This is a genomic window from Streptomyces sp. SolWspMP-5a-2, assembly GCF_900091845.1.
GTDB lineage: Bacteria > Actinomycetota > Actinomycetes > Streptomycetales > Streptomycetaceae > Streptomyces > Streptomyces doudnae.
This window is the reverse complement of the sequence record NZ_FMCI01000348.1, coordinates 1-54,642: the sequence shown is the minus strand read 5'-3', so window position 1 is coordinate 54,642 and position 54,642 is coordinate 1. Positions and strand designations below refer to the sequence as shown.

Sequence of the window (54,642 nt, the reverse complement as noted above, 5' to 3'; positions counted from 1 at the left end):
GGGGCGACCCTGGCCCGCCGCGCCCTGAAGTGGAGGCAGTCATGACGAGGCTGACCGGCACCGCGCTGCGCCTGACCGTGTTCATCGGCGAGAACGACACCTGGCACCGCAAGCCCCTCTACTCCGAGATCGTGCACCGCGCCCACGCGGCCGGGCTCGCCGGGGCCAGCGTCTTCCGGGGCGTCGAGGGCTTCGGCGCGACCTCGCGCATCCACACCTCCCGGCTGCTCTCGCTGAGCGAGGACCTGCCGGTCGCGATCGTCGTCGTCGACACCGAGGAGCGCGTCCGCGCCTTCCTGCCGCAGCTCGACGAACTGGTCCGGGACGGACTGGTCGTGCTGGACGCCTGCGAGGTCGTCCGCTACGTCGGCCGCGGCGATGAAACCGGCGAAACGGACACGAAGGGTAAGAACTCGTTGTGAACTGGTTGCTGGTGATCGCCGGTGCCGTGGTCGGGGCCCCGCTGCGCTATCTGACCGACCGCGCGGTGCAGTCGCGGCACGACTCGGTCTTCCCCTGGGGCACCTTCGTGGTCAACGCCTGCGGCTGCCTGATCCTCGGCGTGCTGACCGGCGCCGCGGGCTCGGGAGCCGCGGATCCGCACCTCCAGCTGCTCATCGGGACCGGTCTGTGCGGCGCGCTGACGACCTACTCGACCTTCTCCCACGAGACCCTGAGACTCACCGAGACGGGCGCCGGGCTCTACGCCGCGGCCAACGTCGCCGGGAGCGTGGCGGTGGGTCTCGGCGCGGCTTTTGCGGGGGTGTCGCTCGCCCGCGCGGTGTGGGGGTAAGCGGGCGTTCTCGCTCTGGCGTAGTAACACTGTCTACAGCACTGTCGACCACGTCAGAACTGGATCCCATGAGCGTCATCAACGTCGGTCAGGCCGTCGTCCTCGGAGTCGTCGAGGGGGTGACCGAGTTCCTGCCCGTCTCCTCGACCGGCCATCTGAAGATCACCGAGGGGCTGATGGGCATCCCCGTCGACGACCACGCCGTCGTCGGGTTCTCGGCCGTCATCCAGGTCGGGGCCATCGCCGCCGTCCTCGTGTACTTCTTCAAGGACATCGTGCGGATCGTCTCCGCCTGGGGACGCGGTCTCGTCGACAAGGAGGAGCGCTACCACCACGACTACAAGTTCGCCTGGTGGGTGATCGCCGCGACGGTCCCGATCGTGGTCGTCGGCCTCGCCGTCAAGCCCCTCATCGACGGACCGCTCGCCTCCCTGTGGGTGGTCGCGGGCTCGCTGATCGTCGGCAGCGGCGTGATGTGGGTGGCCGACCAGATGGGCCGCCACAAGCGCGGCGAGGACGACACCGGCTTCAAGGACGCGATGCTGGTGGGCAGTTCGCAGATCCTCGCGCTGCTCTTCCCCGGCTTCTCCCGCTCGGGCGCCACCATGTCCACCGCCCTCCTGCTCGACCTGGACCGGGTCGCCGCCACCCGGCTCTCGTTCTTCCTCGGCATCCCGGCCCTCACCGGCGCCGGCATCTACGAGCTGAAGGACGCGCTGGGCACCGGGGTGGGCGCCGCGCCGCTCGCCGTGGGCACGATCGTCTCCTTCGTGGTCGCGTACGCCTCCATCGCCTGGCTGCTGCGGTACGTCGCCAAGCACAACTTCAACGCCTTCGTGATCTACCGGCTGATCGTCGGCGTGCTGCTCCTCGGTCTGCTCTCGATCGGCGCGATCGGCGGCTGACCTGCCAGAACACCGGCCGACGGCGGGACAGCCGGGCGGGTCGGGGGCGGGCGGCCCGGCCGTCGGCCCCGCCGCCCGGCCGTCCGGTCCGCGCTCCCGGGTCTCTTGACAGCGCGCGCCCGCCACCCGCAGGATCACTCCCGTGAACCTGTCAGACAGCCAGACAGCCAGTCAGGGCCCCCGGCGCGTCAGCGCCATGGAAGCGGTCCTCGGGCACCTGCGCGCCGCCATCGAGCGCGGCGCCTACGCGGTGGGGGACAAGCTCCCCTCGGAGGCCGAGCTGTGCCGGAGCCTCGAAGTCAGCCGACCCGTGCTGCGCGAGGCGCTGCGGGCCCTGCAGACCATGGGCCTGACCGTCTCCCGGACCGGCAAGGGCACCTTCGTGGTCGCCAACACCGTAGAGGACCCCACCTTCGGCGACTACGCCGCCAGCGACCTCCTGGAGGTGCGCAGGCACGTCGAGATCCCGGTGGCGGGCTACGCGGCCCTGCGCCGCACCTCCGAGGACCTCGACCACCTGGCCCATCTGCTGGAGCGCATGGAGCGGGAGACCGACACCACCTCCTGGGTCGCCCTCGACACCCTCTTCCACCTCGCGGTCGCCCAGGCCGCGCAGAACCCGGTCTTCCGCCGGGTCATCGAGGAGATCCGGGACGCGCTCGCCCGGCAGTCCGCGTTCCTCAACGAACTCGGCGGCCGCCGCGAGCAGTCCAACCGCGAGCACCGGGCGATCGTCGAGGCCCTGCTGGACGGTTCCGAGCCCGACGCCGTCGAGGCCATGACCCACCACCTCGACCGGGTCGAGACGACCCTCACCGACATCGTGCGCCCCGTGCGCGCGGAGAACAGCCCGGAAGGCGGAACCGACGCGTGAGCGAGCAGTCCATCCAGGAGGAGACGCGCAAACCCGCCGCCCACGTGGACGCGGGGGACGCCGGATACAGCAAGTCCCTCAAGTCCCGGCACGTCAACATGATCGCCATCGGCGGGGCCATCGGCACCGGCCTCTTCCTCGGCGCGGGCGGCAGGCTCGCCGACGCCGGTCCCTCCCTCTTCATCGCCTACGCGGTCTGCGGCCTCTTCGCCTTCCTGGTGGTGCGCGCCCTGGGCGAACTGGTCCTCTACCGGCCCTCGTCCGGCGCGTTCGTCTCCTACGCCCGCGAGTTCCTCGGCGAGAAGGGCGCCTACACCGCCGGGTGGATGTACTTCCTGAACTGGGCCACCACCGGCATCGCCGACATCACCGCCGTCGCCACCTACACCCACTACTGGGGCATGTTCTCCGACATCCCGCAGTGGGTGATCGCGCTCGCCGCCCTCACCGTGGTGCTGACCGTCAACCTCATCTCGGTGCGGTTCTTCGGCGAACTGGAGTTCTGGTTCGCCATCATCAAGGTCAGCGCCCTGGTGATCTTCATGTGTATCGGGATCTTCCTGCTGGCCACCCGGCACCCGGTCGACGGCAACCTGCCGGGACCGTCCCTGATCACCGACCACGGCGGCGTCTTCCCCAACGGCCTGCTGCCCATGCTGCTGATCATCCAGGGCGTCGTCTTCGCCTACGCCTCCGTCGAACTCGTCGGCGTCGCCGCGGGCGAGACCGAGAACCCCGAGAAGATCATGCCGAAGGCGATCAACTCGATCATGTGGCGGGTGGCCCTCTTCTACGTCGGCTCCGTCGTCCTGCTCTCGATGCTGCTGCCCTGGAGCACGTACACCGCGGGCCAGAGCCCCTTCGTCACCGTGCTCTCCCGCATCGGCGTCCCCGCCGCGGGCGGCGTGATGAACCTGGTCGTGCTCACCGCCGCCATGTCCTCCCTCAACTCCGGCCTCTACTCCACCGGCCGCATCCTGCGCTCCATGGCCGTCAGCGGCTCCGCGCCCCGCTTCACCGCGAGGATGAGCCGCAGCCAGGTCCCCTACGGCGGCATCCTGCTCACCAGCGGCGTCTGCGTCCTCGGCGTCGGCCTCAACTTCGTGGTCCCCGCCGACGCGTTCGAGATCGTGCTCAACTTCGCCGCCATCGGCATCCTCGCCACCTGGGGCATGATCATGATCTGCCACCTCTTCTTCTGGCGGAAGACCCGCGACGGCGAACTGACCCGCCCCGGCTACCGGTTGCCCGGCTCCCCCTGGACCGAACTGGTCACGCTCGCCTTCCTGCTCTCCGTCCTGGTCCTCATGTACGCCGACGGCGGCGCGGGCCGCACCACCGTGCTCTGCCTGCCGCTGATCGTCGCCGCCCTGGTCGCCGGATGGTTCGGCATCCGCCGCCGCGTCGCCCGCACGTCAACCACCGGAACCGGCGCGTGACCCGCGCACCGTTCCCCGAGAGGCAGTGATGTACAGCAGTTCCGTCGCGGACGCACCCCAGATCCGCGAACCCCTCCACGCCCCCGTCGCCCACCTCGTACGCGACGGGGTCGTCGAGGGCATCCACTACGGCTCCGTCGTCGTCCTGGACGCCGAAGGACAGGTCCGGCTCCAACTGGGCGACATCGAGGCCGCGTTCTATCCGCGCTCCGCCCTCAAACCGGTCCAGGCCGTCGCCATGGTCCGCGCCGGGCTCCCGCTCGACGGCGAACTCCTCTCCCTCGCCGCCGCCAGCCACTCCGGCGAGGAACGCCACCTCGCCGGCGCCCGCCGCATCCTCGGGCTCGCCGGACTCACCGAGGACCACCTGCGCAACGTCCCCGACCTGCCGTTCGGCGCCGAGGTCAGGGACGCCTGGATCCGGGACGGCCGTCCGCCCTCCCGGCTCGCCCAGAACTGCTCGGGCAAGCACGCGGCCATGCTCTACACCTGCGCGCTCAACGGCTGGTCCCTCGACGACTACCTCGACCCCGGCCACCCGCTCCAGCAGGCCATCGCCGAGATCGTCGAGGACCTCACCGGCCAGCGCGTCGCCCGGGTCACCGTCGACGGCTGCGGCGCGCCCCTGTTCTCCGTCTCCCTCCACGGGCTCGCCCGCGCCGCGGCCCGCGTCACCACCGCCGCGCCCGGCACCCCGGAGGCCCGCGTCGCCGACGCGATGCGCGCCCACCCGGAGATGGCGTCCGGGGCCGGACGGGACGTCGCCGCGCTGATGGGCGCCGTGCCGGGCCTGCTCGCCAAGGACGGCTTCGAGGGCGTCGAGGTCGCCGCGCTGCCGGACGGCCGGGCCGTCGCCGTCAAGATCTCCGACGGGGCGAACCGGGCGCGGATCCCGGTCACCGCCGCGGCGCTCGCGCGGGCCGGGGCCGACCCCGGGGCGCTCGCCGCCTTCGCGGGCGAGGAACTGCTCGGCGGGGGACGTCCGGTGGGGGCGGTACGGGTCGTGCGCGCGCTCGACCCGCTGCCCCAGGCGTCCAGCGCCCCCGGCCACTGAGCCACCACCCGCGCCCCGCCCGCGAGTCGGCCGGGGCACCGATCCACCGCCCGCGCCCCGTCCGCGAGGTGCGGCCGGTGCACCGATCCACCGCCGCGCCCTGCCCGCGAGACAGGCGGGGCGCGGGCGGGCGGTCCCGTCGAGCGAACCCGCCCGGCCACCCCGCACGCACCCGAACTCCCCGGAAGAGGACACGCACCCCATGACCGCCGCCGTCACCCGCCGTGAGCACGACCTGCTCGGGGACCGGGACGTCCCCGCCGACGCCTACTGGGGTGTCCACACCCTGCGGGCCACCGAGAACTTCCCCATCACCGGCACCCCCATCTCCACCTACCCGCACCTCATCGACGCCCTCGCCGCCGTCAAGGAGGCCGCCGCCCTCGCCAACGAGGAGCTGGGGCTGCTCGATCCGCGCAAGGCCGCCGCCATCGTCGCCGCCTGCCGCGAGATACGGGCCGGGAAGCTGCACGACCAGTTCGTCGTCGACGTCGTCCAGGGCGGCGCCGGCACCTCCACCAACATGAACGCCAACGAGGTCGTCGCCAACCGCGCGCTGGAACTCCTCGGCCACCGGAAGGGGCAGTACGAGCTGCTGCACCCCAACGAGGACGTCAACCTCGGCCAGTCCACCAACGACGTCTACCCGACCGCCGTCAAGATCTCCGCGGTCTTCGCCGTGCACGCGCTGCTCCGCGCGATGTCCGTCCTCCAGGACTCCTTCGCCCGCAAGGCCGCCGAGTTCCACGACGTGCTCAAGATGGGCCGCACCCAGTTGCAGGACGCCGTCCCCATGACGCTCGGGCAGGAGTTCTCCGCCTACGCCGTCATGATCGACGAGGACCGCAGCAGGCTCGGCGAGGCCGTCGAGCTGATCCACGAGATCAACCTCGGCGCCACCGCGATCGGCACCGGCCTCAACGCCCCCGCCGGATACGCCGAGGCGGCCCGCCGCCACCTCTCCGAGATCACCGGACTGCCCCTGGTCACCGCCGCCAACCTGGTCGAAGCCACCCAGGACTGCGGGGCGTTCGTCCAGATGTCCGGCGTCCTCAAGCGGATCGCCGTCAAGCTCTCCAAGAGCTGCAACGACCTGCGGCTCCTGTCGTCCGGGCCGCGCGCCGGACTCGGCGAGATCAACCTGCCGCCGGTGCAGGCCGGTTCGAGCATCATGCCCGGCAAGGTCAACCCGGTCATCCCCGAGGTCGTCAACCAGGTCGCCTTCGAGGTGATCGGCAACGACGTCACCATCACCATGGCCGCCGAGGCGGGCCAGCTCCAGCTCAACGCCTTCGAACCGATCATCCTGCACTCCCTGTCGGAGAGCCTCACCCATCTCCGCAGCGCCTGCCTCACCCTCGCCGAGCGCTGCGTCGACGGCATCACCGCCAACACCGAGGCCCTGCGCGCCGGCGTGGAGAACTCCATCGGCCTGGTCACCGCCCTCAACCCGTACATCGGGTACACCGCGGCCACCGAGATCGCCAAGGAGGCCCTCGCCACCGGCCGCGGAGTCGCCGAACTCGTCCTGGAGAAGGGCCTGCTGCCCGCCGACCGGCTCGGCGAGCTGCTGCGCCCCGAAGTGGTCGCGGGCACCGGCACCCCCACCGGCTGACCCGCGGACGCGCACCCGGACCGGCACGGAGGCACAATGGTGATCATGACGTCCCCGCCGACCTTCGAGCCGGTCCTGGCGCGCATCGCGGAAGAGGTCGCCCGCACCCCCGGCCGCGGGAGGCCCGCCGACTACATCCCGGCCCTCGCCGCCTGCGACCCGCGCAGCTTCGGCATGGCGGTCGCCGAACCCGACGGCAGGGTCTACGGTGTCGGCGACTGGCGGGAGCCCTTCTCCACTCAGTCCGTCACCAAGGTCTTCACCCTCGCCCTCGACCTGGCCCGCGAGGGCGACGCCCTGTGGGAACACGTCGGCCGGGAACCCTCGGGCAACCCCTTCAACTCCCTGGTGCAGCTCGAGTACGAGAACGGCATCCCGCGCAACCCGTTCATCAACGCGGGCGCCCTCGTCGTCACCGACCGCCTCCAGACCCGCACCGGGGACGCCTCCGGCGAACTGCTCGCCTTCCTGCGCGCCGAGAGCGGCAACCCCGGCCTCGACTTCGACCCGGAGGTGGCCGCCTCCGAGGCCGCGCACGGCGACCGCAACGCCGCCCTCGGCCACTTCATGGCCTCCTACGGCAACATCGACAACCCGGTGCCCGTCCTCCTCGACCAGTACTTCCGGCAGTGCTCGATCCGCGCCTCCTGCGCCGACCTCGCCCTCGCCACCGGGTTCCTGGCCCGCCACGGAGTGCGCGCCGACGGCACCCGGCTGCTCACCCGCAGCCAGGCCAAGCAGGTCAACGCGGTGATGCTGACCTGCGGCACCTACGACGCGGCGGGCGACTTCGCCTACCGGGTCGGACTGCCCGGCAAGAGCGGGGTGGGCGGCGGGATCATCGCCGTCGTGCCCGGCCGGTGCACGCTCTGCGTCTGGAGCCCGGGACTGGACGAACGCGGCAACTCGGTGTCCGGCGTGGCCGCCCTCGACCGGTTCACCACCCTCACCGGCCTGTCGGTGTTCTGACCTCGGGTCCGGCGGGAGGAACACGCGCCGGTCACCCGCGGGCCCCCGCCCGGAGGGCGCCACGTCGCCTCGCGGTCATCCGGCGTTGACACGCTTCCCGGGTGTTGGCCCCGGGTCTCTCCGTCGATCTCCGCCGCTGCCAGGTGCTCGGCCTGGCCGGAACCGCCTTCCTCGCCCTGGGCGGGGAGACGGCGGGCGCGCTCCCCGTGCGCGAACTCGCGGCCCCCGCGAACGCCCGCGCCGCCCTCGGACTCGTCGGCGTCTACTTCGGCGTCGTCCTGCTGATCGCCGCCTGGCTGCTGCTCGGCCGCCTGGTGCGCGGCAGCCGTCCGCCCACCCCGCGCGCCCTGCTGCTGGTCCTCGCCGTGTGGGCGGCCCCGCTGCTGCTGGCCCCGCCGCTGTTCAGCCGGGACGTCTACAGCTACCTCGCGCAGGGCGCCATGGTCGACGCCCACATCGACGTCTACACCCACGGCCCGTCCCGGCTCGGCGGACCGCTCGCCGAGGAGGTCGCCCCGCTCTGGCAGCACACCGGCGCCCCCTACGGCCCGGTCTTCCTCGCCGTCGCCCGCGGCCTCTCCGGGCTGACCCGCGGCGAACTCCCGGCCGGACTGGTCGGGATGCGGGTCGTCGCGCTCCTCGGGGTGGCCCTGATGGCCGCCGCGCTGCCCCGGCTGGCCCGGCACAGCGGCGCCGACCCGGCCGCCGCGCTCTGGCTCGGCGCCCTCAACCCGCTGGTGCTGCTGCACCTGGTCGCGGGCGCCCACAACGACGCGATCATGCTGGGCCTGCTCGGCGTCGGACTCGTCGCCGCGCTCGGCCGCCTGCCGTTCCTCGGCGCCGTCCTCGTCACGCTCGCCGCGCTGGTCAAGGCGCCGGCCGCGCTCGGGCTCGCCGCCGTGGTGCTGCTCCAGGTCAGGGCCGGACGCGGGCCGGTGCGGGCCACCGCGGGCACCCTCGCCGCCGCCGCGGCCACCACGGTCGCCGCGACCGCCGTCGCGGGCACCGGCTACGGCTGGATCGGCGCGCTCGACACCCCCGTCTCCCCGCAGAACTGGGCCCTCACCAGCCTCCTCGGCCGCGCCACCGGCGCCCTCCTCACCCACCTCGGCAGCGGCCTCGCCCCGCTCGCCGTCCCCGTCTGGCACCTGCTCGGCCTCGCCCTCACCGCCGTCCTCGTCGCGGCGATCTGGTGGCGGCTGCGCCCCCGGCCGGTCTACGCGCTCGGCCTCAGCCTCGCCGCCGTCGCCGCCTTCGGCCCGGCCGTGCGCCCCTGGTACGCGCTGTGGGGCCTGTTCCTGATCGCGGCGGCGGCCCCGACCGCGCCGGTGCGGCACCGGGTGGCCGCCGTCACCGGGGTGCTCGCCCTGGCGACCCTGCCGAGCGGCGGCCCCGCCGACACCGGGCAACTGGTCCTCGCGGTCTCCGGCGGTGCGCTGGCCGTGGTCGTCCTGTGGCAGGCCCACCAGGCGGCCCAGGCGCCGACGCTGGGACACACCGCGTGAACGGCCCGGGGACCGACCGGGGACGCCTGCTGCTCGCGCTCGTCCTCGCCGCGGCCGTCGCCGTCTTCACCGCGACCGTCCCGCTGCTGCGCGACTGGTTCGACCTGCGGGTCTACCACGGGGCCGTCGAGAGCTGGGCGCACCACGGCGGCCGCCTCTACGACTACCGGGTGCCCGGCACCGGGTACGGCTTCACCTACCCGCCGTTCGCCGCCGTCTGCATGCTGCCGATGGCGCTGGTCGGCCTGCGCACCGCGATCGTCCTCGCGCTGCTGCTCAACCTGGCGGCCCTGGCGCTCGTCGTGCACCTGCTCACCGACGGCGCGTGGCGGCGCTACGGCTGGTACGGCGTCGTCCTGGGCGCCTGCCCGCTGGCCCTGTTCGAGCCGCTGCGGGACACCTTCAGCTTCGGGCAGGTCAACATCCTGCTGCTGGCCCTGGTGCTGGTCGACGCCCGCCTGCTGCGGAGCGGACACAGCCGCTGGGCGGGCGCCGGGATCGGTCTGGCGGCGGCCGTGAAGCTGACCCCGGCCGTCTTCATCGCGCTGCTCCTGCTGACCGGCCGGCGGCGGGCGGCCGCCGTGGCGACGGGGGTGACGGCGGGCGCCACCGGGCTGGCCTTCCTGGTGGCGCCCGACGCCTCGCGCTTCTACTGGACCCGCGCGCTGTGGGACACCGACCGGGTGGGACGGCTCGACTACGTCTCCAACCAGTCCCTCCAGGGCATCCTGGCCCGCCTCGGGATCGAGGACCGCGCGGTCTGGGCCGCGGCGGTGCTGCTGGTGCTGGCCGTGTGGGCGGTGCGGGTGCGGCGGGCGGCGGCCGCGCACGACACCCCGGCGGCGTTCGCGCTGACCGGCCTGGTCGCCTGCCTGGTCAGCCCGATCACCTGGGTGCACCACCTGGTGTGGCTGCTGCCGTCGTTCGCCGTGCTGTACCGCGCGGGGCGCCCGCGCGCGGCGGGCGCCCTGTACGCGGTGCTGTGCACCAGCGTGGTGTGGCTCTGGTTCGACGACGCCTCCGGGATCGGCGGCTTCCTCGGCGCCAACACCTACACCTGGATCACGCTCGGGCTGCTGCTGTGGCTGCCCGTCGGTCACTCCTCGTCCCGGCGCCCGCCCCTGACCCGGGTCACCACCGCCACCAGCAGCGCGCCGAGCGCCGCCGCGCCGGAGACCGCAGCCGTCTCCGCCCACCGGGTGCCGCCCGCGGGGGCGGCGGACGCGGGGACCGGACGCGGCTCGGGGCGGGACGGCGGCGCGGGCCGCAGGGCGTCGAGCGAGCCGACGGGGTCGACCCGCCCGGCCGCGTCGAACCCCCAGTCGAGCAGCTCGCGCGCCTCGTCGTAGACCGCGAAGCCGCCGCCCGCCTGGGGGTTCATCACCGTGACGACGAGGGTCCTGCCGCCGTGCCGCGCGGCGGCGACCAGCGTGTTCCCCGCGTTGCTGGTGTAGCCGTTCTTGACGCCGATCAGACCGGGGTACGCGGCGACCCCGTCGGCGCCGGTCAGCAGCCGGTTGGTGTTCTGGATCTCGACCGACCAGCCGTCCTCGGGGAACAGGGCGTCGGCGGTCCCGCAGTACCGGGCGAAGTCGGGGTTGCGCAGCCCCGCCCGCCCGAACACGGCGAGGTCGTACGCCGAGGAGACCTGGCCCGGGGTGTCGTAGCCGTCGGGGGAGAGCACATGGGTGTCGCGGGCGCCCAGGGCGCGGGCCTTGGTCCGCATCTGCGTGGCGGTGGCCTCCCAGCCGCCGTTGAGCGCGGCCAGGACGTGCACGGCGTCGTTGCCCGAGTTGAGGAAGACGCCCCGCCACAGGTCGGCCACCTGGTAGCTGTGCCCCTCGGAGACACCGACCAGGCTGGAGCCGGGCCCGATGTCGGACAGCTCGTCCTCGGTGACCGTGTGACGCAGGTTGCCGGGCAGCACCGGGAGCACGGTGAGCGCGAACAGGGTCTTCAGGGTGCTCGCCGGGGGGAGCTTGCGGTGCGCCTCGTGCGCGCCCAGCACCTCCCCGCTGCGGGCGTCGGCCACCACCCAGGAGAGCGCGGAGACGTCCGGCACCGGGGGCGCGCCGCGGCGGGGTCTGACCTGGACGCCGTCCTCGTAGAGCAGGGCCGGTGCCGGGGTCGCCGCCCGCGGCCCGCCGGGCGTATCGGTGCCGGGGTCGGCGGACGCGGTGGCGGGTGCGAACGCCAGCAGGCCCGTCACACAGAGCGCGCAGGTCGACGCCATCGCCCGGGAAGAGAATCCGATAGTCATACCGCAAACGTAGGAATGGACCCGCCGTTCGGGGCGCTGCCCCGGCCGATACGCGGCACGCGAGCACCCGGATGCCGCAGCGGCACCGCGGTCACGCGCGGCGCGGGGACGCGGGGAGGGGGCACCGGGCGGAAGGGGCGCCACCCGTGTCACGGGGCGCCACGAGGAGACCGGGGGCGCGGTGGCCGGGTCAGCCGGTGGGCGTGGGCACGGGGGCGCGGTGCGCGGGTCGGCCGGGCGCTAGGGGGGTGCGGTGCGCGTGGGCACGGGGGTGTGGTGCGCGGGTCGGCCCGGCGGTAGGGGGTGTGCGGTGGGCGGTTAGGCGGTGGGCGCGGGAATGCGGTGCGCGGGTCAGCCGGTGGGCAGGGTCGGCTGGACCCGGCGCAGGAAGGCCGCGTTGTCCGGGGTCTCCCGCAGCCGCTCCAGCAGCGTCTCGACGCCCGACTGCCCGTCACGGGTCTGGAGGGCACGGCGCAGCCCGCGCACGGCCGTCGACTCGGCCGGGGAGAGCAGCAGTTCCTCGCGCCGGGTGCCGGACGCGACGACGTCGACGGCGGGGAAGACCCGGCGGGAGGCGAGGTCGCGGGTGAGCCGCAGCTCCATGTTGCCGGTGCTCTTGAGCTCCTCGAAGTAGAAGTCGTCGGCGCGGGAGCCGGTCTCCACCAGGGCGGTGGCGAGGATGGTGAGGGAGCCGCCCTCCTCGGCGAGCCGGGCGGCGCCGAAGAACCGCTTGGGGCCGATCAGCGCCGTCGCGTCGACACCGCCGCTGAGGGTGCGGCCGCCGGCCGCCGCCGTGTTGTTGTGCGCCCGGCACAGCCGGGTCAGGGAGTCCAGCAGGACGACGACGTCCTCACCGGCCTCGACGAGCCGCTTGGCCCGCTCGATGACCAGCTCGGCGAGGGCGATGTGCTGCTTGGGGGCCCGGTCGAAGGTCGAGGCGTACACCTCGCCGCGCACCGAGCGCCGCATCTCGGTGACCTCCTCGGGACGTTCGTCGAGGAGCACCACCATCAGCCGGCACTCGGGGTGGTTCCCGGCGACGGCCGCGGCGATCTGCTGGAGCAGCACGGTCTTGCCGGTCTTGGGCGGAGCGACGATCAGGCCGCGCTGGCCCTTGCCGACCGGGGCGATCAGGTCGGTGACCCGCCCGGTCAGCCCGGCCCCGGGGTGTTCGAGGCGCAGCCGCTCCCTGGGGTGCAGCGGGGTGAGGTCGCGGAAGTCGCGCCGGGCGCGGAGTTCGGCGGGGGCGCGCCCGTTGACGCGGGCGATGTCGGTCAGGGCGCGCCGGTCACCGCGCACCCCGTCCACGAGGTCGCCCCTGCGCAGTCCGTGACGACGGATCAGCGCGGGGGAGACGGCCGGGTCGGCGGGGGTGGGGTGGAGGTCGGCGGCGCGCAGGTGGCCCTTGCCCGACGCGTCGATGTCCAGGACACCGGTGACGATCCGGGGGGTCTGTTCCCGCTGCGCGGGAGGGTGTTCGAGGGTGGTGGTCATGAGGATCGGTCCTTTCACGGACGGACGGCACGAGACGTGCGGAAGGAAGGGAGTGAGCCGCGGGAGGAAGGCGGTGTGCGCCTTCGGCGGCGGAGAGGCAGCGCCCCGGGGTACGACGGTGCCGTACCGGTCGTGAGGCGATGCGGTGGGCCGGGGCCTGCCGGAAGTGGCGGCCGTGCGGCTCGGAGAGAGGAACTGGCACCGGCGCCCTCAAGCGGGGCGTACACAAGTGCTGCGGTGACTGTACCACGAACGGATCGCTGCGGGCGAGAGGCGCGCGACGACGGGCTGCGCCGTCACTCTGTCCCTCGCGGGCGGTCCCGGACGTTCCTGTCGGGGTCACGCCCGCACCGGGCCGGGTATTCCGCCCGCGCCGGTCCGCCGCGTCCCGGTTCCGCGGGTGTGCCGTGGGCAGGATGGGGGCGCAGGCGGACGCGGAACCGCCGTCGTCCCGGGACCGGCCGACCCTGCCGACGGCCGCGTCCCCGTCCCGTCCGGCCGCCGGGAGCGCCCATGACCACCCCCCTTCACCGACTCGACCCGGCGGGCGGCTGCCCGCACGCCGCCAACGCCCGGATGCTCGCCGAGGGGCCGGTCGCCGCCGTCGTCCTGCCCGGTGGGGTCGAGGGGGCGGCCGTCCTCGGGCACGACACGCTCAGGGAGTTCCTCGCGCACCCGGACGTCGCCAAGGACGCCCGGCACTTCACGGCGCTGGCCGAGGGGCGCGTCCCCGAGGGGTGGCCGCTGGCGGCCTTCGCGGCGGTGCGGGGCATGACGACCGCGGACGGCGCCGACCACCGGCGGCTGCGGTCCCTCGTCAGCCGGGCGTTCACCGCCCGCCGGGTCGAGGAACTGCGCCCGCGCGTGCGGGAGTTGACGGATTCGCTGCTCGACGGCCTGGAGCGGGCCGCCGAGGGGGAGGAGCACGTGGTCGATCTGCGGCGGCACTTCGCGCTGCCGCTGCCGATGGGCGTGATCGGTGAGCTGTTCGGGGTCGGCGCCGACCACCGCGACCTGCTCCACGACCTCTCCAGCCAGGTCGTGGCCACCGACATCACGCCCGAGCGGTCGATCGCCGCCAACCGGGAGCTGATCGAGACCCTCACCGCCTTCGCCGCCGCCAAGGCCGCGGACCCCGGCGACGACCTCACCAGCGCCCTGCTCGCCGCCCACGACGAGGACGGCGACCGGCTCAGCCACGCCGAACTGATCGGCACCCTCGTCCTGATGGTCATCGCCGGGCACGAGACCACCCTGAACCTGATCGTCAACGCGGTCCGCGCGCTGTGCGCCCACCGCGACCAGCTCGACCTGGTCAGGGCGGGCGGCGCCGACTGGGGCGACGTGATGGAGGAGACGCTGCGCTGGGACGCGCCGGTCAGCTACTTCCCGTTCCGCTACCCGGTGCGGGACCTGACGGTCGGCGGGACCCTGATCCCGGCGGGCACACCGGTGCTGGCCGGGTACTCCGCCGCCGGACGCGACCGTGCCGCGCACGGCCGGGACGCCGACCGCTTCGACGTCGGCAGGCCCCGGCGCCCGGACGCCGTCCGCACCCTCTCGCTCGGCCACGGCGCCCACTACTGCCTGGGCGCCCCGCTCGCCCGGATCGAGGTGACGACCGCCCTGAGCGGCCTGTTCGCCCGCTTCCCCGACCTGGACCTCGCGGTGCCCGAGGACCGGCTCACCCGGTCGGCCAGCTTCGTCGGCAACGGCGTCCGCGCCCTGCCGGTGCGGCTGCGCGGCTGACCGCGCCCTCCCGCCGGACACGGGAGGGCGCGGCCTGCCCGGCGGCGGTCCGTCAGGCAGGCGACGCCCGGACGGACCGCCCCGGCCTCAGCAGTAGAGGTTCGCGCCCGGTGCGACGCCGAGGATCTGGGCGAAGCGCTGGTAGGCGTCGACGCGGCTCTGCACCTGCGCGGGGTTGCGGCCGTCGCATTCGAGGGAGCCGTTGATGGAGCGGATCGTCTGGCCGAACCCGGCGCCGCCCACCATCGCGTTGTGGGGCGTCATGGTGCCGGGGCCGGACTGGGTGTTCCAGTACCACAGGCCGGTCCGCCAGGCGACGGAGGCGTTGTTCTCCACCTGCCAGGGGTTGTTGAGCAGGTCGATGCCGAGCGCGTCGCCCGCCGCCTTGTAGTTGAAGTTCCAGCTGAGCTGGATGGGCCCGCGCCCGTAGTACGCGGACTGGCCCGCCGGGCAGCCGTAGGGCTGTGACGTGTCGCAGTAGTGCGGGTAGTTGGCGGTGTTCTGCTCGACGACGTAGACGAGTCCGCCGGTCTCGTGGTTGACGTTGGCGAGGAAGGCCGCGGCCTCCTGCCTGCGCACGGTGTCGCTGCCCGTGGTGGCGAAGCCGGGGTAGGAGCTGAGCGCGGCGGTCAGACCGCTGTACGAGTAGAAGGAGTTGCGGCCCGGGAACATCTGGTTGAACTGCGCCTCGCTCACCACGAAGCCGGACGGGGTGCCGCCGCCCCCGCCGCTCGCGGGCGCGTTCCACTTCTGGTTGGCGGTGCCCGCGCAGGTCCAGATCTGCAGCCGGGTGCCGTTGGCGCTGTTGTTGTCGCGCACGTCCAGGCACTTGTTCGCGGCCGGGTTCACGATGTCGCGGGCGCCGCTGACCACCCACTGCTGGTTGCTGCCGCCCGAGCAGTCCCAGAGCTGGACGGCGGCTCCGTCGCCGGTGCTCCGGTCGACGATGTCCAGGCACTTGCCGAGCGCCCGCAGGGTGCCGTCACCGGGGTTGGACCAGATCTGCGCGGCGGTGCCGTTGCAGTCGTAGAGCTGGACGGCGGTGCCGTTGGCGCTGTTCGCGGCGGCGACGTCGACGCACTTGCCGGCGAGCCCGCTGATCTGCCCGTCGGCCGCGCTCGCGGGCGTCACGGTCAGGAGCGCGGTGAGGAGGGCGGTGAGCACGGCGGCGACGGCGAACCGTCTGGAGCGGATCCGGCGGAGGCGAGGGGTGGACATCACAGACGTCACTCCTTGGGGCGCGGGGGGCTGGTGGGGGGTGCGCGGGTCGGTCAACACCGCCTGACCCAGGGGGTGTTGACGATCGCGGCAGGCGTGAGGGACCTTCCGGCCCCTCTGGTCCAGACCATGGCAGGTGCCGGTCAGACACGTCAACAGCCCAGGCCCCTGACACCGTTGATGGCCGAAAGGGCCCGACCCCTCCCACCGGCCGGACCTTCCCGCGGGATCGCGCCCCTGTCGCCCCGGGCCGCGCGCCCGGACTCGCGCGCGACCGTCCGACCCCCGGCCGGGAAGCCCCGGTTCCGGGCCGGTCCGCCCAAGAGGTCGGACCACTGGGCCCGTCCGGTCGCCGGACTCACGCCGTGCCGCTGCGCTCCGCCTCCGCCGCGATCTGCTCGAACTGCGCGCCCATCGCCTCCGCCAGCGCCTGCGCGGCCGACAACGGGCGGACCATCACGGTGAGTTCGTCGATCAGACCGTTCTCGTCGAGGTGGATGAAGTCGCAGCCGGACAGCTCCCGGCCGCCGACCCTGGTCCGGAAGACCAGCGCGTGGTCGCGGCCGTCGGCGCCCGCCAGTTCGCGCTCGTACCGGAAGTCCTCGAAGACCCGCACGACCCCGCGCAGGATCGCCGCGGTGATCGCCTTGCCCGGGTACGGCTTGAACACGACGGGGCTGGTGAAGACGACGTCCTCGGCCAGCAGCGCCTCGACGGCGTCGAGATCACCGGCCTCGACCGCCTCGCGGAACGCGCGCATCTGCTCACCTCACGGGATGGGGAACGGAAACCTTGATAGTCAACTAATTGACTAGGTGGGGAGGAGCATATCCAGACCCCCGGTGACTGTCACGCGCCCCCCCCGGGTCCGTCCCTTCGCCTACGCTCGGGCGGGTGTTCAGTCCCGAAGGCCCCAGCCTGCGTGAACTCGCCGTCCAGGCGCTGTCCTCCGTCGAGCGCGGTTACGACCTGCTCGCCCCGAAGTTCGACCACACGCCGTTCCGCACCCCCGACTCCGTGCTCGACGCGGTCGCGGCGGCGCTGCGGCGCACCGGCCCGCACGGCGACGGGCTCGACCTGTGCTGCGGCACGGGCGCCGGACGCCCGGTGCTCGACGCGGTCTGCCGGGGCACGGTCACCGGGGTCGACTTCAGCGCCGGGATGCTGGACGTGGCCCGCCGCGCAGCCCCGGACACCTCCTGGGTCCGCGCCGACGCCCGTCGACTGCCCTTCCGCGGCGGCGCCTTCGACCTGGTGGTCAGCTTCGGGGCGTTCGGCCACTTCCTGCCCCGGGAACTGCCCGGCCTCTTCGCCCAGGTGCACTCCGTGCTGCGGCCGGGCGGCACCTTCGCCTTCCCCGTCCTGGCGCCGCCCGGTCCGGCCTCCCCGCTCCACTGGGCGCTGCTCGGCTTCGACGCCGGGATGCGGCTGCGCAACGCCGTGTGGCGCCCGCCGTTCGTCATGTACTACCGGGCGTTCCGGCCCGGCGAGGTCCGCGGCGCGCTCCGGCGGGCCGGTTTCGCGGTGGGGTCGACGCCCCTCACCGAACTCGGCCGCCGCCGGGACGGCAGCCCCCGGGCCCGCCTGGTCACGGCGCGCAAGGAGGCGGTTCAGCCCGCGGCGGGCAGCGTGAACTCGTAGACCAGCACGTCCTGCCGGACGTCCACCAGCAGGTCGGTGATCTCCAGCGGGCGCTCGTACTGGTCGTGCACCCGCCGGGTGACCCGGACCGAGGGCGCGTCCGGGAGCCGGGTGATGGAGTCCCGGTGGTGCAGGGTCAGGCCCGCCCTGCGCATCCAGTCGTAGGCCAGCCGCAGTTGGGCCGGTGCGGTGCCGTCGGCGCGGTCCCGGAGGCGGGCCAGCTCCGCGACCTCGGAGAGCGCGACCGGGGAGAACGACGTCAGCGCGGTCCGCAGGTCCCTCCCGTCCGCGCCCGCCGACTCGTACCGGTGCACCAGCGTCGGCCGGTGCGGGGCCAGTCCGAGCGCCCGCGCGTGCTCGGGCGGCGGGGTCTCCCAGGCGACCGTGGCCCGGTCGGCGGGCCCGGGTTCGACGTTCCTCGACCCCAGCGGGAAGGTGACGGCGGACGGGGTCCGCGCCGCCGCCCCCGGCAGGGCGACCTGGGTGCCACGCCGGTCGGTGACCACCCGTCCGTCCCGGCGCAGCACTTCGAGGGCCTGCCGCACGGTCTCCCTGCTCACCCCGTACTGTCGGGCCAACCGGCGCTCGCTGGGCAGCCGTTGGCCCGGCTCGGTGACGCCCGAGCGCAGCTCGTCGAGGAGTTCGCCGGCCACGCGCCAGTACAACGGCTCCTCCGCCGGGGACGGTCGGTCGTGCGGGGTGGTGCGGGCCATGCCGCGCCTCCTGATCGGTGACAGGGGGTAGCCGTGCGGGCTCATTGCGCCACCAGGTCTACAGTGGTCTAAACCGCGAGGGGAAGGGCGGCCGCCCGGTTCGGCCGAAACCGCACCGCGCGGCCGACGATCACCGGCCGCCCCCGCCGCCGCTCAGGCGTAGGCCCGCAGCCAGCGCATCTTCGCCGCCTCCTGGAACGGGCCGCCGCCCTCGTGGTCGTTGAAGTCGTACACCTCGATCGCCTTGTCCTCGTGGGCCCAGGCGTTGAAGGCCGCGTAGACCGTGGACGGCGGGCAGGTCTGGTCCTCCAGGGCGGTGGAGAACAGCGCGGGCGCCGTGCCCCGGGACGCGAAGTGCACGCCGTCGAAGTAGGCGAGGGTGCGCAGCGCGTCGGCGGCGCGGCCCCGGTGCGTCTTGAGGAACAGGCCGATCTCGCGGTACGGGTGACGGTCCGTCAGGACCGTGGCGCGCGGGAAGTCGCACAGGAACGGCACGTCGGGCGCGACCGCCACCAGGTCGGGCACCAGTCCGCCGACGGCGAGGGTGATGCCGCCGCCCTGGCTCGCGCCCAGCACCACCGTGCGGGAGGCGTCGGTCGCCGGGTGCGAGCGGGCCGCCTCCACCGCGCGCACGCCGTCGGTGAACACCCGGCGGTAGTAGTAGTTCTCCGGCGCGTCCAGGCCCCGCGTCATGAACCCGGGGTAGGAGGGCGCGCCGCCCACCGGGTCGGCGGTGCCGCCGCCCGCGCCCCAGGCGCTGCCCTGGCCCCGGGTGTCCATCAGGAAGTGGGCGCGGCCGGTGGACGCCCACAGCAGGTGCTCGTGGGCCAGCCCGCGCCCGCCGCCGTACCCGACGAACTCCACCACCAGCGGCAGCGGCCCCCCGGCGTTCGCGGGCAGGGTCAGCCAGCCCTTCACCGGGTGTCCGCCGAACCCGTTGAACGTCACGTCGAACACGTCCACGGTGGTCAGCCCGGTGTCCACCGGTTCGAAGCGGGCGTCCAGGTCGTGCGCGCGGGTCTCCGCCAGCGTCGTCGACCAGAAGGCGTCGAAGTCGTCGGGCGCGGCGGAGTCGCTGCGGTACGCGCGGAGTTCGTCGAGGGACAGGTCGAACAGGGCCATCGAGGACCGCCTTTGTGAAGGGACCGTGCGGGTGATCACACCGTACGGGGGTGGTCCTACCACTCGCCAGGTCCCCCGGTCACCTCACAGGCGCCGCTGCCGCCACTCCGGTTCGGTCCTGGCCCAGTCCCGCTCCCACTCGGCCATCCGGTGCCGGGTGGCGGTACGGCGCACCACGGCGCTGCCGAGCAGGACCACGGCGGCCGTGCCGCCCGCCGCGCAGGAGCCCATGGTGACCGCGTGCTGCCAGACGGCCGTGGCGCCCGGCGGCGCCGGGACGGACCGGCCGCGGGCGTCGAGCCAGACCTCCACCGTCGAGCCCTGCCGGACCGTCGGCGGGACGAGCGCCGTGGTGGTGTGCCGCCCCGAACCCGGCTCCGTCCAGCGGACCGTCGCCCGGTAGCCGCTGCCGTCCCCGGTGCCCACGCCCGGCTGGGTGGCCGCGTCCATGCCGACCACCTCGGCGCGCACCTCGTGCAGCCTGGCCCGCTGGGTCGCGGCGACCGTGTGCGCGTAGTCGTGCGCCCACCACCCGGTCAGCACGCCGGCCAGCGGAGCCCCGAGCACCAGCAGCACCGCCACCAGGAGCGCCGTCCACGCCTCGACGACGTCCGAGTGGCGCCGCAGCGGGTTCTGCCGCCAGCGCCAGCCGCGCACCCGGGTCCGCATGCCGACCTCCTCGCCTCAGCGATGCCGGAAGGGGCCGATGTGTCTCCGGGTCCCATTGTCGCTCCGCACCGACCGGACGTGCGACTCCGGCGGTCCCCGCACGTCAGACCGGCTCCGCCCGCGAATGTCACGCCGGTGTGAACTGTCCCGGGCCCGGGAATAGCCGCACGCCGATCCTCCTTGCCCGGAGAGGACCGGACCGGTGCCCGTACCACCGGATCCCGGGCGGAAGCGAAGGAGAGTGGCGACCATGCCGAAGGCGTACGTGTTCACCCGCTACGGCGGACCGGAGACCGAGGCCCTGGTGGAGGTGGAGCGGCCCGTTCCGGGGCCCGGCCAGGTGCTGGTCGCGGTCCGCGCCGCGGGCGTGAACCCCGTCGACTGGAAGCAGCGCACCGGATACCGGCGCCCCGGGGAGACCGGCGAGGCCGTCTTCCCCGCCGTCTTCGGCAACGAGGTCTCCGGGGTCGTCGAGGAGACGGGCGAGGGCGTGAGCACGCCCGCCGTCGGCGACGCCGTCTTCGGGCGCCCCGTCGAGGGCGGCTACTCCACCTACGCGCTGCTGTCGACCGACCTGATCGCCGAGAAGCCCGCCACCGTCTCCTTCGCCGACGCCGCCACCCTCCCGGTCGCGGGCGTCACCGCCTGGGAGGGCGTCCGGCAGATCGGCCTGGAACCCGGCGGCACCCTGCTGGTGACGGGCGCGGGCGGCGGCGTCGGCGTGGCCGCCGTGCAGATCGCGCGCTCCCTCGGACTGCGGGTGCTAGGAGTGGCCGGCGAGGCCAAGCGGGAGCTGGTGGAGTCCCTCGGCGCCACCCACGTGGCCTCGGGCCCCGGCTGGACCGACCGGGTGCCGGGCACCGTGGACGGCGTCTACGACCTGGTCGGGGGCGAGGTCCTGGCCGAGGCGGCGACCCTGCTCACCGACCGGAGCAGGCTGGTCACCGCGGGCGCGCCGCAGGCGGAGGCCGAACGGCTCGGCGGCGCCCGGGTGGCGCCGAGCCGCACCTCCGCGCGCCTGGCCGCCGTCGCCGCCCTCGTGGCCGGCGGCGACCTGGACCCGCACGTCACGGACACCTTCCCGCTGGAGCGCGCCGCCGAGGCACTGCGCACCGTCGAGGAGGGCCACGCCCGCGGCAAGATCGTGATCGAGGTCGCCGGATGAGCCGCGAGGCACCGCACCCGCTCGACAACCCCGCCCTCTCCTCCCTGACCGGCCCGCACGCGCACTTCGCCGAACGGCACCGGCGCATCCTGCGCTACCCCGTCGACGTCACCCCGTGGATCGCCCTGCCCGACGACCCCGGCCCCGACGACTGGGCCGACCTCGCCGCGCTCACCGGACCGGGCGCCGAGGTCCCGCTGCTCGGCTTCAACGGCACGGTCCCGCCCGACTGGGAGATCGTCTTCCACCTCGACGGCGTCCAGCTCGTCGACGACGGCCTGGTCGCCGCCCCCGAACCGGAGGCCGTCCGGCTCGGCCCCGCCGACGTGCCCGAGATGCTGGACCTGGTCGCCCGCACCCAGCCGGGCCCCTTCCTGCCGCGCACCGTCGAACTCGGCACCTACCTGGGCGTCCGCCGCGAGGGCGCCCTCGTCGCCATGGCGGGGGAGCGGCTGCATCCGCCGGGGTGGACGGAGATCAGCGCCGTCTGCACCGATCCCGCCTACCGCGGCGAGGGCCTCGCCACCCGGCTGATCCGCGCCGTCGGGCACGGCATCAGGGAACGCGGCGAGACGCCGTTCCTGCACACCGGCGCGGGCAACACCACCGCCGTCCGCCTCTACGAGGCGCTCGGCTTCCGGCTGCGCCGCACCACGGCCTTCCTCGCCGCCCGCGCCCCCGAGCACCTCACGGAGGAGAGGACGGCGGTACCGGTCGGCTAGGGCGCCCTTGTCCCTCTCCTTCCCCCGGCGGACGCTCCACCGGGGGGAGAGGGGACCGGTGGTCCGGCGCTCAGAACATCGCGGAGCCGCGCTCGTCGGGCGCGGCGAGGGCGTCCGGGCGGGTGTTGTAGCGCACCAGGTACCCCGCGAACCGCTCCAGGTCGTCCGCGGGCCACTGCGCGAGCCGCTCCCGGAACGCCGCCCGGCGGCTCTCCGTGACCTGCGCGAGGATGCGCCGCCCCGCGCCGGTGAGCTGGAGGACCTGCACCCGGTGGTCCCCGGCGTCCTGGCGCCGCTCGACGAGACCGGCCCGCTCCAGCGCCGTCACCTGGCGGCTGACCGTGGACTTGTCCAGCGCGTAGTGCGCGGCCAGGTCGGTGGCCCGGCAGCCGCCGCTCTCCTCCAGGTGCCCGAGCAGCGTGTACGACACGAGCGACAGCTCCGGATGCATCCGCCCCGCCGAGGCACGGGCCCGCCGGGCGAACACCGTCATCTCGCGCTGGATGACCTCCACGGCATCGGCTGCGTCCACCCCGACCTCCCTCGCTCACCTGGTTGCACACTACAACTCGCACCGCCGATCGCCCCGCCGAGGGCCGTTGGGGTACCGTGACGCCGTCCGGTCGCGGAACGTCCCGGCCGTCGCCCACCGAGGAGGTGAGACCCATTACCGCTCAGTCAGGTCGGGTGCTCTCCCCTCCCGTCCCGCCGGACCACCGCCGCCGGTGACCACGAGAGCGCCCTTCGGCTCCCGAAAGGCTCTCGTCTCCCATGTCCCACCACCGTCCCGCGCCCCTCACCCCTGACCAGGTCGTCGCCGCGCTGCGCGCCGCCGGCTGCGTCTTCGCCGAGGACGAGGCCCGGCTCATCCTCTCCGCGGCCCGCACCCCCGCCGAACTGACCGGCCTGGTCGAGCGCAGGGTCGCCGGTCACCCCCTCGAACTCGTCGTCGGCTGGGCCCAGTTCAGGGGGCTGCGGATAGCCGTCGAACCCGGTGTCTTCGTCCCGCGCCGCCGCACCGAGTTCCTCGTCGAACGGGCCCTCGCGCACGCGCCGGACGCCTCCGTCGTCGTGGACCTGTGCTGCGGCTCGGGCGCGGTCGGCGCGGCCCTCGCCGACGCGCTCGGCGACGGCGTCGAACTGCACGCCGCCGACATCGACCCGGCCGCCGTGCGCTGCGCCCGCCGCAACGTCGCCGCCGCCCGCGGACACGTCCACACCGGCGACCTCTTCGACCCGCTGCCCGCCCGGCTGCGCGGGCGCGTCGACCTCCTCGCCGCCAACGTGCCCTACGTCCCGACCGGCGAGGTCGGCCTGCTCCCGGCCGAGGCCCGCGACCACGAACCGCTGGTCGCCCTGGACGGCGGCCCCGACGGGCTCGACGTGCTGCGCCGGGTGGCCGCGGCGGCGTCCCACTGGCTCGCGCCGGGCGGCTGCCTGCTGGTGGAGACCAGCGAACGCCAGGCCGCCGCGGCCCTGGCCGTGTTCACCGGCGCGGGCCTGGACGCGGCGCTCGCAACCGACGAGGAGCGGTACGCCCACGTGGTGCTCGGCGTGCGGCCGTGAGCCCGCTCAGTCCGCCGCCCGCACCCGCGCGATGAGCAGGGCGACGTCGTCGGAGTCGTCCGGCTGGTGGAGCGTGCGCAGGAGCAGGTCGCACGTCTCCTCCAGCGGCACGTCGGGCCCCTCCAGCAGGGCGAGCAGCGCGTCCAGCCGCTCGTCGAGGGGCTGGCCGCGCCGCTCCACCAGACCGTCGGTGTAGAACACGACGCGGTCGCCCGGCACCAAGTCGACCGTGGTGGTCGAGAACTCCACCCCGCCCACCCCCAGCGGCCCCCCGGTGGGCAGTTCGAGCAGCTCGGGCGGGCACCCCGGACGCAGCCGCACCGGCGGCAGATGCCCGGCGTTGGCGATCCGGCACTGCCCCGCGCCCGGATCGTGGACGGCGTACACGCACGTCGCGATGGACTGGTCGGCGTCGGCGCCGCTGCGGTCGAGGTGGGCCAGCAGCCGGGCCGGATCGAGATCGAGGGCGGCCAGCGTGTTGGTCGCGGTGCGCAGTCTGCCCATGGTGGCCGCCGCGTCCACGCCGCTGCCCATCACGTCGCCGACGACCAGCGCCGTCTTGCCGCCGTCCAGCGGGATCACGTCGAACCAGTCCCCGCCGACCTCGCTGGTGGCGCCCGCGGGCTGGTAGCGCGAGGACACCTCCAGGCCGCCGGTCACCGCCGGATGACTGGGCAGCATGCTGCGCTGGAGCGTGAGGGCGGCGTCCCGGGCGTTCTGGTACCAGCGGGCGTTGTCGATCTGCACCGCCGCCCGCGCCGCCAACTCCCGTGCCAGCAGCACGTCGTCGGCGCTGAACGGCAGCGGGTTGCCGGTCCGCTTCAGATCCAGGGCGCCCAGCACCTCGCCGCGCGCCGTCAACGGGACGGCGAGATAGGAGTGGACGCCCGCGCGGGCCAGCAGCCCGGCCGCCTCGGGGGAGCGGGCGATGCGCGGCAGGTCGGCCTCCGTCACCTCCGCGACCAGGACCACCTCCCCGGTCCGCACGCACTCGGTGACCAGCCGGTCCGGGCCGTACCCGGCGACCTGCCCCGGCGGGTCGGCGGCCAGCAGCGCCTGCGGCGCGTCCCGCCCCCGCACGGCCAGCGCCCGCATCCGCGCCGGTTCCCCGGGCCCGAGGCGGCTGCGCCTGCCCTCGACCACCGCCTCCAGCAGGTCGACGGCGGCCACGTCCGCCAGCTCCGGCACCGCGACGTCCGCCAACTCGTCGGCCGTGCGGTCCAGTTCGAGGGTGGTGCCGATCCGCGCCGAGGCGTCCGCGATCAGCGCGAGTCGCCGCCGGGCGGCCTCCGCCTCGATGCCCGCCCGGTGCTCCTCGGTCACGTCCACCACCGAACCGGCCACGCCGAGCACCCGCCCCGCCGCGTCCTCCAGGCGGTACAGCGAGATCGCCCAGGCACGGTCCTCGTCCGGCGCCGCCGGGGTCCGGCCGAGGGTGCGCCGGTCGACGAGCGGGCGGCCGGTCTCCAGCACCTGGCGGGCCGCCGCCTCCACCGCGTCCACCTCGACGTCCGGCAGCACCTCGCGCAGCGGCCGTCCGATGTGGTCCTCCGCCGGGACACCGTTGAGCCGTTCGAGCGCCGGGTTGACGGAGACGTACCGCAGGTCGGTGTCCAGGACGGCGAGCCCGATCGGGGACTGCGCGATCATCCGGGTGGAGAGGGCCACGTCCCGTTCGAGACGGCGCACCGTGCCGAGGTCGGCGCAGAGGCCGAGCGCGTACACGGCGCCGCCCTCGTCCAGCAGGCGCATGTTGCGGAACTCCACCAGGCGGGTGCCGCCGTCCTTGTGCCGGATCGGGAAGGCCCCCGCCCAGCTCCGGCCGGTGGCCAGGACGTCCGCGAACAGCTTCACCACCAGGTCGAGATGGTGCTCGTGGACCATGATCGTGGCCGCGTACCGGCCCAGCGCCTCCGCCGCCGAGTAGCCGAACAGCTCCTCGGCCCGCGGGCTCCACAGCACGATGTGCCCCCGGGCGTCCAGCAGCACCGAGGCCACGCCGAGCACGTCCAGCAGCCCGCTCGGACCGACCGGCTCCTCGTCGCCGGTCACCGGGAACCCGGGTGGACCCATGGCACGCACCGCCTTCGCCGTCGCACGCGGCGTCCCCCGTGCCGACTCCCCAGTTCTACCGCGCGCACGAGTTCGTGTGACGATCCCGACGCTCTCCTCCACCATCCCTCAACATGGCCGGATCTGTCCGGTGAAGCGGTGACCGTGTGACGGGGCGTACAGGATCCGCGACCCCCGGGGTCGGCCCGGCCGACGGCCGCCGTTTCGATATTGGTCTGTACATGGCTACGCGCCCCGGTCAGACTGTCCGCCGAGCACGCTTCCCCCCCCACGCACCACGGAGGTTCCTCCCATGGCCCCGCGCGCCCGGCAACGTTGTCACGCGACCCTCACCGCCCTGCTCGCCCTCGCCACGGCGGCCGTCCTCTCCGCCGCGCCGCCCGCCGCCGCGGCCGACACCTGGACCGAGGTCGGCTCCGACCGCGCCGACCCGCTCACCGAGAGCCAGGGCCTGGCCTCGATCGAGGTCCCCGCCAACAGCGCCAACCGCTACACCGGCATCGGCACCATCCCGATCTCCGTCTCCAGCCGGGGCTGGAACCACGTCGGCGACCCCGACGCCTCCTACGACGGCCACTACATCGAGCCGTACCAGGCCGACTCGGGCACCGCCAAGATGTACCGGGTGCAGGCGCCCGGCGGCGCCTGGTCGGAGTACGTCCACACGCTCAGTCCCGGCGAGGCCCTCAACAACTCCTGGGTCGCCGTCTCGCCCGACGGGCAGTGGATGCTCTCCGGCGAGTACGGCACCATGACCCGCTTCCTGGTCTTCCCGACCCCCGGCGTCAACCCCGCCACGTCCCCCTCGGCGAACCTCCCGCAGGTCGCCACCGTCCAGCTCGACCACGCCGTGCGGGACGTCCAGGGCTGCGACTTCTCCAGCGCCACCACCCTCCTCTGCTCCTCCGACGACCCCGAGGGCAGCCTCTTCGGCGTCACCAAGCCGCTGCTCCAGGTCGACCTGTCGGCCGCGCCGAACGGGACCTCGAACGTTTCCGGCCATGTCAGCGCCCTGCGCCAGATCCCGCTGCGCAGCTCCTGCTCGGGCAGCTTCGAGGCCGAGGGCATCGACTACGACCGCCGCACGGGCACCCTGCGCGTCATCGTCGTCTCGCCCGGCTTCTGCGTCCTGACCGACAGCAAGACGTACCGCTTCACCAAGAGCTGAGCCACCGCGCGGATGGGGACGGCCGACGGCGCCCGGGGCATCTGGTGCCCCGGGCGCCGTGTGGTGTTTCCCTGGAGTGTGGGACGCGCTCCGACGGGCACCCGCCCGGCCGGGCACGGCGCCCGCCACGAGAGGAGCGATCGCCATGGACCGCGAGCGAACGCACCCGGAACCCGTCACCGTCTTCCTCAGCGACTGCAGCAGGCACGACGCCGACACCGTCTTCTCCACCCTGTGCGCGTGCTTCGCGTCGGACCGCGACGCCGGTGAGGGCGCGGCCCGCCCCCACGGGACCCGCCCGATGGTCTGGCTCGGCACGTTCGACGTCGCCGACGCCCACGCCGGGTCCGCCCCCGCCCACCTCGACGGACCGGTCTCGGCCGACGTGCAGGGCGGCTACTGGGCGGTCGAACGCTTCCGTTCCGTCCTGGAGTCCGTCTACTCGGTCCAGGACCTGACCGGAGCCTCCGGCGACCAGGAGAGGGACGTGCATCTGCGGCTGGAGAGCCGCTAAGGGCGTGCGGCGCGGGGGCGCCGACCGGGCTTCCGTGCGTGCCGATGTTTTGCAACTAGTTGCATAAAGCCGCCGGGATCCTCTACAAAGAGGGCACGACACCCCGCACGGAGGGCCCGACGATGAGCCGCTACCCCCACCTCCTCCGCCCGCTCGACCTGGGCTTCACCACGCTGCCCAACCGCGTCCTGATGGGCTCCATGCACGTCGGCCTGGAGGAGGCGGAGGGCGGCTTCGAGCGGATGGCCGCGTTCTACGCGGAGCGGGCCCGCGGGGGAGTGGGCCTGATCGTCACCGGCGGGATCGCCCCCAACGACGCCGGACGGCCCTACGAGGGCGGCGCCAGGCTCACCACCGAGGCCGAGGCCGAACGGCACACCGTGGTCACCGCCGCCGTGCACCGCGCCGGGGGCCGGATCGCCCTCCAGATCCTGCACTTCGGCCGGTACGCCCACCACCCCGACCTGGTCGCGCCCAGCCCGCTCCAGGCCCCCATCAGCCCCTTCGTGCCGCGCGAACTCACCGGCGACGAGGTCGAGGAGACGATCGGCGACTACGTCCGCGCCGCCCGCCTCGCCCGCGCGGCCGGGTACGACGGCGTCGAGATCATGGGCTCCGAGGGGTACCTGATCAACGAGTTCGTCGTCGCCGCCACCAACCACCGCACCGACCGCTGGGGCGGCGACCACGAGAGCCGCAGCCGCTTCCCGGTCGAGATCGTGCGCCGGGTGCGCGAGGCGGTCGGCGACGACTTCATCATCGTCTACCGGCTGTCCATGCTGGACCTCGTCCCCGGCGGCTCGACCCTCGACGAGGTCGTCTCCCTCGCCCGCGCCGTCGAGGCGGCCGGCGCGACCCTCATCAACACCGGGATCGGGTGGCACGAGGCCCGCGTGCCCACCATCGCGACCTCCGTGCCGCGCGGCGCCTACACCTGGGTGACCAAGCGCCTGATGGGCGAGGTGACGGTGCCGCTCGTCACCACCAACCGCATCAACACCCCCGAGCTGGCCGAGGAGTTGCTCGCCGACGGTTGCGCGGACATGGTCTCCGTGGCCCGCCCGATGCTCGCCGACCCCGACTTCGTCGCCAAGGCGCGGGCCGGTACCCCCGAGGCCATCAACACCTGCATCGGCTGCAACCAGGCGTGCCTCGACCACACCTTCAGCGGCCGGATCACCTCCTGCCTGGTCAATCCGCGCGCCTGCCACGAGACGGAGCTGGTGCTCTCCCCGACCCGGCGGGCGAAGCGGGTCGCCGTGGTCGGCGCCGGACCCGCCGGGCTCGCCTGCGCGGTCACCGCGGCCGAACGCGGCCACCACGTCACCCTGTTCGACGCCGCCGACGAGATCGGCGGACAGCTCAACGTCGCCCGCAAGGTCCCCGGCAAGCAGGAGTTCGACGAGACCCTGCGCTACTTCCGGCACCGGCTCGCCGCGCTCGGCGTCACGTCACGGCTGGGCACCCGGGCGCGGGCGTCCGACGTCGCCGGGTTCGACGAGGTCGTCGTCGCCACCGGGGTCACCCCGCGCGTCCCCGACATCCCCGGCGTCGACCACCCGAGCGTCCTCGGCTACCTGGACGTGCTGCGCGACGGCGCCCCCGTCGGCGACCGGGTCGCCGTCCTCGGCGCGGGAGGGATCGGCTTCGACGTCGCCGCGTTCCTCACCGACGACGGCGGACCGGCCGCCCGGGACACCGCGGCGTTCCTGCGCCGCTGGGGCGTCGACCCCCTGCACCGCGCCCCCGGCGGACTCACCGCCCCCGAGCGGCCCGCGCCGTCGCGCACCGTGCACCTCCTCCAGCGCAAGCCCACCAAGGTCGGCGGCGGCCTCGGGAAGACCACCGGCTGGATCCACCGGGCCGAACTCGGCCACCGGGGCGTCACCATGGTCCCCGGCGTCCGCTACGACCGCGTCGACGACGCCGGACTCCACCTCACCGTCGGCGGCGAGCCCACCCTCCTGCCGGTCGACACCGTCGTCCTGTGCACCGGCCAGGAGCCCCGCCGCGACCTGTACGAGGAGCTGCGCGCCGCCGGACGCACCGCGCACCTCGCCGGGGGCGCCGACGTGGCCGCCGAACTGGACGCCAAGCGCGCCGTCCGGCAGGGCACCGAGATCGCGGCGGCCCTGTGACCGCCGTCCCTAGGATGACCCCATGTCACTCCCGCACGCGATCCTCACCGCCCTGATGGAGAAGCCGTCGTCGGGGCTGGAGCTGACCCGCAGGTTCGACCGGTCGATCGGCTACTTCTGGTCGGCCACGCACCAGCAGATCTACCGCGAGCTGGGCAGGCTGGAGTCCGAGGGGCACATCCGCGCCCTGCCGTCCGACCGGCCCGCGCGCGGCCAGAAGCGGAGCTACGAGGTACTCCCGGCCGGACGCGCGGAACTCGCCCGCTGGACCGCCGCGTCCCAGGACCCCAAGCCCTACCGGGACGCCCTGCTGCTGCGGCTGCGCGCGGCCGCCGTCGTCGGCGGCACCGGCATCGAGGCCGACCTGCGCCGCCATCTCGACCTGCACCGGGCGCAGTTGGCGGAGTACCGGGCGATCGAGGAGCGGGACTTCCCGCCGGACCGTGTCACCCCCCAGGACCGGGTCCGCCACCTCGTCCTGCGCGCGGGCATCGACCTGGAGACCTTCTGGACCGAGTGGCTCGACCACGCCCTGACCGAGTTCGCGGACCTGGACGGCACCGGCACCGCGGACTGAACGACCGGGGCGGGGCGGCGCCGCGAACTCCCGCACCGGGTCGGCCGGAACGGCGCCGGGCAGGTTCGGGCAGTTTCGGGCGGGTTCGGCGCGGGGCGCGCAGGCCGCGCCGGGCGGGCCGGGGCGCCCGGGGTTCAGAGGCGGTGCGGCTTGGCGCGGCGGCGCAGGAACCAGGCCGCCGCGATCACCCCGGTGCCGACCAGGGCGCTGCCCACGCCGAGGGTGACCGGACCGTAGTCCTTGACCGAGCCGCCGAGTCCGCCCAGGACTCCGCGCGAGGGGGCGCCGGTCGCCACGGTCGAGTTCGGGTTCGCGTTGGGGTTGGCGGTCGCCGCCGACGTGGACGAGGTGGTCGGTGTGCCGGACCCCGACACGATCACCGACTGGGTGCCCGCGCCGGTGCCGTTGGAGCACTCGACGATGACGGTGTACGTGCCCGGGGTGACGCTCTGCCAGGCCGCCGACTGGAGGTTCGCGGTGCCCGAGAGCGCGACCTGACGCCCCTGCCGGGCGCTCGTCTGGCTGCTGGTGAGCAGCGAGGCGGTGCCCCAGCTCCCGCTTGCGCTGGTGTGGGAGCACGTGGTGGTGGACACCGACACGGTGGAGCCGCTCGTGCTCACGGAGATGCCCGCGGCCGCGGCGCGGGCCGGTGCCGCGGCGGCGGCGAGGGGCAGCGCGACCGCGAGCGCCGCGGTGAGTCCGGCGGCGAGGACGGGCGGGACGGCGGGGCGCGGGAGCGAGAGGGCAGAGCGCATGCGGGCCTCCGACGGCACGGTCGGCGGAACCCCTTGCGCCGCCTGGGATCGGGAATCGCCCGTGCTGTCTCAAGGGGCAGCCAATGTGCCCCCGGCCCCCGGCGCACCCGGGCCGGGGCCGGGCAGGTGACGCGTTCGTCCGTTAGGCGCACGTTGCGCGGCCGGGCGGCGGGTGCCCTCAGTCCTCGCCGGTCGTCACGGTCCGTTCCGCCGTGTACCCGCCCCAGGTGCCGTCGGGCAGCCTGGCCCGGAGGCGGACCCGGTGGGTCACCCCGGCTTCCCGGCCCACGTAGAAGCTGTAGGTCGCCCTGCCGCGCGGCGGGTCCCCGCCGTAGACGAGGGAGGTGGCGGGCTGTCCGTCGAGCCGGATCTGGTACTCGGTGACGACGCCGTCGGTACGCGGCGGGGTCCAGGAGAGGTCGAGCGAGTAGGCGCCGTCGGCGCGGTGGCCGGCGGCGCGGAAGCCGGTGGGCGCGGTGTCGCGTCCGTCGTCGGTGCCGGGCGTGGTGAGCCGGACGGCGGTGCCGGGCGCGGAGAGGTTGTCGGCGGCGTCGCGGGCCCGGACGGTGAAGGCGTAGGCGGTGCCGGGACGCAGCCCGGTGACGACGGTCGCGGTCTGGCTCCCGCCGACACTGTGGATCTTCGTCGTCCCCTGGTAGACGTCGTAGGAGACCACGGCGCGGTCGTCGGTGGCGGCTGACCAGGAGAGCTGGACGGCCCTGCCGCCGACGGCCCGCCCCCGGACGGCGCCCGGACGGGACGGGGCGCTCCGGTCGGCGGCGACGGCCGCCGGGGTGGTCGCCCGCACGGCCCGGCTGGGCGGTCCGAGCCGTCCCTCGCTGTCGCGGGCCCGCACGGTGAACGTGTGGGCGGTGCCGGGAGAGAGCCGTACGACGTCCGTCATCCGCTCGCCGCCGGGCACCTCCTTCACCTTCTCGGCGTCCCGGTACACCGCGTACCCGGTGACGGCGGGGGAGCTCGAGACCGCGTTCCACATCACATGGACGCTGGTGGAGCTGCCCGCCTCGGCGGTGACGCCGACCGGCGCCCCGGGCAGACGGCCGCCGTCGTCGTCCCCGCCGCCCCAGGCGCAGGAGACGGCCAGGGGCGCGGCGGCGGCGAGGACGAGGGTTCGGCGCAGGAGAACGGTCACGCGACGCACGGCTCTGCCTCCCCGGACGATGGAACGGCAATGGTCCGGACCAATATGACGTCCCCGGTGGGCCACATCAAGGGGGCGGACGGGGACGGGGGTTCGTGAGCACCCTCCCGCGTTACGTATGCTGGAGTCATTCGCGGCCGAACTCGCCTTGAGGGCAAGGAAGTTCATGCCGCTGGCGCGGGCCCGCTGTCGTCGCTGACCCCGTGCCGTGACGCGGGTGGCCGGGTGGTCGGAGCCGACACGGGCTCAGACTCCCGGCCCCTGCCCGCGGATGCCCGACCCGCGCGCCCGAGGCCGCCGTTCCCCGGTGGAGCCCGGCCGACCCGCATGCGCCGGTAGGCCGAACGGCGGGCGCGTGTCCTCGCGGTGGGCGGGATGCGCCGTCCGGCCCCCTTACGGTGGCCGAGTGCCAGGGGTGGCACCAGATTGGGCTGAGTGTCCGTCAGAGCCTCCCGGGAAAGGGTTCCTTGTGGTGCGTCTCCCTTCGCTGACGCTGGCCGCGGCAGGCATGGCCCTGCTCGCGCCCGCGCTGTCGCCCGCCGTCGAGCACCGGACCCGGGAGGAGCCGGTGGCGTGGAGCGAGGGCACGGTCCGCGCCGCCGACCTGCTCGCCAGGACGCACCGGTGCGTCCAGATCTCCCGGGGCCGCTACCGCAGCGACGACGGCAGGCCCGCCGACATCCCGGTGTGCGGCACCCGGGACGCCGTCTTCTGGAAGGCGGACCTGGACATCGACTGCGACGGACGGCCCACCGCCCGCTGCAACCGCCGCACCGACCCCCTCTTCTCCGACGCCACCGCCTTCCCGCAGTCGGACGGGCGCGCGCTCAGCGCCGAACGGCTCCCGTACATCGTCGTGCCCGCCCCGAGCCGCGTCTGGAACCACCGGGCCCACGGGGTGGGCGGCGGTTCCGTCGCCGCCGTCGTGCACGGCGGGCGGGTGCAGTACGCGGTGGTCGGGGACATCGGCCCGCGCGGGGTCATCGGCGAGGCGTCCTACGCCACCGCCCGCGGCCTGGGCATCGCCGCCGACCCGAGGAACGGCGGCACCTCCGAGGACGTGACCTACATCGTCTTCCGGGACGCCCGGATCAAGCCCATCGAGGACCGTGCCGCCACCGTCGCGACGGGGGAGCGTCTCGCCCGCCTCTTCGTGACCGGCAAGTGAGGCGGGGGCCGCGGGCATGACGGCGGGCCCGCACCGGTCGCCGAGGGGCGCCCGGGGGTCGTGCTCCGACGGCCCCCGGGGGTCGTGCTCCGTCCGCCCCAGCACCGTGCTCCGCCCGCCCCGGGGGCCGTGCTGCGTCCGCCCCGGTCGCGTGGCCGGGCCGCCCTCCCGTCCGTCGGCTCTCCCTCCGGGACGCTCTCCCGCCGGTCGGGCTACCCCGCCGGTCGGGCTACCCCGCCGGTCGGGCTACCCCGCCGGTCGGGCTACCCCGCCGGTCGGGCTACCCCGCCGGTCTGCTCTCCCCCCCGTCGGGTCACCCCGCCTGTCTGCTCACCGGCCCACCGGGTCACCCCGCTGGTCGGCTCTCCCGCCCACCGGGTCACCCCGCCGGTCGGCTCTCCCGCCCGTCGGGTCACCCCGTCCGTCGGCCCAGCCACCGCTCCGGCGGCCCGGCGTGGCCGTCAGACCGCCGACCAGCCGTCGTCGACCGGCAGCACCGCCCCGTTGACGGCGCCCGCGGCGTCCGAGGCGAGGAAGACGATGGCCGCCGCCTGCTCCTCGGGTTGCGCCAGCCGTCCGACGTTGACGAAGTGCGGGCCGAGCGCGGCCGGGCCGTGGGCGTCCTGGTCGGTCTCCAGCACGATGCCGGTCAGGGTGCCGCCCGGGGCGATCGCGTTGGCCCGGATGCCCTGCTTGCGGTACATCACCGCGAGGTTCTTCGTCAGCCCCACCACCCCGTGCTTGGAGGCCGTGTAGGCGGCGCCCGCCGCACTGCCCCGCAGGCCCGCCTCGGAGGCGGTGTTGACGATCGCGCCCCGGCCCGCCGCCAGCATGTGCGGCAGCACCGCGCGGGTCAGCAGGAAGGGCGCGGTGAGGTTGACCCGCAGGACCCGCTCCCACTCGCTGTCGGAGACGTCCGCGAGCGCCGACATCCGGTCCATGATCCCGGCGTTGTTCACCAGGACGTCCACCCCGCCGAAGCGCTCCACGGCGGTCCGCGCCACCGCCTCGGCCACCGCCGGGTCGCCGAGGTCGCCGACCGCCGCCACCGCCGTCCCGCCCGCGGCGGCTATCTCCTCGACGACGGCACCGGCCGTGTCGGCGTTCAGGTCCGCCACCACGACCCGGTCGCCCAGCGCCGCGAAGGCGAGCGCCGTCGCGCGCCCGATGCCCGAACCCGCTCCGGTGACGATCACGCTGCGGCCCCCGGCCGCGGGTGCGTCGCGTCCGTCGTCTGCGGCCATGTGGAGGGCTCCCGTCTGCCGTGGGCGGGGTGCCCGGCCGGTCGTCGGGCGGGGGGGATCACCGCCCGGTGCGACCACTCTACGACTTATTGTCTGTGAGTGACATAAAGGGGTGGGGGAGAATGCCGGGAGACGGGATCACCTGAGCCGGAGGACCACATGAGCGCAGCCGGCGGACGCACCGGACGCCCGCCCCTCACCGAGGAGCGCAAGGCCGAGATCCGGCTGGAGATCGCCAGGGCCGCGGTCGACCTCTTCGTCGCCCAGGGCGTGACGGCGACCACCGGTGAGCAGATCGGGCAGGCGGTCGGCGTCTCCGCGCGGACCGTCTGGCGCTACTTCCCCAGCAAGGAGGCGTGCGTCGCGCCGCTGTTCACGGCGGGCGTCGACCTGCTCGCGGACCGCCTGCGGCACTGGGCGCCGGGCGAGTCCCTGGACGGCGTCCTGGTGCCGGAGCTGGCCACCGACCTGGCGGTCGCCCGGGGCCCGGACCGCGCCACCGTCGGCGCCCTGGTCCGGCTCACCCGCACCGAGCCGGGGCTGCGCGCGGTCTGGCTCAGGACCCACGACGAGGCCGAACCGGCCTTCGCCCGCGCCCTCGCGGAACGCGCCGGGCTGCCCGAGGCCGACCTGCGGGCCACGGTCCAGGCGGCGATGTTCAACGCGGCGCTGCGGGCGGCCGTCGAGCACCACGCGTGGCACGACGCGGACGCGGGTCCCGACCGCACGGCGGCGGAGGCGGCCCTCGAACGCACCCTGCGCGCGGCCCTCGCCACCGCCACCGAGGGAGTGACCTGACGCCGGGCCGGACGGAACCGGGGCGATCCGTCCGCCCCGTCCCGTCCGGCCCGGCGTCATGCGCCGCGGGTGCCCTTGTCAGACCTTCCGGTACGTGTACGCCTCGGCGGCCGCCGCCTCCACCGCGGCCAGGTCGGCGCCGGTGGACGCCGTGACGACCGCGGCCACCGCGCCCTCGACGAACGGGGCGTCCACCAGCCGGGTGCCGGGCGGGAGTTCGTCGCCCTCGGCGAGCAGCGCCTTCACCGTGAGCACGGCGCTGCCCAGATCGGTGAGCACGGCGACGCCCGCCCCGGCGTCCACCGACGCCGCCGCGCCGGCGATCAGCTCCGCGCTGGTGCCGAGCCCGCCGTCCTCGGCGCCGCCCGCCGAGGCGACCCGCACGGCCGTGCCTCCGCCGGTCAGCCCCCGCGCCAGTTCGGCGACGGACGCGGCGACCGCGGCGCTGTGCGACACCAGCACGATCCCCACCAGGTTCGCCTCAGTCACCGTTTGCCTCCGCGAGGGCCGCGACGAGCAGCGCCGACGAGGTGGCGCCGGGGTCCTGGTGGCCGATGCTGCGCTCGCCCAGGTAGCTGGCCCTGCCCTTGCGGGCCTGGAGCGGGGTGGTCGCCACCGCGCCCTCCTCGGCGGCCGTGCGCGCGGCGGCGAACCCGTCACCGAGCGCGTCGACGGCGGGCAGCAGCGCGTCGACCATCGTCTTGTCGCCTGGGGCCGCGCCGCCCAGGGTCGTCACCGCCTCGATGCCGGTGCGGAACGCCGCCGCGAAGTCGGCCTCGCTGACCTCGGACGCGTCCCCGAGTGCCTTGCCGGTGCGGCGCAGCAGGGTGCCGTACAGCGGTCCCGAGGCGCCGCCGACGGTCGAGATCAGCTGCCGTCCGGCGAGCGTGAGCACCCCGCCCGGGGTGTCGGGGGCCTCCTTCTCCAGGGTCGCCGTGACGGCCGCGAACCCCCGGCGCAGGTTGCTGCCGTGGTCGGCGTCCCCGATGGGGGAGTCGAGCGCGGTGAGCCGGTCGGCCTCGCGCTCCACGGACGCGGCGGTCGCCGTCATCCAGCGACGGAAGAAATCGGCGTCGAGCACGTGATCTCCTTACGTGATGCGTACGGTGCGTTACCGGGGCCTCACCGTGTCATATACCCCAGCGCAGCCCCGCCGTCCGCACCGGCGCGTCCCACAGGCGCAGCAGCTCGCCGTCGACCTGGCAGAGGGTGACGGAGGCGCCCGCCATGTCGAGGGAGGTGACGTAGTTCCCGACGAGGGTGCGGGCGACGGCCACCCCGCGGGCCGTCAGCACCCGCTGCACCTCGGCGTTGAAGCCGTACAGCTCCAGCAGCGGCGTGGCGCCCATGCCGTTGACCAGGACGAGCACCGGGTTGCGCGGGGACATGTCGTCGAGGATCGCGTCCACCGCGAACTCGGCTATCTCGCCCGACGTCATCATGGGCCGCCGCTCCCGGCCGGGTTCGCCGTGGATGCCGACGCCCAGCTCCAGTTCGCCGTCCGGCAGGTCGAAGGTGGGGCTGCCCTTCGCGGGGGTGGAGCAGGCGCTCAGCGCGACGCCGAAGCTGCGGGAGTTCTCGTTGACCTGACGGCCCGTCGCCTCGACCCGCTCCAGGGGCTGGCCCTCGTCGGCGGCGGCTCCGGCGATCTTCTCCACGAAGAGGGTCGCGCCGGTGCCGCGCCGCCCGGCCGTGTACAGGCTGTCGGTGACCGCCACGTCGTCGTCGACGAGCACCTTGGCGATCCGGATGCCCTCGTCCTCGGCCAGCTCGGCGGCCATGTCGAAGTTGAGGACGTCGCCGGTGTAGTTCTTGACGACGAAGAGCACGCCCGCGCCGCTGTCCACGGCCGCGGCGGCCCGCAGCATCTGGTCGGGCACCGGGGAGGTGAACACCTCGCCGGGACAGGCGGCGGAGAGCATCCCGGGGCCCACGAAACCGCCGTGCAGGGGCTCGTGCCCGGAGCCGCCGCCCGACACGAGGGCGACCTTCCCCTCCACCGGGGCGTCCCGCCGCACTATCACCCGGTTGTCGACGTCGACGGTCAGTTCGGGGTGGGCGGCCGCCATACCGCGCAGCGCGTCGGCCACCACGGTCTCCGGGACGTTGATCAGCATCTTCACGGCGATCTCCTCGGGTTGGAAGGCGGGTCCCCGGCCGTCCCGCCGCCGGTGGGAGCGGGACGGCGGGACGGTGACCCAGACGGTGCGTGGCGCCCCGCGGCGGTCTCCTGCCCGTACGGCGCCGACTCGATGCCGGCCGCGGCGACGGGGTGTCAGGCGCGCGGCCCGGGGGGACCTGTGGTGCGACCCCCGGGCCCGTCGGATCGCTGAGTGCTCCGGTGACGTCGCATCTCGCTGCCCTCGTCAATCTCCCTGGCCGGGCCCGGCGGGCGACCATGTCGGGCCCGGGAGTTCCGCGTCGGACCGCGCGCGGTGGCGCGCGACGACCGGTGTTGACCGCTCGACCATTTTACTCGCGTGCGCGCGAGTGGGCGGGTCGGTGCCCCGCCAGGACCACCGCCGCGCCCGGACACGCGGCCGCCGGGCCCGCGCGCCCAGGGGGAGCGGGGCCCGGCGGGCGGCGGCGGGTCAGGCGACGCGGCGGACGGCGATGACGTTGTCCGTGACGGTCGCGGTCTGCCCGTCGGGTCCTGTGGCGGTGCGCCGGGGCGCCTCGCTCCGCTCGACCTGCCAGGAGCCGTCGAGCCGGAGCGAGGCGACGACCTCGTCGGGCGTCGGGTAGCGGATGTCCTGGCCCGCGAGCCAGGACCAGGGGGCGGTGGAGGCGTGCTCGATCACGACCAGCAGGCCCCCGGGAGCGACCGCCCGCAGGGCCCGGCGCAGGACGTCCTCGCGGGCGAGGGCGACGGGGGTGTGGAAGTAGGTCGCGGTCACCAGGTCGAAGGTGCCCTCGGGGAAGGTCTCGCCCAGGTCGTGCCGCCGGGGACGGACCCGGTCGCCGACCCCGGCGGCCGCTGCGGCCCCGGCCACCCGGTCGAGGGCGGTCCGCGACACGTCGACGGCGGTCACCTCCCAGCCCTGCCCGGCGAGCCAGAGCGCGTCGCCGCCGTGGCCGCAGCCCAGGTCGAGGGCGGTTCCGGTGGCGGGGGCGAGGTCGGCGAGCAGGGCGGTCAGGACCGCGTTGGGCCGGGTGCCCAGCCGCGGGTCCAGACCGCCGTAGTGCTTCTCCCAGAAGACGGCGGACTCGGTGGCGTCGGTCATGCGGAGTGCCTTTCGGTGCGGTGGCCGGACGGTGGCGTGAGCGCCGGTCCGACTCTGCGCCGGGGACTGCCGGAGTTGCAAAGCCTCATGCCGTTTCAGCATGCTCGACCCCATGGGCACCGAGAAGCGCGCGGGCGCCGCGAAGAAGGACCGGCTGGCCGCCGTCGGCCCCCGGCTCCGGGACCTGCGCAGACGTCACGGTCTGACCCTGGCCGCCCTCGCGGAGCGGACCGGGATCAACGAGAGCACGCTCTCCCGGCTGGAGGGCGGCGGCCGCAGACCCACCCTGGAGATGCTCCTGCCGCTCGCCGAGGTCTACGCCGTCCCGCTCGACGACCTGGTCGGCGCGCCCCGCACCGGGGACCCGCGCATCCACCTCAGGCCGGTCAGCCGCGACGGGATGACGTACGTGCCGCTCAGCCGCCCCGGAGGCGTCCAGGCGCACAAACTCCTCATCCCGCCCCGGCCGGGCACCGAGCCGGAGCCGCGCACCCACGAGGGGTTCGAGTGGGTCTACGTCCTCGCGGGCCGTCTGCGGCTGGTGCTCGGCGGCGAGACGGTCGTCCTCGGCCCCGGTGAGGCCGCCGAGTTCGACACCCGCGTCCCGCACCGGCTCGGCCCCGACGACGACCGCACCGTGGAACTCCTGATCCTCTTCGGCACCCAGGGCGAACGGGCCCACCTCAGGGCCCGCACGACCTGACCCCCGTCCGCCGCGCGGGAGCGGCCCCCGGCCGGTCCGCCGGCGGGGGCCGCTCCCGGAAGCACCCGTCAGACGGCCGACGGGGTCCCGCCGAGATCCTTGGCGACGCCGCCGCCCCGCCCCTCGCGCAGGCCCAGCCTGCCCCGGGTGGCCACCAGCAGGATCACCGCCCCGGTCACCGAGGCGAGCAGGAAGGCGTGCGCCGTGGTCCGCGAGGACGCCGAGGGGAACACCTCCGACCAGGCCGTCGAGAAGTAGTTGTTCACGCTCGTGTGCAGCAGCATGACCAGCGGCATGCTCTCCCCCGAGCGGTTGAACAGCCACGTCATGACCACGCTGAACGCGACCGTCGTCGCCAGGAACTCCACCGGCTCCAGCAGGCCCACGTGCGGACCGCCGCCCCACTCGGTGAGGAACAGCGGCAGGTGCCACGCGCCCCACAGCGGGCCCACGATCAGGGTCGCCCGCAGCGCGCCGTGCCGGTGCTGGAGCCGCGGCATCGCGAACTCCCGCCAGCCGGGCTCCTCCGCGAGCCCCGTCGTGACCATCTGCAGCACCAGGCCCGGCAGATAGGCGACGAGCACCGCGGCGGACGGCAGCACGGGACCGGTTCCGGAGAGCGCCGCCGTGGAGAGCGTCAGCGCGGCCGGCACCGCGACCAGGACCGCCGCGTACCAGAGCCAGCTGACCCGGAAACTCGTCATCCGGCGCCGCCAGGCGCGCAGTCCGGCCCGGCCCTCGCTCACCCCCGTCACCAGCAGCGCCGAGGCGATCGGCCCCAGGTAGGCGCCGGGCAGGACCCCGAGGAGCTGGCTGCCCAACCCGCCGCCGGGGAAGGTGAAGTGCCAGACGCCGAGACCGTTCCCGGACAGGATGTACGGCGTCCAGGCCAGCCAGCTCAGTCCGAAGGCCAGGGCGAAGAACCAGGTGACCGGGTGGCGGGCGAGGGTGCCGCCGCGGCTGCGCCGGGGCGGGTGGGGGCGTTCTCGGGCGGTGCGTGCGTGGTCACCTGGGGTCCCTTCGGGCGGTGCTGATCTGGTGTCACCAGCACATCAGCGGCCCGCCCCCGGGTCATTGCCGTGGGCGCCCCGACCCCCGTACAGCAGGCTGTACCCGGCGGCCTACGGTGTCCTGCGGCGGGCGTCCTCCAGGTAGTGCAGGACGGCGGCGACCCGGCGGTCGACCTGGTCGGCGGGGGACATGTCGAGCTTGGCGAAGATGCTGCGGATGTGCTTGTGGACGGCGCCGTCGGTGACGAACAGGCGGGCCGCGATCGCGCTGTTGCCCAGCCCCTCGGCCATCAGGGCGAGCACCTCGTCCTCGCGCGGGCTGAGCCGTTCGAGCCGGGTGTCCTGGCGGGTGCGGGTGAACAGCTGGGCCACCACCTCGGGGTCGATGGCCGTGCCGCCGCCCGCCACCCGGTGCAGCGCGTCGAGGAACTCCTCGACCCGGCCCACCCGTTCCTTCAGCAGATAGCCGAGACCGCCGACCCCGCCGGTCAGGAGCTGGGTGGCGAAACTCTGCTCCACGTACGCGGACAGCACGAGCACGGCCAGTCCTGGGCGCCGCCGCCGCGCCTCCACGGCCGCGCGGATGCCCTCGTCGGTGTGCGTCGGCGGCATCCTGACGTCGAGGATCGCCACGTCGGGACGGTGCGCCTCGATCGCGGCCAGCGCCTCCTCCGCCGTCCCCGCGGTGGCCGCCACGTCCAGCGACTCGGCGCGCAGCAGCAGCGCCAGCCCCTCGCGCAGCAGGGGGTCGTCCTCCGCGATCACGACCCGCAGGCCGTGCGGCTCCCCGGCCGGTACGGGGCGCGGCCGTTCTTCATGCTCCACAGGGAAGATCCACCTCCAGTGTCGTCGGACCGCCGACCGGGCTGGTCAGGCGGAGGGTGCCGTCGTGGGCGGCGACGCGGCGCCGGATGCCGGTCAGACCGGAGCCGCAGCCCTCGTCGGCGCCGCCCCGGCCGTCGTCGTCGATCCGCACGCGCAGTCTGCCGCCCCGGTTGCGCACGGTGACCGTCGCCCGGTCGGCGCCGCTGTGCCTGGCGATGTTGGTGAGGGCCTCGGCGACCACGAAGTAGGCGGTCGCCTCGACGGACGCGGCGCGGCGTCCGGGCGCGTCGACGTCGATCCGGCACGGCACGGGGCTCCCGGCCGCGAGTCCGGTGAGGGCGCCTTCGAGTCCCCGGTCGTCGAGGACCGGCGGGAGGATGCCGCGCGCGACGGTGCGCAGTTCGGCGAGGGCCTGCTCGGCCGCGGACTGGGCGCGCTCCAGGATCTCGTCGGCGCGCGAGGGGTCCCGGGCCACCTGCCGGCGGGCCGCGCCGAGCAGCACGGTCACGGAGACCAGCCGGTTCTGCGTGCCGTCGTGCAACGCCCGCTCGATGCGCCGCAGTTCGGTGGCGTGCGCGTCGAGCGCGGCGGCCCGGGTGGCGGTCAGCTCGGCGACCCGCCGCGACAGGTCCTCCTCGGGTCCCGCGGCCAGCAGGGCGCGTCCCGGGCGGGCCTGGAGGCGGGCCATGCCGGGCGTCAGACCGACGATCACGGCGATCGCGCCGATCCCGAGCAGCGACACGGCCAGCGCCTGCGGCCAGGAGTGCGCCTGCCCGAGACCGATCGAGGTCGCCGTCGCGTTCTCCGGCAGCAGCCGCCAGTACAGCGGGAACGTGGTGTCCCGCACGGCGATCACCGGCAGCAGCAGGGCGGTCGTGCCGAGGAGCAGCCCGGCGGTGGAGTGCCGCAGCAGCCAGCGCACCTCCCGCCGGGTCGCCGGGTCGGCGAGCGCGGGGCGCGTCCGGGTCGGTGGCGGCGGGTGCGGCGGGACGACCTCGGAGCCGACGCGGGTCAGACGGGCGCGTTCACGGCGGGCCAGGGCGTGCAGCGCGCGCAGCGCGAGCGGGGCGAGGAGGAGGCCGATCCCGGCGGGCGCGGTGAGCGCCGTCACCGCGAGCAGCAGCAGGACGGGCAGCGCGGTGAGCGCGGTGCCCAGGCCGCCCACGAGCTGGGAGAGCGCGGCGGTGGCGGCACGCAGCGGGCGGGCGGCGGCGGGGGAGCCGTCGTCCTGCCCGGGGCCCGCCCGGTCGGGGGTCATCGTCGCCGTTCCCTTCACCATCGCCGTCCGGTCGTGCGCGACCGGCCTGTCCGCGTCCCCGCCGCCGCGCGACGCCCGGCGCGCACCCCCGCCGCACCGGGGGCGGGCCCGGGACGGTGCGAGGGTCCGCGCCCGGCACGGCCCGAGCACGCGCCCGAGCCGCGCGGCCGCCCTGCGGGCGACGACGGGAACGGTCAGTCAGACCCTAGGACGAACCGCGCCGCGACGGCGGACCGGGCCGCGGGAAGTACAGCCTGCTGTACCCCGGGACGGCGGCGCACGGGATCGGAGGCGGCGGGCGTGGACCGTAGCGTCGGGGACAGGGCAACCAGGCCCGCCACCGCAGGAGGAACCGTCCATGACGAAGTCCACGGCCCAGCAGACCGGTCACCCCGCCGACCGCGTCGACCTTCCCCTCGTCCTGCTCTGGTCCCTCGTGGTGATCAGCGGCACCGTCAACTTCGTCGCCTCCTTCGACGGCGGCAGCCTCTGGGTGCAGTCGGTGTGCGGGGTGGTCACCGCGGCGGGCCTCACCGGGCTGGTGCTGCGCCGGGTGCGGCGCCGGAGGTGAACCGGCCACCGCGCTCCCCGCGGCCCCGCTCACCCCAGCAGGCGCGATCGGCGGCGGCCCTAGCGGCGCGGGGCGAGCGCCAGGCCCGCCCGGCCCGCCACACCCCGGCCGAGCGGCACCGCGGCCTCATCGAGGAGGAGCACGGCGATCGTCACGGTGCTCAGCCGCTCGTGGATCGGGCTGATGACCGCTGCCGCACCCGCCGTTCTTCCGAACTGACGCACCGACCGACGCACGGAAGACCTCTCCGCGGGATCCCTGTTCCGTCGCACCGGAATCCCGCGGCGCCGTCCCCGGCCGCACTCTCCTGCCGCCCTTTTCCGTCGCTCCCCGATTTCGTGCCCGAATGTCCGGGCCGTATCACCGGAATGCCGCCGGGGTGATGCGCCGGCATCCGCGAGTGGCGGCACACCTTTCAGGAACGCGGGGGTGGACGGTCCCCCGGCTTGACCTTGTCGATAAGCGGAAGCGGGATCGAAGCGTGTTCGGCCAGGAAATCCTGCCGCGATCTCGTCGGCTGGACGAACGGCGACTCAAGCACCGCCGAACGGCGGCCACAATGTCGTTTCCCGTATCACGCACGCACCCGGGTAAGGGGCCGGCTCCCGCCTGCTGCGACGCCGGTCGGCGGGGAGATCTTCTGCGGAATACGGAAACGGACACCCCGCGGCGGACGGGCGCCCGCTAACATCGGCCCACGCTCCTTGCGGAACGCCTCCATAAAGGAACGGTCACGTCTGAGGACCCGTGGATCAGGTGACTCCTGGGAAGGCGCTGCTCACGTCATGACTGCACAGATACTGGACCGATTGGTCGGCGACACGGTCTCCTTCTGGTCGCACTGGCGCGCGTCCCCCGGAGTCTTCGTCGCGGGCGGCGAGGCGGTCAGCCCCTTCACCCTCGCCGACATCGACGCCGCGCTGGCCAGCGGCTTCTTCCGGGAGCCGTACGTCGAGATGTGGGCAGACGGCCGCCGGATGCCGGCCGGCGAGTTCACCACCGAGCGCGCCGTCGGACAGGTCGCCCAGGGCGGCTTCGTCGACGCGGCGAGGATCCACGCCCTGCTCGGCGAGGGGGCGACGATGCTCCTGCGCCGCGTCGACCAGTGGCACGCCCCCACCCGCGAACTGCTGCGCGCCCTCGCCCGCGAACTGCGGCGCGCAGTGGAGGCGTTCTTCTTCGTGACCCCGGCCGGACAGGAAGGGCTGCCGCTGCACCGGGACGACGCCGACGTGCTGGTGGTCCAGGTGGCGGGGACCAAGAACTGGCGGGTGCACGAGGGCCCCGCCGACGGCGCCTGGCGCGCGGGCCGGGTGCGCAGCGACGAACCCCGGCCACAGGAACTGTTCCAGACCGTTCTGCGGCCGGGCGAGACCCTGTACATCCCGCGCGGGTTCGCCCACCGCGCGACGGGAGAGGACGGCCTCTCCGCCCATCTCTCCCTGACCGTGCGGGAGATCGGCGTGGCGGACCTGTCGCGAAGCCTCAAGGACCGGATCCTCGGCGCGGAGGGCGACGACGTCGCGGGTGGGGGTCCGCTGCCGATCTCGGACGACGCCCTCGCCGCCGCGGCCACCACCCTCCTGGACAACGCGCGGCGCAGGCTCGCCGAGTTGACCCCGGATGCCCTGGTGGCGCACGCCAGGCAGCGGCGGCTCGACCTGATGCCGGCGACGGGGCCCGACCTGTCGCTGACGGGCCTGGCCGCGTCCCTGACGGCGACGGCCGGGCACGGGAGGGAGCGGACCCCGGACGGCGAGCGGCCCCCGGACGGGGAGCCGCGGGCGCGCGCGGTGTAGCGCGCCGGTCCGCTGGAGCAACGTCGGCCGCGACACGGGGAGTTCGGCGTCAGGCGGACGCCGTGGGGGAGGGGAGCGGGGCCGTGCCGGACGGCATGACGCGCGCCGGTGCGTCACCCCGGCAACTGGCGAGGACGATGAGGGCGCTCGGGCAGGCGCATACGGCTGCCGAGCGCCACGCCTAATTGGAAGCGGTTCTCCACCCCGAGCCGGTCCATCAGCGAGCGCAGGATATTGGTCACCGTGCGGGGGCTGACACCGAGCCGGTTCGCCGCGCTGACGTCCGTGTGTCCCGCGAGCAGCAGAGTGATGAGTTTCCGCTGCCTTTCGTCCAGCGGCACACCGAGAGCGCATTTGTCGTCGACGCCGGTTCGCGGACGCGCCTCGCCCTGTTCGTCCTCGGGAATCCGGAAGCCGTTGCTGCACGAATATTCTTGGCGTGCTGATTTACGCACAGAACTCCCCTGATCAGTGTGGCAAGCGAAATGCGTGGAGCTTTTCCCGGGCGTTGGCCCGGGGTACCCATTCTGCTCGACGTGATCGTCACGGGACGGACGCGAGGTGCGTGACAGGGACGGTGAAATAAGGAAGACGGCAGGTGAGGTGCATCACCGTTTCAACTCCCAGGGGGCTGTTTCGCGCGGTGTCGGCGCGCCCCCGATTGCGGCTCGGTTTATGGCTCGGGGGACGGACGGTGGCTATCAGATGCTGGCATGACGACGTCGTCATGGTCAACGGGTTCCAATAGCGGGTGCGCCGGGGGGACATCGTCACGGTATGCCGCGACCCGCCTATCTTCCGCCGCGTGATCGCCACGGAAAGCGCGGTCCTGTAAAGCGCGGCGCCTCGCACTGCCGCGGGCGAGCGGGGAACGCGCAACGGGGGGCCGGGAGGGGGAGAGCGCAGAGGGAGGAACGTGGAGCGGGGAACGGCGCTCGCCGGGGCCGCCGAGCGTGCCTTCCCCGACGGCGTCATCGCCGACAGCGCCGTCCCTGTCCTCCGTCCCCGTCGACCGCGCCTTCCCCGTCCGCGTCTTTCCCGCCCGCGCTTTCCCCGACCGTCCCGGCGCCGAGGCAGCACCGCGCCGGATCGCCATCGCGCCGAACAGCCGGGACCGTCGGCGCCCCGGGTCCGTTGCGGTTCCGACCCGCGTCTGTCGCGCGTCCGTCGCGGAACCGGTGCGGGACCGCCGGGCGGGTGTCGCCAGGGGCGTCGCGTTCCTGGACGTCCTCGGCACGACCGCCCCCACCGGGTGCTGTTCAGCGGTTCCGCCCGGTCGCCCTCCCGGTCGGACCGCCCGGAAGCCCCTCCCCGTGGAGTGCGGAACGCGTCGGGCCGGGGGGGATATATCGGCCGCGGACCTGACCGTGGACCGGGAGACCCGAGATGTCGTCCGGTCCGCTATTCGCCCTGTGCGTGCGGGACTTCTGCCGCTGCGGGCCTATCCGCCCCGAGGCGCTCACGGTATGCCGGGGCACACCCATCTCGAATCCGTGTTCCATTCACATGGAGAGACGGGATAAAGTCGCTTTCCGCGAGATCTTGCACGGAGGTAAGGAGAAAGCGGCGATGGAGAAGAGGCCGCCCGCCCGCCGGGGACGTCCCCCGGGGTCCCGGAGCGACGGAGCGGAGCTGACGCCCCGCCAGTCGGCCATCGTCCGGTGCATCACCGAAGCCGTCGACCGGCAGGGCTACCCGCCGTCCATGCGGGAGATCGGCCAGGCGGTGGACCTCGCCAGCACCTCGTCCGTCGCCCACCAGTTGACGGTCCTGGAGCGCAAGGGCGTCCTGTACCGCGACCCGAAGCGCCCGCGCGCCTACCGGGTCAGGCCCACCTGGGCGCCCGACCTCAGCACCAGGAGCGACCGCAGCGTCGACGTCCCGCTGGTCGGCACGATCGCCGCGGGCGCCCCGCTGCTCGCCGACGAGATGATCGAGGACGTCTACGCGCTGCCCCGCCAGATCGTGGGCGACGGCGACCTCTTCGCGCTGACCGTCTCGGGCGACAGCATGATCGACGCGGCGATCTGCGACGGCGACATCGTCACCGTCCGCCGCCAGGACAGCGCCGACCACGGGGACATCGTCGCGGCCCTCCTGGACGACGGCGCCACCGTCAAGGTGCTGCGCAGGCAGGACGGGAAGGTGTCCCTGATGCCCCGCAACCCCGCCTACCAGCCCATCCCCGGCGACGACGTCCGGATCCTCGGCAAAGTGGTGGGCGTCCTGCGGCTGCTCTGACCCGCCCGGACGCCCGCCGTCCCGGCGCGGACGGCCCGACCCGCGTTCCCCGCACCCACAACGGGCGCGCGGCTGGGCTCAGCGTGCGGTGAACCGGCGCAGCGCGTCGAGCACGGCCGGGGCGAGCGTGTCCGTGTGGTCGGCGTCGTGCAGCAGGTGGTCCACCCCCGGCAGCCGCACCCGGCCCGGTCCACCGGCGTGCGCTCGGCGCAGGGCGTCGGTGAGCCGGTCCGTCGTGACGCACGGGACCTGGACGTCGTTCGCGCCGCAGGTGAGCAGCACCCGGGTGCCCGGCCGCAGCGCTGCGGCCTTCTGCGGCGGGTCGATCGCGTCGTCGCTCTCCACGAACCGGGCGTTCACCCCCTGGAAGGACGTGAAGACGCTGGCCACCACGGGCGGCAGGCCGGTGGTGTCGACCGGCCGGTGCGCGCGCAGGGCGGCGACGGCGGCGTCGACCGCCTCGTCGATGACGCGCTGCTCCTCCGGGGTGAACAGGCCCTGCCGGGTCGCCTCGGCGATCTGGGAGTGCAGTTGCAGCGCGACCAGGTCCAGCATGCGGATCGCCTGCGGCTGGAGCAGGGCCAGGCCCGCCGGGCGCGGTCGTACGGTGCCCCCGAGCAGCAGCGCGGTCATCGCGCCCTCGCTGTGTCCGGCGATCAGCAGGCCGTGCGGGTCGGTCTCCGGCTGGTCGCGCAGCAGGGCGTAGGCGGCCTCGGCCTGGCGGACGAAGGCCGGGTAATCGATCGTCTCCGGACGGTCCCGGTAGGCGCCGAGCCCGGTGCGGCCGGTGCCGTACTTGTCGAACCGCAGGGTGGCGATCCGTTCGCCGCCGAACGCGTCGGCCAACTGCGCCAGCGTGCGCGGGGCGAGCGCGGGCGGCTGGTCGCCGTTGCGGTCGGTGGGTCCGCTGCCGGGCAACAGCAGTGCGGCGCGCAGCCGTTGACCGGAGCGGTGCGCGGGCACGTGCAGGGTGCCGTACGTCGTCGTCCCGTCGACGGTGAAGGCGACCTCGCGGTCGGCGGCGGGCACGAGGCCGGGGCGTGTCTGCGCCTCGGCCGGTACGGCGGTGACGAAGGCCAGGGCCAGCGCGAGCGCGGTCAGGCGCAGCGGCATCGGTGCTCCCCTCATCGGATCAGGGCGTTCTCGACCAGGGCGACGGTCGCGCGCGGGTCGTCGACCTGGAGGACCAGGCGGGCGTACCGCTCGTCGGCGAGTTCGACCACGACGGCCTTCGCCGGGTCTCTGACGTCCCAGAAGACCTTCTCGCCGTCGAGATGGAACGTGCCCGCGGTGATCACACCGGGGACCCGGGCACCCGGCGCGCGGATCCCCTTGGGGTCGGCGGCGATGCCCGGATCGGCGGTGGCGCCGCGGACGTTGGCCAGCGGGACGGTCAGCCTGCTCTTGAAGGCCCAGAGCTTGTTCATGCCCTCGATCTCGACGACGAGGTCGTCGCCGTCGATGCGCACCTGTGCCATGTCGGTCTCCTTTGCCGGATGTGTCAGACGGGTGTGTCAGACAGATGTGTCAGACGGATGGATCGAGGCGCCGGGCCAGCGCGGCGCCGACGCTCCCGGGGGCGCCGCGCACGAGCATGCCCAGCGCGGCGGCGGTGAGGGCGGCGGCGAGGTCGGCGGGGGCGCCGAGCGCGTCGGCGATCGCCCGGTCGACCGCGTCCAGCGCGGCCCGCACCTCGGCGGCGGCCTCCTCGTCGACCGGCGCCCGCTCGACCGCGGCGAGCACGAGCAGGCCGAGGTCCGCCGAGGTGACGAGCCGCAGCGCGGTCGCGGCGTCCGGTGCCCCGGCGAGCGCGTCGGCCAACGGCCGTACGTCGTCCGCGAGATGGCGTCGCAGGGCCGCCAGGTAGAGGCCGCGCTTGCTGCCGAACGTCTTGTAGAGGCTGTTGCGGTGCACACCGAGGTGGCTGACGAGGTCGTCCACGGACACCCCGTCGTAGGCGCGGCCGCCGAAGAGCCCCACGGCGGCGCGCACCACTTCGTCCTCGTCGAACGCCCTTGGTCTTCCCATGCGTTGACTGTAGACAGTTGAGGAACGATCGGTCAAGAACGATCGTTCCTCAACTTGTCCCGCACCTCGTGGCCTCGACGTCGGCGCCTTCTGCCCGACCTCGCGGCGGGCCCCCGCGCCAGGCCCTAGAGTCGCCGCATGCGACGAACGACCGGAGTGGCGTTGGCGGGGGCCGCGGTGCTCGCCTGGGGCGAGTGGCTGAACCGGCGGTGGTCCCGCGCCCTCGTGGGGGAGGGCACCGGAGCCTCCGAGGCGGTGGTCGTGCTGGGGTACCGCAACCCGCAGCCGACGGCGAACGCCGTGAACCGCTGGCGGGTGCGCGCCGGGGTCCGCTCGGTGGGCGGGCCGGGGGTGCGGGAGACCCGGGTGATCCTCAGCGGCGGTGTCACCGGCGACGGGCCCGCCGAGGCCGAGCTGATGGCCGACTATGCGAAGTCGGTGCTCCGGTACGGCGGCGCACTGGTCCTGGAGGACCGGTCCACGACGACCTGGGAGAACGTCACCAACGTCATCCCGCTCCTGGAGGACGCCGACCGCATCAAGATCGTCTCCCAGCCCGCGCACGCCCTCAAGGCCCGCGCCTACCTGCGCCGTCTGCGCCCCGATCTCGCCCGGCGCCTCGTGCGCGCGGACGACTGCCGCGCAGGCGAGTGGCTGCTGGTCAAACCGCTGCTGGCCCTGCTCGGCCTCCGGACGCTCCGCGTCCTCACGGCGGAGGAACGCACGGGCTCCCGGTAGGCGGACGTCCCCCGCGGCCCGTCACCGCTCGACGGTCTAAGGCGAAGGCGAAGGCGAAGGCGAGGGCGAGGGCAAGGACGAGGGCGCGGGCGAGTCCGGGGAAGGCGGCGGTGAGGGCGCGGCGGCGCGCGGCAGCCGCAGCCGGAAGCAGGCTCCGCCGGTGCCGGTGCCGGTGCCGGTGCCGGTGCCGGGGTCAGGGTCAGGGCCAGGATCGAGGGTGAGGGTTCCTCCGTGGCTCTCGGCCAGGTCGCGGGCGATGGCGAGACCGAGGCCGGTGCCGCCGTGGTCGCGGGAGCGGGCGTCGTCGAGCCGGACGAACCGTTCGAAGACGCGCTCGGCCTCCTCGGCGGGCACCCCGGGCCCGTCGTCGTGCACGGTGAGGACGACCCAGGGGTCCTCGTCCCGGACGGTGATCCGGACCCGGTGCTCGGCGTGGCGGGCCGCGTTGTCGACGAGGTTGCGCAGCAGCCGTTCATGATCCCCGGGGGTCCCGTGCGTGTACGCGGGTCCGGTGCTCTCGCAGGTGAGGGTCAACGGCCGGTCGGCGAGCGGGTGTTGACCGGCCAGCGCGGCGGCGAGGGCCGCCAGGTCGACGGTGTCCGGACCGGCCCCGGGCGTACGGGTGCCGAGGCGGGCGAGCAGCAGCAGGTCCTCGGCGAGCGCCTGGAGGCGGCGGGTCTGGCGCGCGGCGGTGGTCGCCGCGGCGGGCCAGTCGGTGCGCTCCGGGTAGGCGAGCGCGACCTCCAGGCTGGCCAGCAGGGTGGTGAGCGGGCTGCGCAGTTCGTGGGCGGCGTCCGCGACGAAGCGCCGCTGCCGTGCCGAGGCGTCGTCGAGGCGCTGGAGCGTGGTGTTGATGGTGGTGGCGAGGGCGGCGATCTCGTGCCCGGTGGCCGGGACGGTGACGCGTTCGCGGGGATCGCTCGCGGTGACCGAGGCGGTGCGGACGCGGATCGCCTCGACGGGGCGCAGCGCGACGCGCACGGCGGCGTAGGCCGCGGCGCCGACCAGCAGGACGCTGACGAGCCCCGCCCCCAGCAGCAGCCGGTCGGTGATGTCGGTGATCTCCTCGGCGGTGTGCGGGAGCACCACCACGTAGACCCGCAGCTTGGCGCCGGAGTCGACGCCCAGCGCGGCGGCCTGTGCGGCGCCGAGGTCGCCGGGCCGGATGTCGGCGGTCATGACCCGCTGGGTCCCCCCGGCCAGATCGAACTTGTCCCGGGGGTTGTAGTGCCGGTTCACCGGGATGCGGACGCTGGTGAGGGGGGTCAGCGCGGCCAGGCCCTCGGTCGGCGGGGTGGGCATCACATGGCGGGAGGCGGGATAGGCGTCGGCCAGCGAACCGCCGGACGCGACGGCGGAGCGGCGGCCGGTCGCGACCACCTCGTACGGCACGGTCGTTCCGGCGTCGGGCACGATGCCCGCGCGCAACTGGTCGCACAGGGACCAGAGTTGCCGCTGGGCCTGCTCCTCGGCGATCTGCGTGGCCCGGTGGCGGACGTCGTGGTGCACCCAGAGGCCGATCACGGCCAGGACGACGGCGGCGGTCGAGGCGGCGGCCAGCGCGGTGAGCGCCCGCACCGAGCGGGGCCACCAACGGCGCCGCGGCTCAGGCGCGTTCACGGTCGTCCACCAGACGGTAGCCGGTGCCCCGCACGGTCTGCAGGGACCGCCGCCCGAACGCCGAGTCCACCTTCTTGCGCAGGGCGCTGACCCTCGCCTCCACCAGATTGGGGTCGAGGGCCTCGTCGGGCCACGCGTGGTAGAGCATGTCCGCCTTGGAGACGGCCTGGCCCGCCCGCCGGGCGAGCAGTTCCAGCACGGCGAACTCCCGCGGGGTGAGGTCCACCCGGGTCCCGGCCCGGCGGCAGACGCGGCCCGCGACGTCCAGCGAGAGGTCGCCCACGGCGAGCACGGGCGGGGCGACCGGGGCCGCCCGCCGCACCAGCGCCCGCAGCCGCGCCACGAGGACCAGGTAGGAGAAGGGCTTGGCCATGTAGTCGTCGGCGCCCGTGTCCAGGGCCTCGGCCTGGTCCCACTCGCCGTCCTTGGCGGTGAGCACCAGGATGGGCGTCGCGTTGCCCTCCCGCCTCAACTGGGCGCAGACCTTGTAGCCGTTGAGGCTTGGCAGCATCAGGTCCAGCACGATCAGGGCGTACTCACCCGACCTGGCCATCCACAGCCCCTGGCGGCCGTCGTGGGCGAGGTCGACGCTGTAGCCCTCGGCGGTCAGGCCGGTGTGCAGGGTGCGGGCAAGGTCCACCTCGTCTTCGACCACCAGGATGCGCATGCGGTGCAGCCTCGCACAGCGCCGCCCGGGGTTCCTGATCGTCCGGTCAGGTTCGATCAGCGTCCGGTCAACGAGGTCCGGGCACGCTGGCGGCTCCCTCCCGCCACCGCTGAAAGGCCCCGCCGCCGATGCCCGTCGCGCACCTTCCTCCTGCCCCGGCCCGCACGGTCGCCCCCGCGGTGCCCGTCCGCCGCCGCCTCCCCGCCCCGGCCGAGGTCGCCGCCGTCGCCGTGCCCGCGGCGCTGACCTTGGCCCTGGGGCTCTGGGGCATCCGCAGGCAGGACACCCTGTGGGGGGACGAGGCCGTCACCTACGCGATGGCGCAGCGCGACCTCACCCGGATCTGGCACACCGCCCAGCACGTCGATCTCGTCCACGCCCTCTACTACGCCGTCATGCACGAGGTCTTCGCCGTCCTCGGCGGGGGACTGCTGACGCTGCGGCTGCCGTCGGTGCTGGCGATGTCCGCGGCGGCGGCCGGAGTCGGGCTGCTGGGACTGCGCCTCGCGGGCCCTCGCGCCGGGCTGCTGGCCGGGGTGGTGTTCGCGGTCCTTCCCCAGGTCCAGAAGTACGCGCAGGAGGGCCGCTCGTACGCGCTGGTCTGCGCCCTGGTCGCCTGGGCCGGACCCGCGCTGCTCGCAGGTGCCGCGCGGCCCGCCCGGTGGCGGTGGGCGGTCTACGGCTCGGTGATGCTGGCGGCCTGCCTGCTCCACGAGTTCGCCGTCCTCGCCCTGGCCGCGCACGGCGTCACCCTGGCCGTCGCCCGGGTGCCGCGACCGGTGCTGCGGGCCTGGGGCGTGACGGCCGCGGGCGTCGCGGCCGGACTGTCGCCGCTGGTGGTCCTCAGCGCGGGACAGTCGGCGCAGGTGTCCTGGATCGAGGGGCCGGTGCGGCTGCCGGGCGTCCTCGCCGTGACGGTGCTGGGGGTGGTGTGCGCCCGTCCGTCGCTGGGCGCGCGGGGCCCGGTGCGGCTCTGGTCGCTCGCGCTGCCGCTGCTGGTGCTCCCCGGCCTCCTGCTGCTGATCGCCTCGCTGGTCAGGCCGATCTTCGTCGACCGGTACGTGCTCTACAGCGGCGTCGGGGGCGCGCTGCTGCTGGGCGCCTGGGCCGACGCCGTCCTGCGGGGACGCCGGTGCCACCGCGCCGGGTGGGTCGCGGCGGCCGTCGTCCTCGCCGCGCTCGTCCCGCCGAGCCTCGCGCTGCGGACGCCGCAGAGCCGCAGCAACGACGCCACCGCCGTCGGCGCCGCCGTCCGCGAGGCGGGACGTCCGGGCGACGGGCTGCTCTTCCTCCCCGGACGCCACCGCGTCCTGACCGCGGCCGCCCCGCGGGACACCCGGGCCCTGACCGACCTGGCCCTGGCCCGGGACCCGGTCTCCTCCGACACGCTCGCCGGGGCGGAGCTGCCCGCCCGCGACATCCCGGCGCGCATGCGGGAGTTCGACCGGATCGTCGCCGTCCGCGTGACCGACGCCCGGGCACGGACCGACCCCCGCGAACTGGCGAAGACCGACACCCTGCGGCGCCACTTCCACCCGGAGTCGACGACCCGGGTCCACGGGGCACGCGTCACCGTCTACGTCCGCGACGACGACGCGGGGGCGCGCGGGTAGCGCGGGCGGGGCCTCCCGCCCCGGGGCGCGGGGCGGGTCATCGTCCGCCACGACGGGTGGCCCGGCCACCGGAGGCGACCCCCTCGCGCTCTCCGCCGGGGCCGGACGGGCGGGGTGTGCTCCCCGACGACGCGAGCCGTGCCGTACCGCCTCCGAGGACACCGTGGGCCGCCTCCGCCGCCGGTCCCGCACCGGCTGGGCGTCGCTCACGGGGGACCCCTGCACACGCCGGACCGGGTGGGCGACAGGGCCTCGCGGGTACGGCCTAGCCTTGCCCCTGTGACGGACGGGACGGACGAGCGCGGCGCGCGGTCGTCGGCGGGGGACCAGCGCACGCGGCGGGCGGCGCCCGGCGGCCGACGGTCCGGTGGCCGCCGGGGCACGACCCCGCTGCGCTGCGCGACCTTCAACGTGCTCCACGGGACCGGGACGGGCGACGACGGCCGTCCCGTCGCCGTCGGCCCCGGCGATCCCCGGGCGCCCCTGGCCACCGCCGTCGCCGATCTCGACGCGGACCTCCTCGCCCTGCAGGAGCTGGACCGGTTCCAGGAGCGGTCAGGGCGCGTCGACCAGGCGGCGGTGGCCGCCGCCGCGATGCGGGCGGTCGACTGGCGGTACGCCTCCGCCGTCCACGGGCGGACCGTCCCCGGGCAGGGCTGGGTGCCCGACCCGGAGGTCTCCGGGGTCCGGCTGTACGGGCCGGGCGACGACGCCGGTGATGCGGGCGCCGTCGCCTCGCTCGGGATCGCCCTGCTGTCCCCGGCGCCCGGTCCGCGCCTGGCGGACGCTGCCGCTGCCGCCCGCCCCCGTGCCGCTGCCGCTGCGGGTCGCCGGACGGGCCCGGCCGGTGCTGAGCCGGGACCAGGCGCGGGCGGCGCTCGCGGCCGTGGTGGAGGGCGAGCGCGGGGTGTTCACCGCCGTGGCGCTGCACCTGTCCTTCGTGCCCGGCTGGAACGCGCGCCAACTGCGCGCCGTACGGCGGTGGCTCGACGGGCTGCCGCGGCCCTGGCTGCTGCTCGGGGACCTCAACCTCGTCGGCGCGCTCCCCAGGCTGGTCCTCGACGGGCCGCTCCGCTCGGAGTGGGCCGCCCTCGCCAGGACGCCCACCTACCCCGCCCACCGGCCCGCCGTGCAGTTCGACCACCTCCTCGCCACGGGGGTCACCACGGCGGCGGTCGGCGCGACGGGCGCCCCGCGCACCGGGATATCGGACCACCGCCCCCTGACGGCCGAGCTGGACTGGTGACCCGCCCCCGGCCCGAGCCCCGGCACACC

General features: G+C 74.7%; 54 protein-coding genes and 1 pseudogene (1 of these 55 only partly in view). 29 read left to right on the top strand and 26 right to left on the bottom strand.

From position 1 onward, the window contains the following. The 11 genes from crcB (GA0115242_RS34470) to GA0115242_RS42070 form a co-directional block, all read left to right on the top strand. Positions 1-45: the final stretch of a fluoride efflux transporter CrcB gene (gene crcB, locus GA0115242_RS34470; RefSeq protein WP_093835584.1), read on the top strand. Its footprint begins 417 nt before the window's first position; 45 of the gene's 462 nt are visible here — the last part of the coding sequence; its start codon lies off the left edge, out of view; its stop codon occupies positions 43-45. Further along, the gene (locus GA0115242_RS34465) at positions 42-422 is read left to right on the top strand and encodes a DUF190 domain-containing protein (RefSeq protein WP_093835583.1); all 381 of its coding nucleotides are present in this window, start codon (positions 42-44) and stop codon (positions 420-422) included. The genes crcB (GA0115242_RS34470) and GA0115242_RS34465 overlap by 4 nt, the downstream gene beginning before the upstream one ends. After that, on the top strand, positions 419-793 hold the full coding sequence (gene crcB, locus GA0115242_RS34460; RefSeq protein ID WP_093835582.1) for a fluoride efflux transporter CrcB: 375 nt from the start codon (positions 419-421) through the stop codon (positions 791-793). The genes GA0115242_RS34465 and crcB (GA0115242_RS34460) overlap by 4 nt, the downstream gene beginning before the upstream one ends. A gap of 68 nt (positions 794-861) precedes the next feature. Then, a complete protein-coding gene (locus GA0115242_RS34455; RefSeq protein ID WP_093835581.1) occupies positions 862-1,698 on the top strand; it encodes an undecaprenyl-diphosphate phosphatase in 837 nt (278 codons plus the stop codon). A gap of 196 nt (positions 1,699-1,894) precedes the next feature. Then, the gene (locus tag GA0115242_RS34450; protein WP_093835580.1) at positions 1,895-2,572 is read left to right on the top strand and encodes a FadR/GntR family transcriptional regulator; all 678 of its coding nucleotides are present in this window, start codon (positions 1,895-1,897) and stop codon (positions 2,570-2,572) included. Further along, complete coding sequence (locus tag GA0115242_RS34445; protein ID WP_093835579.1) at positions 2,569-4,011, top strand: amino acid permease; 1,443 nt, start codon at positions 2,569-2,571, stop codon at positions 4,009-4,011. Before GA0115242_RS34450 ends, GA0115242_RS34445 begins: the two co-directional genes overlap by 4 nt. A gap of 28 nt (positions 4,012-4,039) precedes the next feature. Then, positions 4,040-5,065, top strand: coding sequence for an asparaginase (locus GA0115242_RS34440; RefSeq protein ID WP_093835578.1), 1,026 nt, complete (start codon positions 4,040-4,042; stop codon positions 5,063-5,065). A gap of 202 nt (positions 5,066-5,267) precedes the next feature. After that, positions 5,268-6,680 (top strand): aspartate ammonia-lyase, encoded by a 1,413-nt coding sequence (gene aspA, locus GA0115242_RS34435; protein WP_093835577.1) that lies wholly within the window; start codon positions 5,268-5,270, stop codon positions 6,678-6,680. Between the two features lie 36 nt (positions 6,681-6,716). Next, a complete protein-coding gene (locus GA0115242_RS34430) occupies positions 6,717-7,649 on the top strand; it encodes a glutaminase (RefSeq protein WP_093835576.1) in 933 nt (310 codons plus the stop codon). 104 nt (positions 7,650-7,753) lie between these two features. Beyond that, complete coding sequence (gene mptB, locus GA0115242_RS34425; RefSeq protein ID WP_093835601.1) at positions 7,754-9,154, top strand: polyprenol phosphomannose-dependent alpha 1,6 mannosyltransferase MptB; 1,401 nt, start codon at positions 7,754-7,756, stop codon at positions 9,152-9,154. Beyond that, entirely contained in the window at positions 9,151-10,503 is a 1,353-nt protein-coding gene (locus tag GA0115242_RS42070) for a glycosyltransferase 87 family protein (protein WP_093835575.1), read from the top strand. Before mptB ends, GA0115242_RS42070 begins: the two co-directional genes overlap by 4 nt. A gap of 35 nt (positions 10,504-10,538) precedes the next feature. On the opposite strand, the pseudogene GA0115242_RS34415 reads toward GA0115242_RS42070, so the two are convergent. After that, a pseudogene (locus GA0115242_RS34415) lies at positions 10,539-11,387 on the bottom strand (D-alanyl-D-alanine carboxypeptidase family protein); the annotation flags it as partial. 378 nt (positions 11,388-11,765) lie between these two features. Continuing rightward, positions 11,766-12,908: a transcription termination factor Rho gene (gene rho / locus GA0115242_RS34410; RefSeq protein ID WP_093835573.1), complete on the bottom strand. Its 1,143-nt coding sequence runs from the start codon at positions 12,906-12,908 to the stop codon at positions 11,766-11,768. Positions 12,909-13,421: 513 nt separating this feature from the next. Here rho and GA0115242_RS34405 point away from each other — a divergent pair. After that, positions 13,422-14,657, top strand: a complete 1,236-nt coding sequence (locus GA0115242_RS34405; RefSeq protein WP_093835572.1) for a cytochrome P450 family protein — start codon at positions 13,422-13,424, stop codon at positions 14,655-14,657. A gap of 87 nt (positions 14,658-14,744) precedes the next feature. On the opposite strand, the gene GA0115242_RS34400 is transcribed toward GA0115242_RS34405, so the two are convergent. Continuing rightward, the gene (locus GA0115242_RS34400; protein WP_093835571.1) at positions 14,745-15,875 is read right to left on the bottom strand and encodes a chitinase; all 1,131 of its coding nucleotides are present in this window, start codon (positions 15,873-15,875) and stop codon (positions 14,745-14,747) included. Between the two features lie 358 nt (positions 15,876-16,233). Then, positions 16,234-16,635 carry a nuclear transport factor 2 family protein gene (locus GA0115242_RS34395; protein WP_093835570.1) on the bottom strand — a complete coding sequence of 134 codons (402 nt, stop codon included), beginning with the start codon at positions 16,633-16,635 and terminating at the stop codon, positions 16,234-16,236. Between the two features lie 134 nt (positions 16,636-16,769). On the opposite strand from GA0115242_RS34395, the gene GA0115242_RS34390 reads away from it, so the two are divergent. Further along, positions 16,770-17,516: a class I SAM-dependent methyltransferase gene (locus tag GA0115242_RS34390; protein ID WP_093835569.1), complete on the top strand. Its 747-nt coding sequence runs from the start codon at positions 16,770-16,772 to the stop codon at positions 17,514-17,516. Here the strand turns inward: GA0115242_RS34390 and GA0115242_RS34385 are convergent. The 3 genes from GA0115242_RS34385 to GA0115242_RS34375 form a co-directional block, all read right to left on the bottom strand. After that, the gene (locus GA0115242_RS34385; protein WP_093835568.1) at positions 17,486-18,229 is read right to left on the bottom strand and encodes a GntR family transcriptional regulator; all 744 of its coding nucleotides are present in this window, start codon (positions 18,227-18,229) and stop codon (positions 17,486-17,488) included. The genes GA0115242_RS34390 and GA0115242_RS34385 overlap by 31 nt on opposite strands. A 153-nt stretch (positions 18,230-18,382) precedes the next feature. Then, a complete protein-coding gene (locus GA0115242_RS34380; RefSeq protein ID WP_093835567.1) occupies positions 18,383-19,351 on the bottom strand; it encodes an acetylxylan esterase in 969 nt (322 codons plus the stop codon). Between the two features lie 84 nt (positions 19,352-19,435). Beyond that, on the bottom strand, positions 19,436-20,020 hold the full coding sequence (locus GA0115242_RS34375; RefSeq protein WP_093835566.1) for an Rv1733c family protein: 585 nt from the start codon (positions 20,018-20,020) through the stop codon (positions 19,436-19,438). A 250-nt stretch (positions 20,021-20,270) separates the two neighbouring features. Between GA0115242_RS34375 and GA0115242_RS34370 the strand changes: the two genes are divergently transcribed. Next, positions 20,271-21,185 carry a quinone oxidoreductase family protein gene (locus GA0115242_RS34370; RefSeq protein ID WP_093835565.1) on the top strand — a complete coding sequence of 305 codons (915 nt, stop codon included), beginning with the start codon at positions 20,271-20,273 and terminating at the stop codon, positions 21,183-21,185. Then, on the top strand, positions 21,182-21,907 hold the full coding sequence (locus GA0115242_RS34365) for a GNAT family N-acetyltransferase (protein WP_093835564.1): 726 nt from the start codon (positions 21,182-21,184) through the stop codon (positions 21,905-21,907). The genes GA0115242_RS34370 and GA0115242_RS34365 overlap by 4 nt, the downstream gene beginning before the upstream one ends. Before the next feature lie 70 nt (positions 21,908-21,977). Here the strand turns inward: GA0115242_RS34365 and GA0115242_RS34360 are convergent, their stop codons facing one another. Further along, on the bottom strand, positions 21,978-22,439 hold the full coding sequence (locus GA0115242_RS34360; RefSeq protein ID WP_093835563.1) for a MarR family winged helix-turn-helix transcriptional regulator: 462 nt from the start codon (positions 22,437-22,439) through the stop codon (positions 21,978-21,980). Positions 22,440-22,678: 239 nt separating this feature from the next. Between GA0115242_RS34360 and GA0115242_RS34355 the strand changes: the two genes are divergently transcribed. After that, positions 22,679-23,473, top strand: a complete 795-nt coding sequence (locus GA0115242_RS34355; protein ID WP_093835562.1) for a putative protein N(5)-glutamine methyltransferase — start codon at positions 22,679-22,681, stop codon at positions 23,471-23,473. Positions 23,474-23,479: 6 nt separating this feature from the next. On the opposite strand, the gene GA0115242_RS34350 is transcribed toward GA0115242_RS34355, so the two are convergent. Further along, positions 23,480-25,546, bottom strand: coding sequence for a SpoIIE family protein phosphatase (locus GA0115242_RS34350; RefSeq protein WP_093835561.1), 2,067 nt, complete (start codon positions 25,544-25,546; stop codon positions 23,480-23,482). A gap of 292 nt (positions 25,547-25,838) precedes the next feature. Here GA0115242_RS34350 and GA0115242_RS34345 point away from each other — a divergent pair, with 292 nt between their 5' ends. From GA0115242_RS34345 to GA0115242_RS34330, 4 genes are all read left to right on the top strand, one after another. Further along, positions 25,839-26,714, top strand: a complete 876-nt coding sequence (locus GA0115242_RS34345) for a hypothetical protein (protein WP_093835560.1) — start codon at positions 25,839-25,841, stop codon at positions 26,712-26,714. Positions 26,715-26,859: 145 nt separating this feature from the next. Then, positions 26,860-27,228 (top strand): hypothetical protein, encoded by a 369-nt coding sequence (locus GA0115242_RS34340; RefSeq protein ID WP_093835559.1) that lies wholly within the window; start codon positions 26,860-26,862, stop codon positions 27,226-27,228. A gap of 122 nt (positions 27,229-27,350) precedes the next feature. Then, positions 27,351-29,366 carry an NADPH-dependent 2,4-dienoyl-CoA reductase gene (locus GA0115242_RS34335; RefSeq protein ID WP_093835558.1) on the top strand — a complete coding sequence of 672 codons (2,016 nt, stop codon included), beginning with the start codon at positions 27,351-27,353 and terminating at the stop codon, positions 29,364-29,366. 22 nt (positions 29,367-29,388) lie between these two features. After that, positions 29,389-29,943 carry a PadR family transcriptional regulator gene (locus GA0115242_RS34330; RefSeq protein ID WP_093835557.1) on the top strand — a complete coding sequence of 185 codons (555 nt, stop codon included), beginning with the start codon at positions 29,389-29,391 and terminating at the stop codon, positions 29,941-29,943. A 134-nt stretch (positions 29,944-30,077) separates the two neighbouring features. Here GA0115242_RS34330 and GA0115242_RS34325 read toward each other — a convergent pair whose 3' ends face one another. After that, the gene (locus tag GA0115242_RS34325; RefSeq protein WP_093835556.1) at positions 30,078-30,698 is read right to left on the bottom strand and encodes a hypothetical protein; all 621 of its coding nucleotides are present in this window, start codon (positions 30,696-30,698) and stop codon (positions 30,078-30,080) included. Positions 30,699-30,876: 178 nt separating this feature from the next. After that, a complete protein-coding gene (locus tag GA0115242_RS34320) occupies positions 30,877-31,860 on the bottom strand; it encodes a fibronectin type III domain-containing protein (protein WP_370672341.1) in 984 nt (327 codons plus the stop codon). Between the two features lie 472 nt (positions 31,861-32,332). Here GA0115242_RS34320 and GA0115242_RS34315 point away from each other — a divergent pair, with 472 nt between their 5' ends. Next, positions 32,333-33,028, top strand: a complete 696-nt coding sequence (locus tag GA0115242_RS34315; RefSeq protein WP_093835600.1) for a glycoside hydrolase family 75 protein — start codon at positions 32,333-32,335, stop codon at positions 33,026-33,028. Between the two features lie 461 nt (positions 33,029-33,489). Here GA0115242_RS34315 and GA0115242_RS34310 read toward each other — a convergent pair whose 3' ends face one another. Next, positions 33,490-34,272 (bottom strand): SDR family NAD(P)-dependent oxidoreductase, encoded by a 783-nt coding sequence (locus GA0115242_RS34310; RefSeq protein ID WP_093835554.1) that lies wholly within the window; start codon positions 34,270-34,272, stop codon positions 33,490-33,492. Between the two features lie 159 nt (positions 34,273-34,431). On the opposite strand from GA0115242_RS34310, the gene GA0115242_RS34305 reads away from it, so the two are divergent. Continuing rightward, positions 34,432-35,070 carry a TetR/AcrR family transcriptional regulator gene (locus GA0115242_RS34305; protein ID WP_093835553.1) on the top strand — a complete coding sequence of 213 codons (639 nt, stop codon included), beginning with the start codon at positions 34,432-34,434 and terminating at the stop codon, positions 35,068-35,070. Positions 35,071-35,148: 78 nt separating this feature from the next. Here GA0115242_RS34305 and GA0115242_RS34300 read toward each other — a convergent pair whose 3' ends face one another. From GA0115242_RS34300 to GA0115242_RS34285, 4 genes are all read right to left on the bottom strand, one after another. Further along, on the bottom strand, positions 35,149-35,559 hold the full coding sequence (locus GA0115242_RS34300; protein ID WP_093835552.1) for a PTS-dependent dihydroxyacetone kinase phosphotransferase subunit DhaM: 411 nt from the start codon (positions 35,557-35,559) through the stop codon (positions 35,149-35,151). Further along, complete coding sequence (dhaL, locus tag GA0115242_RS34295; RefSeq protein WP_093835551.1) at positions 35,552-36,151, bottom strand: dihydroxyacetone kinase subunit DhaL; 600 nt, start codon at positions 36,149-36,151, stop codon at positions 35,552-35,554. The genes GA0115242_RS34300 and dhaL overlap by 8 nt, the downstream gene beginning before the upstream one ends. A 49-nt stretch (positions 36,152-36,200) precedes the next feature. Next, a complete protein-coding gene (gene dhaK, locus GA0115242_RS34290; RefSeq protein ID WP_093835550.1) occupies positions 36,201-37,193 on the bottom strand; it encodes a dihydroxyacetone kinase subunit DhaK in 993 nt (330 codons plus the stop codon). Between the two features lie 468 nt (positions 37,194-37,661). Continuing rightward, complete coding sequence (locus GA0115242_RS34285; RefSeq protein WP_093835549.1) at positions 37,662-38,294, bottom strand: class I SAM-dependent methyltransferase; 633 nt, start codon at positions 38,292-38,294, stop codon at positions 37,662-37,664. Between the two features lie 100 nt (positions 38,295-38,394). On the opposite strand from GA0115242_RS34285, the gene GA0115242_RS34280 reads away from it, so the two are divergent. Then, complete coding sequence (locus GA0115242_RS34280) at positions 38,395-38,997, top strand: helix-turn-helix domain-containing protein (RefSeq protein ID WP_093835548.1); 603 nt, start codon at positions 38,395-38,397, stop codon at positions 38,995-38,997. Positions 38,998-39,065: 68 nt separating this feature from the next. Here GA0115242_RS34280 and GA0115242_RS34275 read toward each other — a convergent pair whose 3' ends face one another. The 3 genes from GA0115242_RS34275 to GA0115242_RS34265 form a co-directional block, all read right to left on the bottom strand. After that, positions 39,066-39,818 (bottom strand): CPBP family intramembrane glutamic endopeptidase, encoded by a 753-nt coding sequence (locus GA0115242_RS34275; protein WP_237549478.1) that lies wholly within the window; start codon positions 39,816-39,818, stop codon positions 39,066-39,068. A gap of 300 nt (positions 39,819-40,118) precedes the next feature. Continuing rightward, entirely contained in the window at positions 40,119-40,781 is a 663-nt protein-coding gene (locus GA0115242_RS34270) for a response regulator transcription factor (RefSeq protein WP_093835599.1), read from the bottom strand. A gap of 40 nt (positions 40,782-40,821) precedes the next feature. Further along, positions 40,822-42,090 (bottom strand): sensor histidine kinase, encoded by a 1,269-nt coding sequence (locus GA0115242_RS34265; protein ID WP_093835546.1) that lies wholly within the window; start codon positions 42,088-42,090, stop codon positions 40,822-40,824. Between the two features lie 358 nt (positions 42,091-42,448). Here GA0115242_RS34265 and GA0115242_RS34260 point away from each other — a divergent pair, with 358 nt between their 5' ends. Beyond that, positions 42,449-42,661, top strand: coding sequence for a hypothetical protein (locus tag GA0115242_RS34260; protein ID WP_093835545.1), 213 nt, complete (start codon positions 42,449-42,451; stop codon positions 42,659-42,661). A 59-nt stretch (positions 42,662-42,720) separates the two neighbouring features. Here the strand turns inward: GA0115242_RS34260 and GA0115242_RS41055 are convergent, their stop codons facing one another. Further along, a complete protein-coding gene (locus GA0115242_RS41055) occupies positions 42,721-42,885 on the bottom strand; it encodes a hypothetical protein (protein ID WP_161353421.1) in 165 nt (54 codons plus the stop codon). A 561-nt stretch (positions 42,886-43,446) separates the two neighbouring features. On the opposite strand from GA0115242_RS41055, the gene GA0115242_RS34255 reads away from it, so the two are divergent. Next, complete coding sequence (locus GA0115242_RS34255) at positions 43,447-44,460, top strand: JmjC domain-containing protein (protein ID WP_093835544.1); 1,014 nt, start codon at positions 43,447-43,449, stop codon at positions 44,458-44,460. 113 nt (positions 44,461-44,573) lie between these two features. Here GA0115242_RS34255 and GA0115242_RS34250 read toward each other — a convergent pair whose 3' ends face one another. Beyond that, entirely contained in the window at positions 44,574-44,915 is a 342-nt protein-coding gene (locus GA0115242_RS34250) for a helix-turn-helix domain-containing protein (RefSeq protein ID WP_202556261.1), read from the bottom strand. A 1,114-nt stretch (positions 44,916-46,029) separates the two neighbouring features. Between GA0115242_RS34250 and lexA the strand changes: the two genes are divergently transcribed. Then, complete coding sequence (gene lexA, locus GA0115242_RS34245; protein WP_237549477.1) at positions 46,030-46,701, top strand: transcriptional repressor LexA; 672 nt, start codon at positions 46,030-46,032, stop codon at positions 46,699-46,701. Between the two features lie 78 nt (positions 46,702-46,779). Here lexA and GA0115242_RS34240 read toward each other — a convergent pair whose 3' ends face one another. The 3 genes from GA0115242_RS34240 to GA0115242_RS34230 are packed head-to-tail and all read right to left on the bottom strand — an operon-like array spanning position 46,780 to position 48,729. After that, entirely contained in the window at positions 46,780-47,814 is a 1,035-nt protein-coding gene (locus tag GA0115242_RS34240) for an alpha/beta hydrolase family protein (protein WP_093835538.1), read from the bottom strand. A gap of 11 nt (positions 47,815-47,825) precedes the next feature. After that, positions 47,826-48,179 carry a hypothetical protein gene (locus tag GA0115242_RS34235; RefSeq protein ID WP_093835536.1) on the bottom strand — a complete coding sequence of 118 codons (354 nt, stop codon included), beginning with the start codon at positions 48,177-48,179 and terminating at the stop codon, positions 47,826-47,828. A 49-nt stretch (positions 48,180-48,228) separates the two neighbouring features. After that, on the bottom strand, positions 48,229-48,729 hold the full coding sequence (locus GA0115242_RS34230; RefSeq protein WP_161353419.1) for a TetR/AcrR family transcriptional regulator: 501 nt from the start codon (positions 48,727-48,729) through the stop codon (positions 48,229-48,231). 138 nt (positions 48,730-48,867) lie between these two features. Here GA0115242_RS34230 and GA0115242_RS34225 point away from each other — a divergent pair, with 138 nt between their 5' ends. Next, positions 48,868-49,467 (top strand): YdcF family protein, encoded by a 600-nt coding sequence (locus GA0115242_RS34225; RefSeq protein ID WP_093835532.1) that lies wholly within the window; start codon positions 48,868-48,870, stop codon positions 49,465-49,467. 36 nt (positions 49,468-49,503) lie between these two features. Here GA0115242_RS34225 and GA0115242_RS34220 read toward each other — a convergent pair whose 3' ends face one another. Both GA0115242_RS34220 and GA0115242_RS34215 read right to left on the bottom strand, forming a co-directional pair. Then, complete coding sequence (locus GA0115242_RS34220; RefSeq protein WP_093835530.1) at positions 49,504-51,087, bottom strand: sensor histidine kinase; 1,584 nt, start codon at positions 51,085-51,087, stop codon at positions 49,504-49,506. After that, a complete protein-coding gene (locus GA0115242_RS34215; RefSeq protein ID WP_093835528.1) occupies positions 51,074-51,754 on the bottom strand; it encodes a response regulator transcription factor in 681 nt (226 codons plus the stop codon). Before GA0115242_RS34215 ends, GA0115242_RS34220 begins: the two co-directional genes overlap by 14 nt. A gap of 128 nt (positions 51,755-51,882) precedes the next feature. Here GA0115242_RS34215 and GA0115242_RS34210 point away from each other — a divergent pair, with 128 nt between their 5' ends. After that, positions 51,883-53,367, top strand: coding sequence for a glycosyltransferase family 39 protein (locus tag GA0115242_RS34210; protein ID WP_093835526.1), 1,485 nt, complete (start codon positions 51,883-51,885; stop codon positions 53,365-53,367). A gap of 718 nt (positions 53,368-54,085) precedes the next feature. Then, positions 54,086-54,613 (top strand): endonuclease/exonuclease/phosphatase family protein, encoded by a 528-nt coding sequence (locus tag GA0115242_RS42065; protein WP_237549476.1) that lies wholly within the window; start codon positions 54,086-54,088, stop codon positions 54,611-54,613. The last annotated feature ends 29 nt before the right edge of the window (positions 54,614-54,642 follow it).

Bases quoted from the DNA above. Each gene is read 5' to 3' on its own strand.
- GA0115242_RS34465 (WP_093835583.1), top strand. From the start codon at position 42: ATGACGAGGCTGACCGGCACCGCGCTGCGCCTGACCGTGTTCATCGGC.
- GA0115242_RS34375 (WP_093835566.1), bottom strand. From the start codon at position 20,020: ATGCGGACCCGGGTGCGCGGCTGGCGCTGGCGGCAGAACCCGCTGCGG.
- GA0115242_RS34260 (WP_093835545.1), top strand. From the start codon at position 42,449: ATGACGAAGTCCACGGCCCAGCAGACCGGTCACCCCGCCGACCGCGTC.
- GA0115242_RS34230 (WP_161353419.1), bottom strand. From the start codon at position 48,729: ATGGGAAGACCAAGGGCGTTCGACGAGGACGAAGTGGTGCGCGCCGCC.
- aspA (WP_093835577.1), top strand. From the start codon at position 5,268: ATGACCGCCGCCGTCACCCGCCGTGAGCACGACCTGCTCGGGGACCGG.
- GA0115242_RS34400 (WP_093835571.1), bottom strand. From the start codon at position 15,875: ATGTCCACCCCTCGCCTCCGCCGGATCCGCTCCAGACGGTTCGCCGTC.
- lexA (WP_237549477.1), top strand. From the start codon at position 46,030: ATGGAGAAGAGGCCGCCCGCCCGCCGGGGACGTCCCCCGGGGTCCCGG.
- GA0115242_RS34355 (WP_093835562.1), top strand. From the start codon at position 22,679: ATGTCCCACCACCGTCCCGCGCCCCTCACCCCTGACCAGGTCGTCGCC.
- GA0115242_RS34225 (WP_093835532.1), top strand. From the start codon at position 48,868: ATGCGACGAACGACCGGAGTGGCGTTGGCGGGGGCCGCGGTGCTCGCC.
- GA0115242_RS34345 (WP_093835560.1), top strand. From the start codon at position 25,839: ATGGCCCCGCGCGCCCGGCAACGTTGTCACGCGACCCTCACCGCCCTG.
- GA0115242_RS34380 (WP_093835567.1), bottom strand. From the start codon at position 19,351: ATGGCCCTGTTCGACCTGTCCCTCGACGAACTCCGCGCGTACCGCAGC.
- GA0115242_RS34335 (WP_093835558.1), top strand. From the start codon at position 27,351: ATGAGCCGCTACCCCCACCTCCTCCGCCCGCTCGACCTGGGCTTCACC.
- GA0115242_RS34385 (WP_093835568.1), bottom strand. From the start codon at position 18,229: ATGGCCCGCACCACCCCGCACGACCGACCGTCCCCGGCGGAGGAGCCG.
- GA0115242_RS34405 (WP_093835572.1), top strand. From the start codon at position 13,422: ATGACCACCCCCCTTCACCGACTCGACCCGGCGGGCGGCTGCCCGCAC.
- GA0115242_RS34430 (WP_093835576.1), top strand. From the start codon at position 6,717: ATGGTGATCATGACGTCCCCGCCGACCTTCGAGCCGGTCCTGGCGCGC.
- GA0115242_RS34370 (WP_093835565.1), top strand. From the start codon at position 20,271: ATGCCGAAGGCGTACGTGTTCACCCGCTACGGCGGACCGGAGACCGAG.
- GA0115242_RS42065 (WP_237549476.1), top strand. From the start codon at position 54,086: ATGCGGGCGCCGTCGCCTCGCTCGGGATCGCCCTGCTGTCCCCGGCGC.
- GA0115242_RS34455 (WP_093835581.1), top strand. From the start codon at position 862: ATGAGCGTCATCAACGTCGGTCAGGCCGTCGTCCTCGGAGTCGTCGAG.
- GA0115242_RS34305 (WP_093835553.1), top strand. From the start codon at position 34,432: ATGAGCGCAGCCGGCGGACGCACCGGACGCCCGCCCCTCACCGAGGAG.
- GA0115242_RS34395 (WP_093835570.1), bottom strand. From the start codon at position 16,635: ATGCGCGCGTTCCGCGAGGCGGTCGAGGCCGGTGATCTCGACGCCGTC.
- GA0115242_RS34340 (WP_093835559.1), top strand. From the start codon at position 26,860: ATGGACCGCGAGCGAACGCACCCGGAACCCGTCACCGTCTTCCTCAGC.
- GA0115242_RS34280 (WP_093835548.1), top strand. From the start codon at position 38,395: ATGCTCGACCCCATGGGCACCGAGAAGCGCGCGGGCGCCGCGAAGAAG.
- GA0115242_RS34330 (WP_093835557.1), top strand. From the start codon at position 29,389: ATGTCACTCCCGCACGCGATCCTCACCGCCCTGATGGAGAAGCCGTCG.
- GA0115242_RS34255 (WP_093835544.1), top strand. From the start codon at position 43,447: ATGACTGCACAGATACTGGACCGATTGGTCGGCGACACGGTCTCCTTC.
- GA0115242_RS34240 (WP_093835538.1), bottom strand. From the start codon at position 47,814: ATGCCGCTGCGCCTGACCGCGCTCGCGCTGGCCCTGGCCTTCGTCACC.
- GA0115242_RS34325 (WP_093835556.1), bottom strand. From the start codon at position 30,698: ATGCGCTCTGCCCTCTCGCTCCCGCGCCCCGCCGTCCCGCCCGTCCTC.
- GA0115242_RS34440 (WP_093835578.1), top strand. From the start codon at position 4,040: ATGTACAGCAGTTCCGTCGCGGACGCACCCCAGATCCGCGAACCCCTC.
- GA0115242_RS34450 (WP_093835580.1), top strand. From the start codon at position 1,895: ATGGAAGCGGTCCTCGGGCACCTGCGCGCCGCCATCGAGCGCGGCGCC.
- GA0115242_RS34215 (WP_093835528.1), bottom strand. From the start codon at position 51,754: ATGCGCATCCTGGTGGTCGAAGACGAGGTGGACCTTGCCCGCACCCTG.
- GA0115242_RS34210 (WP_093835526.1), top strand. From the start codon at position 51,883: ATGCCCGTCGCGCACCTTCCTCCTGCCCCGGCCCGCACGGTCGCCCCC.
- GA0115242_RS34350 (WP_093835561.1), bottom strand. From the start codon at position 25,546: ATGGGTCCACCCGGGTTCCCGGTGACCGGCGACGAGGAGCCGGTCGGT.
- GA0115242_RS34285 (WP_093835549.1), bottom strand. From the start codon at position 38,294: ATGACCGACGCCACCGAGTCCGCCGTCTTCTGGGAGAAGCACTACGGC.
- GA0115242_RS34365 (WP_093835564.1), top strand. From the start codon at position 21,182: ATGAGCCGCGAGGCACCGCACCCGCTCGACAACCCCGCCCTCTCCTCC.
- GA0115242_RS34235 (WP_093835536.1), bottom strand. From the start codon at position 48,179: ATGGCACAGGTGCGCATCGACGGCGACGACCTCGTCGTCGAGATCGAG.
- GA0115242_RS34265 (WP_093835546.1), bottom strand. From the start codon at position 42,090: ATGACCCCCGACCGGGCGGGCCCCGGGCAGGACGACGGCTCCCCCGCC.
- rho (WP_093835573.1), bottom strand. From the start codon at position 12,908: ATGACCACCACCCTCGAACACCCTCCCGCGCAGCGGGAACAGACCCCC.
- GA0115242_RS34310 (WP_093835554.1), bottom strand. From the start codon at position 34,272: ATGGCCGCAGACGACGGACGCGACGCACCCGCGGCCGGGGGCCGCAGC.